Origin of the sequence: Cyanobium sp. Morenito 9A2, assembly GCF_024345575.1 — a bacterium.
Lineage (GTDB): Bacteria > Cyanobacteriota > Cyanobacteriia > PCC-6307 > Cyanobiaceae > ATX-6F1.
The window spans coordinates 1-50805 of sequence record NZ_JAGQBJ010000017.1; the positions used below are offsets into that span (position 1 = coordinate 1).

At 66.8% G+C, this 50805-nt stretch carries 52 protein-coding genes and 2 pseudogenes; 30 read left to right on the top strand and 24 right to left on the bottom strand.

The genetic code is table 11. The features are described from left to right. Positions 1-122 precede the first annotated feature (122 nt). The 5 genes from KBY88_RS14845 to KBY88_RS14865 all read right to left on the bottom strand — a co-directional run bounded on the left by KBY88_RS14845 (position 123) and on the right by KBY88_RS14865 (position 6542). Complete coding sequence (locus tag KBY88_RS14845) at positions 123-929, bottom strand: inositol monophosphatase family protein (RefSeq protein ID WP_254940723.1); 807 nt, start codon at positions 927-929, stop codon at positions 123-125. Further along, positions 926-2344 (bottom strand): BCD family MFS transporter, encoded by a 1419-nt coding sequence (locus tag KBY88_RS14850; protein ID WP_315858143.1) that lies wholly within the window; start codon positions 2342-2344, stop codon positions 926-928. Before KBY88_RS14850 ends, KBY88_RS14845 begins: the two co-directional genes overlap by 4 nt. A 29-nt stretch (positions 2345-2373) precedes the next feature. Beyond that, entirely contained in the window at positions 2374-4044 is a 1671-nt protein-coding gene (locus KBY88_RS14855; RefSeq protein WP_315858144.1) for a TolC family protein, read from the bottom strand. A gap of 213 nt (positions 4045-4257) precedes the next feature. Then, the gene (locus KBY88_RS14860; RefSeq protein ID WP_254940724.1) at positions 4258-5646 is read right to left on the bottom strand and encodes a TIGR03279 family radical SAM protein; all 1389 of its coding nucleotides are present in this window, start codon (positions 5644-5646) and stop codon (positions 4258-4260) included. 23 nt (positions 5647-5669) lie between these two features. Then, entirely contained in the window at positions 5670-6542 is an 873-nt protein-coding gene (locus tag KBY88_RS14865) for an undecaprenyl-diphosphate phosphatase (protein ID WP_254940725.1), read from the bottom strand. Between the two features lie 103 nt (positions 6543-6645). Between KBY88_RS14865 and KBY88_RS14870 the strand changes: the two genes are divergently transcribed. The 3 genes from KBY88_RS14870 to nadB all read left to right on the top strand — a co-directional run bounded on the left by KBY88_RS14870 (position 6646) and on the right by nadB (position 9798). Continuing rightward, positions 6646-7410, top strand: coding sequence for a DUF3120 domain-containing protein (locus KBY88_RS14870; RefSeq protein ID WP_315858145.1), 765 nt, complete (start codon positions 6646-6648; stop codon positions 7408-7410). Positions 7411-7623: 213 nt separating this feature from the next. Then, complete coding sequence (gene psbU / locus KBY88_RS14875; RefSeq protein ID WP_254940726.1) at positions 7624-8001, top strand: photosystem II complex extrinsic protein PsbU; 378 nt, start codon at positions 7624-7626, stop codon at positions 7999-8001. 198 nt (positions 8002-8199) lie between these two features. Continuing rightward, positions 8200-9798 carry an L-aspartate oxidase gene (nadB, locus tag KBY88_RS14880; RefSeq protein ID WP_396103298.1) on the top strand — a complete coding sequence of 533 codons (1599 nt, stop codon included), beginning with the start codon at positions 8200-8202 and terminating at the stop codon, positions 9796-9798. Here the strand turns inward: nadB and KBY88_RS14885 are convergent. Next, on the bottom strand, positions 9776-10720 hold the full coding sequence (locus KBY88_RS14885) for a vitamin K epoxide reductase family protein (protein ID WP_254940728.1): 945 nt from the start codon (positions 10718-10720) through the stop codon (positions 9776-9778). The genes nadB and KBY88_RS14885 overlap by 23 nt on opposite strands. A gap of 14 nt (positions 10721-10734) precedes the next feature. After that, complete coding sequence (locus tag KBY88_RS14890; RefSeq protein ID WP_254940729.1) at positions 10735-11514, bottom strand: BtpA/SgcQ family protein; 780 nt, start codon at positions 11512-11514, stop codon at positions 10735-10737. Between the two features lie 83 nt (positions 11515-11597). Here KBY88_RS14890 and rimO point away from each other — a divergent pair, with 83 nt between their 5' ends. Together rimO and KBY88_RS14900 are read left to right on the top strand one after the other, a co-directional pair. Beyond that, the gene (gene rimO / locus KBY88_RS14895; protein ID WP_254940730.1) at positions 11598-13004 is read left to right on the top strand and encodes a 30S ribosomal protein S12 methylthiotransferase RimO; all 1407 of its coding nucleotides are present in this window, start codon (positions 11598-11600) and stop codon (positions 13002-13004) included. Next, on the top strand, positions 13001-14227 hold the full coding sequence (locus tag KBY88_RS14900) for an MFS transporter (RefSeq protein ID WP_396103282.1): 1227 nt from the start codon (positions 13001-13003) through the stop codon (positions 14225-14227). The genes rimO and KBY88_RS14900 overlap by 4 nt, the downstream gene beginning before the upstream one ends. Before the next feature lie 34 nt (positions 14228-14261). Here the strand turns inward: KBY88_RS14900 and KBY88_RS14905 are convergent, their stop codons facing one another. Beyond that, the gene (locus tag KBY88_RS14905; RefSeq protein WP_254940731.1) at positions 14262-14354 is read right to left on the bottom strand and encodes a cytochrome B6; all 93 of its coding nucleotides are present in this window, start codon (positions 14352-14354) and stop codon (positions 14262-14264) included. Positions 14355-14501: 147 nt separating this feature from the next. On the opposite strand from KBY88_RS14905, the gene KBY88_RS14910 reads away from it, so the two are divergent. After that, positions 14502-16112, top strand: a complete 1611-nt coding sequence (locus tag KBY88_RS14910) for a B12-binding domain-containing radical SAM protein (RefSeq protein ID WP_254940732.1) — start codon at positions 14502-14504, stop codon at positions 16110-16112. Here KBY88_RS14910 and KBY88_RS14915 read toward each other — a convergent pair. Continuing rightward, on the bottom strand, positions 16109-16495 hold the full coding sequence (locus KBY88_RS14915; protein ID WP_254940733.1) for a DUF4346 domain-containing protein: 387 nt from the start codon (positions 16493-16495) through the stop codon (positions 16109-16111). The two genes, KBY88_RS14910 and KBY88_RS14915, sit on opposite strands and share 4 nt — an antisense overlap. A gap of 9 nt (positions 16496-16504) precedes the next feature. Continuing rightward, on the bottom strand, positions 16505-17686 hold the full coding sequence (locus tag KBY88_RS14920) for a GNAT family N-acetyltransferase (protein WP_254940734.1): 1182 nt from the start codon (positions 17684-17686) through the stop codon (positions 16505-16507). An 8-nt stretch (positions 17687-17694) separates the two neighbouring features. Here KBY88_RS14920 and KBY88_RS14925 point away from each other — a divergent pair, with 8 nt between their 5' ends. Further along, complete coding sequence (locus tag KBY88_RS14925) at positions 17695-18183, top strand: hypothetical protein (protein ID WP_254940735.1); 489 nt, start codon at positions 17695-17697, stop codon at positions 18181-18183. Here KBY88_RS14925 and KBY88_RS14930 read toward each other — a convergent pair. Next, positions 18180-18809, bottom strand: coding sequence for a RibD family protein (locus KBY88_RS14930; protein WP_254940736.1), 630 nt, complete (start codon positions 18807-18809; stop codon positions 18180-18182). The two genes, KBY88_RS14925 and KBY88_RS14930, sit on opposite strands and share 4 nt — an antisense overlap. Positions 18810-18842: 33 nt before the next feature. Next, a complete protein-coding gene (locus KBY88_RS14935) occupies positions 18843-19754 on the bottom strand; it encodes a 6-carboxytetrahydropterin synthase (RefSeq protein WP_254940737.1) in 912 nt (303 codons plus the stop codon). A 47-nt stretch (positions 19755-19801) separates the two neighbouring features. Here KBY88_RS14935 and KBY88_RS14940 point away from each other — a divergent pair, with 47 nt between their 5' ends. Further along, positions 19802-20401, top strand: a complete 600-nt coding sequence (locus KBY88_RS14940; RefSeq protein WP_254940738.1) for a shikimate kinase — start codon at positions 19802-19804, stop codon at positions 20399-20401. On the opposite strand, the gene KBY88_RS14945 is transcribed toward KBY88_RS14940, so the two are convergent. Next, a complete protein-coding gene (locus KBY88_RS14945) occupies positions 20398-20661 on the bottom strand; it encodes a CRR7 family NDH-1 assembly protein (protein ID WP_254940739.1) in 264 nt (87 codons plus the stop codon). The genes KBY88_RS14940 and KBY88_RS14945 overlap by 4 nt on opposite strands. Before the next feature lie 39 nt (positions 20662-20700). Continuing rightward, a complete protein-coding gene (locus KBY88_RS14950; RefSeq protein WP_254940740.1) occupies positions 20701-21423 on the bottom strand; it encodes a glutathione S-transferase family protein in 723 nt (240 codons plus the stop codon). A gap of 65 nt (positions 21424-21488) precedes the next feature. Between KBY88_RS14950 and KBY88_RS14955 the strand changes: the two genes are divergently transcribed. The 7 genes from KBY88_RS14955 (at position 21489) to KBY88_RS14985 (ending at position 27703) form a co-directional block, all read left to right on the top strand. Then, a complete protein-coding gene (locus tag KBY88_RS14955) occupies positions 21489-21698 on the top strand; it encodes a DUF751 family protein (protein ID WP_254940741.1) in 210 nt (69 codons plus the stop codon). A 2-nt stretch (positions 21699-21700) separates the two neighbouring features. Further along, positions 21701-22102: a 30S ribosome-binding factor RbfA gene (gene rbfA, locus KBY88_RS14960; RefSeq protein WP_254940742.1), complete on the top strand. Its 402-nt coding sequence runs from the start codon at positions 21701-21703 to the stop codon at positions 22100-22102. After that, positions 22086-23711: a glycoside hydrolase family 3 protein gene (locus KBY88_RS14965; protein WP_254940743.1), complete on the top strand. Its 1626-nt coding sequence runs from the start codon at positions 22086-22088 to the stop codon at positions 23709-23711. Before rbfA ends, KBY88_RS14965 begins: the two co-directional genes overlap by 17 nt. 59 nt (positions 23712-23770) lie before the next feature. Beyond that, a complete protein-coding gene (locus KBY88_RS14970; RefSeq protein ID WP_254940744.1) occupies positions 23771-24658 on the top strand; it encodes a zeta toxin family protein in 888 nt (295 codons plus the stop codon). Continuing rightward, positions 24636-25616 (top strand): DMT family transporter, encoded by a 981-nt coding sequence (locus tag KBY88_RS14975; RefSeq protein ID WP_254940745.1) that lies wholly within the window; start codon positions 24636-24638, stop codon positions 25614-25616. The genes KBY88_RS14970 and KBY88_RS14975 overlap by 23 nt, the downstream gene beginning before the upstream one ends. A gap of 63 nt (positions 25617-25679) precedes the next feature. Beyond that, a complete protein-coding gene (locus tag KBY88_RS14980; protein WP_254940746.1) occupies positions 25680-26873 on the top strand; it encodes a glycosyltransferase in 1194 nt (397 codons plus the stop codon). Between the two features lie 2 nt (positions 26874-26875). Then, the gene (locus KBY88_RS14985) at positions 26876-27703 is read left to right on the top strand and encodes a uroporphyrinogen-III synthase (protein WP_254940747.1); all 828 of its coding nucleotides are present in this window, start codon (positions 26876-26878) and stop codon (positions 27701-27703) included. Here the strand turns inward: KBY88_RS14985 and KBY88_RS14990 are convergent. The 3 genes from KBY88_RS14990 to zds form a co-directional block, all read right to left on the bottom strand. Continuing rightward, entirely contained in the window at positions 27693-28124 is a 432-nt protein-coding gene (locus KBY88_RS14990; protein ID WP_254940748.1) for a hypothetical protein, read from the bottom strand. The two genes, KBY88_RS14985 and KBY88_RS14990, sit on opposite strands and share 11 nt — an antisense overlap. A gap of 148 nt (positions 28125-28272) precedes the next feature. After that, complete coding sequence (locus KBY88_RS14995) at positions 28273-28719, bottom strand: SRPBCC family protein (RefSeq protein WP_254940749.1); 447 nt, start codon at positions 28717-28719, stop codon at positions 28273-28275. A gap of 5 nt (positions 28720-28724) precedes the next feature. Further along, positions 28725-30218, bottom strand: a complete 1494-nt coding sequence (gene zds, locus KBY88_RS15000) for a 9,9'-di-cis-zeta-carotene desaturase (protein WP_254940750.1) — start codon at positions 30216-30218, stop codon at positions 28725-28727. A gap of 89 nt (positions 30219-30307) precedes the next feature. Between zds and KBY88_RS15005 the strand changes: the two genes are divergently transcribed. From KBY88_RS15005 to KBY88_RS15020, 4 genes are all read left to right on the top strand, one after another. Further along, positions 30308-30697, top strand: a complete 390-nt coding sequence (locus KBY88_RS15005) for an iron-sulfur cluster assembly accessory protein (RefSeq protein WP_254940751.1) — start codon at positions 30308-30310, stop codon at positions 30695-30697. Between the two features lie 81 nt (positions 30698-30778). Then, complete coding sequence (locus tag KBY88_RS15010; protein ID WP_254940752.1) at positions 30779-31198, top strand: hypothetical protein; 420 nt, start codon at positions 30779-30781, stop codon at positions 31196-31198. Beyond that, the gene (locus KBY88_RS15015; protein ID WP_254940753.1) at positions 31195-32406 is read left to right on the top strand and encodes a lipid-A-disaccharide synthase-related protein; all 1212 of its coding nucleotides are present in this window, start codon (positions 31195-31197) and stop codon (positions 32404-32406) included. The genes KBY88_RS15010 and KBY88_RS15015 overlap by 4 nt, the downstream gene beginning before the upstream one ends. Further along, the gene (locus KBY88_RS15020; RefSeq protein WP_254940754.1) at positions 32399-32689 is read left to right on the top strand and encodes a DUF8620 family protein; all 291 of its coding nucleotides are present in this window, start codon (positions 32399-32401) and stop codon (positions 32687-32689) included. The genes KBY88_RS15015 and KBY88_RS15020 overlap by 8 nt, the downstream gene beginning before the upstream one ends. Here the strand turns inward: KBY88_RS15020 and KBY88_RS15025 are convergent. Further along, positions 32646-33587: a TIGR01777 family oxidoreductase gene (locus tag KBY88_RS15025; protein WP_254940755.1), complete on the bottom strand. Its 942-nt coding sequence runs from the start codon at positions 33585-33587 to the stop codon at positions 32646-32648. The two genes, KBY88_RS15020 and KBY88_RS15025, sit on opposite strands and share 44 nt — an antisense overlap. A 28-nt stretch (positions 33588-33615) precedes the next feature. Beyond that, entirely contained in the window at positions 33616-34857 is a 1242-nt protein-coding gene (locus KBY88_RS15030; RefSeq protein WP_315858146.1) for a cation:proton antiporter domain-containing protein, read from the bottom strand. Positions 34858-35059: 202 nt separating this feature from the next. On the opposite strand from KBY88_RS15030, the gene KBY88_RS15035 reads away from it, so the two are divergent. From KBY88_RS15035 to KBY88_RS15050, 5 genes and pseudogenes are all read left to right on the top strand, one after another. Then, a complete protein-coding gene (locus KBY88_RS15035) occupies positions 35060-35569 on the top strand; it encodes a hypothetical protein (protein WP_254940756.1) in 510 nt (169 codons plus the stop codon). After that, entirely contained in the window at positions 35553-35690 is a 138-nt protein-coding gene (locus tag KBY88_RS15040; protein ID WP_254940757.1) for a hypothetical protein, read from the top strand. The genes KBY88_RS15035 and KBY88_RS15040 overlap by 17 nt, the downstream gene beginning before the upstream one ends. A gap of 129 nt (positions 35691-35819) precedes the next feature. Beyond that, a pseudogene (locus KBY88_RS16335) lies at positions 35820-35873 on the top strand (hypothetical protein); the annotation flags it as partial. 8 nt (positions 35874-35881) lie between these two features. Next, a complete protein-coding gene (locus KBY88_RS15045; RefSeq protein ID WP_254940758.1) occupies positions 35882-36439 on the top strand; it encodes an acyl-CoA dehydrogenase family protein in 558 nt (185 codons plus the stop codon). Between the two features lie 168 nt (positions 36440-36607). Beyond that, complete coding sequence (locus KBY88_RS15050; protein ID WP_254940759.1) at positions 36608-36892, top strand: acyl-CoA dehydrogenase family protein; 285 nt, start codon at positions 36608-36610, stop codon at positions 36890-36892. A 117-nt stretch (positions 36893-37009) separates the two neighbouring features. Here the strand turns inward: KBY88_RS15050 and KBY88_RS15055 are convergent, their stop codons facing one another. Then, positions 37010-37144 (bottom strand): hypothetical protein, encoded by a 135-nt coding sequence (locus KBY88_RS15055; protein ID WP_254940760.1) that lies wholly within the window; start codon positions 37142-37144, stop codon positions 37010-37012. Positions 37145-37985: 841 nt separating this feature from the next. Between KBY88_RS15055 and KBY88_RS15060 the strand changes: the two genes are divergently transcribed. Together KBY88_RS15060 and ndhO are read left to right on the top strand one after the other, a co-directional pair. Beyond that, positions 37986-38135: a hypothetical protein gene (locus tag KBY88_RS15060; protein ID WP_254940761.1), complete on the top strand. Its 150-nt coding sequence runs from the start codon at positions 37986-37988 to the stop codon at positions 38133-38135. 325 nt (positions 38136-38460) lie between these two features. Beyond that, positions 38461-38715 (top strand): NAD(P)H-quinone oxidoreductase subunit O, encoded by a 255-nt coding sequence (gene ndhO, locus KBY88_RS15065; protein ID WP_254940762.1) that lies wholly within the window; start codon positions 38461-38463, stop codon positions 38713-38715. On the opposite strand, the gene KBY88_RS15070 is transcribed toward ndhO, so the two are convergent. The 3 genes from KBY88_RS15070 to KBY88_RS15080 all read right to left on the bottom strand — a co-directional run bounded on the left by KBY88_RS15070 (position 38712) and on the right by KBY88_RS15080 (position 43216). After that, on the bottom strand, positions 38712-39410 hold the full coding sequence (locus KBY88_RS15070) for a J domain-containing protein (RefSeq protein WP_254940763.1): 699 nt from the start codon (positions 39408-39410) through the stop codon (positions 38712-38714). The two genes, ndhO and KBY88_RS15070, sit on opposite strands and share 4 nt — an antisense overlap. Before the next feature lie 146 nt (positions 39411-39556). Continuing rightward, a complete protein-coding gene (locus KBY88_RS15075; protein WP_254940764.1) occupies positions 39557-41260 on the bottom strand; it encodes an iron uptake porin in 1704 nt (567 codons plus the stop codon). Positions 41261-41551: 291 nt separating this feature from the next. After that, complete coding sequence (locus tag KBY88_RS15080; RefSeq protein WP_254940765.1) at positions 41552-43216, bottom strand: iron uptake porin; 1665 nt, start codon at positions 43214-43216, stop codon at positions 41552-41554. A 290-nt stretch (positions 43217-43506) separates the two neighbouring features. Between KBY88_RS15080 and KBY88_RS15085 the strand changes: the two genes are divergently transcribed. The 4 genes from KBY88_RS15085 to KBY88_RS15100 all read left to right on the top strand — a co-directional run bounded on the left by KBY88_RS15085 (position 43507) and on the right by KBY88_RS15100 (position 49377). Further along, positions 43507-45444 (top strand): ArnT family glycosyltransferase, encoded by a 1938-nt coding sequence (locus tag KBY88_RS15085; RefSeq protein ID WP_396103296.1) that lies wholly within the window; start codon positions 43507-43509, stop codon positions 45442-45444. An 11-nt stretch (positions 45445-45455) separates the two neighbouring features. Next, positions 45456-46967 (top strand): ArnT family glycosyltransferase, encoded by a 1512-nt coding sequence (locus tag KBY88_RS15090; protein ID WP_254940766.1) that lies wholly within the window; start codon positions 45456-45458, stop codon positions 46965-46967. Continuing rightward, positions 46967-48628, top strand: coding sequence for an ArnT family glycosyltransferase (locus KBY88_RS15095; protein ID WP_254940767.1), 1662 nt, complete (start codon positions 46967-46969; stop codon positions 48626-48628). The genes KBY88_RS15090 and KBY88_RS15095 overlap by 1 nt, the downstream gene beginning before the upstream one ends. Before the next feature lie 533 nt (positions 48629-49161). Further along, a complete protein-coding gene (locus KBY88_RS15100) occupies positions 49162-49377 on the top strand; it encodes a hypothetical protein (protein WP_254940768.1) in 216 nt (71 codons plus the stop codon). A gap of 1299 nt (positions 49378-50676) precedes the next feature. On the opposite strand, the pseudogene KBY88_RS15105 reads toward KBY88_RS15100, so the two are convergent. Continuing rightward, positions 50677-50805 (bottom strand): annotated as a pseudogene (locus tag KBY88_RS15105) (photosystem II D2 protein (photosystem q(a) protein)); the annotation flags it as partial.

Here is a 50805-nt window from a genome sequence, read left to right on the forward strand (position 1 = left end):
GGCGGCCTCCCGGCCGCTCGCTAAACCTACAACATCGCTCGGCTTGCGCCTCCCTCTGTTTTCGCTTCAGCTCTGCGCTCCCCCTCTCGGTGGGGCGCAGTCCAAAACACTAACACACCAGCTCAGGAAGAAACAAGGGCATGGGCCCACGGAAGAAAGGTCTCAAGCGTGGAGGCACTGCGCGCCGCCAGCACCGGGTAGTCGGTGTGGGCCAGGTTGGCCCCGGGTGCCTGGTCCTGGGGATCGATCAACAGCCAGCGGATCGGGCAATCCAGCTCTGTGAGCACCAGCCAAGCTGCCGCGAGGTCCCAAATCTTCGGGGTGGCCTCTAGGGCGGCGGTGGTCTGGCCCATGGCGACGCTGACCAGGTTCAAGCTGGCCACCCCCAACAGACGGATCTTGCCAGGGAAGCGACGATCCGGAAGTTTCTGGAGCACGCCAATCGAGCGACTGCACAGCGACGCGCAGCCCGCCACGTCGGGGTGCAGCGATGGAGGTTGCAGGCGCTTGCCATTTCGCCAAGCCCCCTGGCCTCGCACGGCAATGATCCGTTGGCGCAAGGGGGGCACATCCAGCAGGGCCCATACGGGCAATCCACCCTCAAAGCGAGCGATCGAAATTGCCCAGTAAGGGATGCCCGCAGCAAAGTTCGTGGTGCCATCGAGGGGATCAACCACCCAGTAGGCCGAACTGTTGGGCACGTGCTGATCCCCCTCCTCGCTCAGCACCCCCTCCCCAGGGAAGGCCTCGCCCAGACCACGCACGAGGGTTTCATCGCTCCAACGATCGCAAGCTGTGATGAGGCTTCCATCTGCCTTGGCTTCGGAGGCCATGTGACCGAAATCCTTGCGTTGGCGGTCAGCAACCTCGTCAACAAGCACCTCCAGCCGGGCCAACTCAGGGGGATAGGCAGCAAGGGCACTGGTCATCCGAGTTCAAGGGAGAGAACGTTGGAGAGGCTCCGGCCGGTGTCCTGGCGGAATTGTTGCAGGTTGACGCGTTCCAACAGAAGCAAAGCACCAAAGGCCACCAGCACCTCCACCAGCAACACCAAGGCATAGGGACCATAGGGGCCATGACCGGGGAGAACCCAGCGGCCGAAATCCAGCAGAGCACCCCCGGCCACCTTGCCAACGGCCCGCGACAGCGCCTGGGCCAGACCCCAGACGCCAACGAAGGTGCCCGCCACCTCGGGGAGGGTGAGATCAAGCATCAGGCAGAGGGCGCCATTGGTGCCGATGCCAGCAGCGAGGCCAAAAAACACCATCACCACTCGCAACAGTGGAACGCTGGCCAGGCTGCCCGCGACCACCAACAGAAGCAACGTCGCGATGATCAACCGACAACCCAGGCGAGCTGTGCCGAATTTCCCCAGCCGCGGGGCGATCACCAGACCAGCCAATAGGAGGCCCACCAGGGTGCCAACACCCCAGAGGGCATTGAGCGAAGCGGTGGCAGCAATGGGAAGAGCGAAAACCTCCGCGCCATAGCTCTCGAGGATCGGGTCCTGCAAGAACAGCCCCAGGGTGAACAGGACAAGAAAAAGGAAAAAGATCAGCACCTGGCGACTGGCTCTGACCAAACGCCAGGCCTGGGCCAGGGTGACAGCGTCGTCGCGTTCCGTGAAACGGCTCAGGGGTGATCTCCAACGGGGAGGTTCCAGGCCCCAAGTGGCCACAACGGTGAGGACGACGACGATCAGTGCCGCCTTAGCCATAAATGAAAGCAGCACCGGTTGCAACACTCCAGGATCCGTGACGCCGTCAAGACCCTTGAGGCTCAAACTGATGCTGATGGCTCCCACCACGATGCCGACGGTGAGCATCGACCAGATCACACTCACCGCCCGGGGGCGATCGAGCTCGCTCGTGCGATCGATCACCAAGGCGAGATAGGGCGTGGTGGCCAAAGAGATGCCAATTCCATAGGTGGCGAAGAGCAGACACAGCCCACCAGCTCCAGCAAGTTTGTCTGCTCCAGTGCCTCCGTCAAAAGCCGCTGCCACCTGAAAGATCATCGGCACCGCGAGCACAGCCAAGCCCGCGAACACCACTGTGCCGATCCAGATGTAAGGGGTGCGGTGGCGCCCACCCAGGGGTCTGGCATCGGACATCTGGCCAAACAGCACCCGGCTGGGGGCCATGAATTGCTCAAACGCCAAGGCCCCTCCAACGAGCAGGGCGGGCAGGCCCAGTTCGGTGATCATGATCCGGTTCAGCAGACCCGCAAAGATCACCGCCAGTGCGCCTAGGCAGGCTTGAAACAGACCAAGCCGAATGACCTGATGCAACCGCAGGCTGCCAGGGGGTTGAGGAGAGAAAGCGGCCAGGGCGGAAGGAGCCACGGCTACTGGTCAGGACGTTCGAGCGCCACCTAAGGGGCCAAGGGGCCACCGGCGCCCGACTTGAAGGACGCCAAACAGGCGGGCAGGAGGGGCTCGGGGGCTACGGGCACATTGATGCCGTTATCCGGCTTGGTGGACGGGAGTGAGCGGGGCTGGCAGCTGACGATCTGATCCAGGCCCGTGCGGCGCCGGATCGCCGCCAGCTGCCTGTTGTAGTCAGCCAGGGCAGAGGAATAGGCCACCTCTGCCTGGGTGAGGTCGCGCTGGTTGTCGACCACTTCCCGCTGGGTAGTGACACCGGCCTGGAAACGCAAACGAGCGAGGCGAAGGGATTCACGGGCAGAAATCACCTGGCGGGAAGTGGTCTGGATGTTGCGGTTATTTTGAAGCAGCTTGTAGAAGCTGTCTTCCACTTGCAAGCGGATGGAGTCGCGCTGGGAAGCAAAGAGATAGGTGTTTTGCTCGGCCTGCTGCTTGAACCGCCGAGCCTCGGCGTTGGCTCGGCCACCATCAAAGAGATTCCAACTCAGACTCAATCCGACGGCGTTGCTGACCTGGTACTGATATCCATTCATGTTCGTGGTATTGATGGTGCCGAACGTGGAATTGTCGACAACGCCACGCGAGCGGGACAACCCGAACGTGTTGAAGATGTTCAGGAAGGGTTCCACCTGAGCCCTGGAGGCATTGGCGTCACTGTTGGATACCGAAATGTCAAGCAACGCATTGTCGAGTTCTTCGCGGAAGGCATAGGCCGCAACGATGCTCTCCTGCAAGGAAGGCGTCCAGACGCCAAGGGCCCGCAGCGGCTCCTTGGCCGTAGGGGTGATGTTCTGGGGAAGGTTGAGCACGGTCGCCAAGGCCCTGCGAGCAATGGCTTGCTGCGCCAGGCCACCGTTGAGCAGCTGTTGATCGCGTGCCAGCTGGGTTTCTGCTTCGAGCACCTCCAGCTTGGTGGCCACGCCGGCCTGGAAGCGGGCCCGGGCATCGCGCAGGCTCACCAGCGACGCCCGGACGGATTCCTGACCAATGCGCACCTGATCATCGGAGAGCTGGAGGTCGAAGTAACGCTCCGCCGCCTGCAGCCGCGTTTCCCGCAGGGAGATGAGGTATTGGTTCTTGGCCTTCTCGTAGCGATCCCGGGCGGCGGCGATCTGGGGGACCCGCTGGGGATTGATTAGCCCCCAGGTGACGGCAACGTTTCCCGCGGCGCCAATCGACTTGGTCTGGGTCAAGCCGTCGGCGAAGAAGCTGCCGCCGTCAGGACGGCTGGTATAGGACTCCTGATTGAACAGCTGTGGAAAGCTCTGGGCGGTGAGCTGAATATTGGGATACCAGGATGAAATCTGGGCTCGCAGATTGGACTTGGCCTGATCAACTTGCGAAGCGACCGCCTTGAGGTCGGGGTTGTTGACCTCGACCAGATTTTCCACATCCCTCAGGCCCAGGGGTCGGAGAGCGCGAATCACCACCTGATCGGGATTGGTGGGCAAGGCCAGGGATGGGGGGGCTGCCAGGCGCTCGAGACCAGGCAGGAGCTTGGTGGCCGCTGGGGCCAGCACGTCCGGATTGGACTTCGGTCGCGGACCTTTGACCTTCGGGGCCAGGGGCAGCACCTGGGGCGTTGGGTCCGAAAGCGGAGGCGGACCATCCAGCACGGTCACCGGCACGGCAACCGGAGTGGCGGCCTGGGCGAGCACAGGGCCTGCGGATGCTGAAGGGAGCTCTGCGATGGGCTCAGACGGAGGGGGCGCCAGGAAGCTGCCGGAAAGGGAGGGCCCCTGAGGGGTTGCGTGGGTCGGGGCAGCCCAGGCCACAAGGGGCTGAAAGCTTGAGAGACAGGTACCGGTCAAGGCAGTCACTGCCAACAGCGATCGTCTCACCAGGAACCTTCAAAAATAATCTGACTGAGTTTAAGGAGTTTGCTGCGAACACACCAGGCAGGCAGCCACGAGGTCATCCGCCCCCTGCAGCAAGGTGATGGGTACCGCAAGACGCTCCTGAACGTCAGCGAGGGAGACGTCGTCAAGGAACACCGGTTGCCCTTGGCGCAGCATCACCGAAGGCACGAGCAGACCTTCCCCCAGGTCTTGCCCCGTCAGCCCCGTCAGCAGGTCTGAACCCGTCAAAAGGCCTGTCACCACTTGCTCCTGACCCCAATAGGGACTGGGAAGGCCATGGAGACGAAGCTCCAGCCCGACCACCCGATTGAGCCGATCGACCACGGGTTTCAGGGCCTCAGCCACTAGCTGGCCCACCACCCAGCTCAGGCGCCGAGGCCGCCTCAGGGCAGCAGGCAGAGTCAGCGTGGCCTGATCAAGAGCCTCGAGGAAGCTCCGAATGCTGCCGACGCCGTTCTCCTGTTGGGGCAAATCTTCGTAACTGCTCCGGGGTGGCAACGGATGGCCGCCAATGAGGTACCACTCATCGGCAAGCCAGGCGAAACGGCTGTGGAGCCGGGGTTCGAACTCCCGCTGCAGGGCCTCCACCTGCTCGATCACCCGCCGGGCGCAGGAACGATCCACAGGAATCAGCCCATCACCGACGGGCCGGAAGCGGGTCAGGCCGACGGGAACCACCGCGGCCGAGAGCACCGCCGGCCAATCACCGGAGGCGAAACGCGCCAGATCCCGCAGGGTGCGTTCCAAAGCCGCCCCGTCGTTCTCTCCTGGGCAGACCACCACCTGGGCGTGGACTTGCAACCGGCGTTCTGCGAACCAAGCCAGCTGGTCCATCAACAGGCCCGCTCGGGGGTTGACCAGCAGGCGCTGGCGTAGGGCGGGATCCGTGGCGTGGACCGACACATACAACGGTGAAAGACGTTGCTCCTCGATCCGCTGCCAATCGGCGGCGTTGAGGTTCGTAAGGGTCAGGTACGAGCCGTAGAGGAAGCTCAGCCGGTAGTCGTCATCTTTGAGATAGAGGCTGTCGCGCTGGCCCGGGGGTTGCTGGTCAATGAAACAGAAGGCGCAGTGGTTGTTGCACTGACGCAAGCCGTCGAAGAGCGCTTCGGTAAAGGCGAGGCCCAGTCCATCGTCCAAATCCTTCTCAATCTCCAGCCGATGCTTTTCGCCGCTGGGATCTTCGACCTCCAAGGTCAGCTCTTCACCGGCACTGAGCACCTGGAAATCGATGAGGTCCCTGGGGCGGATGCCGTTGATGCTCAACAGCCGGTCGCCAGGCTGAAACCCCAACTCCTCACCGATGGAGCCGGGCTCCACAGAGGCCACGACGGCCGGGGCAGGGAGTCGCTGCTGGTGGCCGGCCGCCAGAGCAATCCCGGCGGAGGGTTCATTCCACACGGGAAGGGAAGGAGGCGATCCAATCAGTTTGGCGCCGCAGCGACCTGACTCGTCCAAACCAGCAGCAGCACCCCGAACACCAGCCGATACGCCACGAAGATCCAGGTGGAATGCTTCTGCAGGTACTGGAGCAACCAGGCGATCGCCCACCAGGACACCAGGGCGGCCGCCACCACGCCGAGCAACAGTGGCACGACCCCGCCGGCCAGCGGCTCGCTGAGGGCCGATTTGAGCTCCACCAGTCCCGCCAGGGTGATCGCCGGGATGCCAAGCAGAAACGAGAAACGGGCGGCATCCTGCCGGCGCCAGCCATCGAACAAGGAAGCGGTCAGGGTGCTGCCAGAGCGGGAGACCCCTGGGATCAGAGCCAGGGCCTGGGCCAGACCCACAAGCAGGCCATCTCCGCCGCGCACTTGAGAGATCCGCTTGAGCCGAGAACCAAAGCGCTCGGCCAAGGCCAGCAGGACGGCCATCACGATCGAAGCGATGGCAATCGAGCTGATGCTGCGCAAGGGGGAATGGTCGAAATCAGGCACCAGCGACTTGATCACCGCCGCCGCCACGAGGATCGGCAGGGTGCCGATGGCGATCGCTGTCCCCAGCCGCGCCTCATCTGATCCCCAGTTGCTCTCCCGGAAGGCCTTCGCCACCCCCGCCAGCACCTCCGCCAGATCAGCTCTGAAATAGCCAATCACCGCAACGATGCTGCCCAGCTGAATCACGGCGGTGACCGCTACGCCGGGGTCGCCCCAACCCAGCAGCACGGGAAGCACCTTGAGGTGAGCTGTGCTGCTGATCGGCAGAAACTCCGTCAGCCCCTGCACCACACCGAGCACCAGGTAGTGCCAGCAGGCCGTCACCACATCGAGCGCTGGCGCTGACGTTGAGGGGGGCATCGGCAGGGAGGTGCAGGGCGGACTTCACTGACCCTATGGCGACAGGAGCGCCGGGGCCAGTCCCGGAGTCCCTTAAGGTTGGATACCTTTCTTCATGGAGCAGGTGAACGGGACCCTGGTCAGCCCCCCCTTCCGCCAGCGGCCCCCAGCCCTGTCTCCCCACAGACAAGGTTCAGATCCCTGGCGGATCGTGACCCTCGGCGTGGCAGCGCCCCACGCCTCCCTCCCCGTGCTGGCCTCACTGCTGGTGCTTCTGCCGGTCTTTCTCCAGGCCCCATGGGTGCGCCTGCAGCCCTTCAGCGCCGCCCTCTTCACCCTGCCCTTGCTGCTGGGCGGACTGATCCTGGAGCGTCACGGAAGTGGAGCCTGGAAAACAGTTGGTCCGCTGCTGGTGGGGTTCAGTGGCAGCTGGCTGGGTGGTTGCCTCTTCTGGGGCTGGTGCCGCGAGCATCCCCTGTGGCACTTGCCGATCGAGGCCTTCGCCCTGCCCCTAGCGCTCACCGGGCTGACCGGTCGCTGGCGTCTGGCCGGCAGCTTCTACCTCGCCTCGTTGCTGGGCACCGCCTGCACCGATGGGGTCATGGCGATCAGCGGCGTCATGGGCCTCTGGCCTGCCGTGCTGCAGGCCCCCGCCAATCAGGCGGCGCCGCTGCTCCATCAGGCCGCCCTGGCCGTGCTTCAACCGCCCTGCCTACTGCTGGTTCTTGGCGTGGCCGCTGGCCTGCTGACCTGCTGCCGTTGGGGCTGGCGGCAGCACCACGATCAGGCCTGGCGTGTCGCTGCTGCCGCCCTGGCCACGACCATGGCGGTGGATGGCTTGTTCCTGGGGGTGGCCCTGCTGGCACCCCGGCTCAGCGGCCTGATCTGAGCAGGGGCCGCCTCCTACGGGCCCCCCACCCATGGGTCTTCGTTGCGGGGGCAGATCGGGGAAAGCCTGATCGGAGCCTGAATTGAAGAACTGCAAAAGCCTTGCGCGCAGAGGCGGTTCCTGATGCACTCTGCCTGTAGCGTTGGCCCGATGGCTGCTATGTAGCCACTGTGCTCCTTGCTCGGAGCTCCCTGTTCGGATCGGAGTTTTTCGATGAAACGCCTGGTGTCGTGGCTGATAAGTGGCGCGGTGATGGCCGGCCTGCTGCTGGGCCTTCTGTTACCGCCCGCCGCGCAGGCGGCTGAACGGCGCAACGTTGCTGACGACAAGCGCGCCGAGCGCGGTGACAAGGTCGACCTCAACAATTCCTCGGTGCGCGCCTTCCAGCAGTTCCCGGGTCTCTACCCAACCCTGGCAGGCAAAATTGTGCTGGGTGGTCCGTACACCAACGTCGATGACGTGCTTCAGATGGACCTCACAGAGCGCCAGAAGGAGCTGTTCGAAAAGTACAAGACCAACTTCACCGTTACTCCTCCATCGATCGCCCTCAATGAGGGTTTCGATCGGATCAACGACGGTGTCTACCGCTGACCGGGTTGCGCTCGGCTTTCCCATTAAGCCGTCGGGACTTACACCCGGCGGCTTTTTTAGTGGCAACCCAGTCGCGTGTCGACCATGCCTGATCCATCAGCCAGGGCTGAGCTGACAGCAGTGGCTGATCTGGCGGCCAGCTCGCCGCTGGCAACGACCTGGGACGTGGTGGTGATTGGCGGCGGAGCTGCCGGGCTGATGGCTTGCCTGGAATTGCCGGCCGGCCTGAGCGTGCTGCTTCTCAGCAAGGACGCAGCACCCCGCTCCGCCAGCCGCTGGGCCCAAGGGGGCATCGCAGCCGTGACACGCCCCGAGGACAGCTTCGCCAGCCACTACGAGGACACCCTGCGGGCCGGTGCTGGCCTCTGTGACCCCGCCGCCGTGGCCCTGCTGGTGCACGAAGCGCCGACCTGCGTGGAGCATTTGCTGCAGCTGGGCATGGACTTCGACCGGGACGGCGCCGGCCTGAGTACCACCTTGGAGGCCGCCCATAGCCACCGGCGTGTGCTCCATGCCCAGGACCGCACCGGCGGTGCCCTGGTGGACGCGCTGGAGCGGGAGGTCATCAGCCGGCCAGGCCTGGTGCAACGCAAAGGCGTCGCGGCGCTGGCGCTCTGGGTGGACGGAGGCCGCTGCCACGGCCTGCAGATCCTCGAAGGCTCTCGGTTGCGCTGGCTGCGGGCCGGCGCCGTCGTACTCGCCAGCGGCGGGGGCGGCCATCTGTTCGCCAACACCACCAACCCCCCCCAGGCCACCGGTGACGGGGTGGTGATGGCCTGGCAAGCGGGGGCGGTGCTGCGCGATCTGGAATTCGTGCAGTTCCACCCCACCGCCCTCATGCTCCCCGGGGCGCCCCACTTCTTGATTTCGGAAGCGGTGCGCGGTGAAGGAGCACGCCTGCTGGACCGCCAAGGCCGCAGCCCCGTGGGCCGCTTGGCGGGGGGGGATCTGGCCCCCCGGGATCAGGTGAGCCGTGCTCTGGTGCGCTGCATGCAGGAGCAGCGCCTGGCGCACGTCTGGCTCGACCTGCGCCCGGTGGGAGACGATCGGTTGCTCCGCCAGTTCCCCACGATCCTGGGCCGCTGCCGGGAGTTTGGCCTGGAGCCCTTGCGCGAGCCCATTCCCGTGGCCCCCGCCGCCCACTACTGGATGGGTGGGGTGAGCACCGATTTGAACGCCAGCACCAGCCTCAAGGGCCTCTATGCCGTCGGTGAAGTGGCCTGCACGGGTGTGCACGGGGCCAACCGCCTGGCCAGCAACTCACTGATGGAATGCCTGGTGTTCGCCCGGCAACTGCGGCACATCGACGTGGCCACCCCGGCCTCTGGATCAGACCAGGAACCCTGCCACCGCCAGGTGGCAGGGCCCTACCGAGAGGAGACTGAACCCGAAGGACTCGACCTCCAGACCTTGCGCAGCCTGTGCTGGCGGGTGGCGGGGGTGGAGCGGGAGGGGGCCCAGCTGCGCCAAGCCCTGCGGCGGCTCGGAGAACGAAACCGCCCCGGGGGAGAAGGTCCTGGCGGCGGGGCCCTGGGCCCCGATCCAGGCGAGCAGCTGGAGCTGGAGCCCCGGGACGCCCGGCGACTGCTGGAGCGCCACGAACTGAGCCAACAACGGGTGCTGGCGCGGCTGCTGATGGAGGCGGCCGCCTTCCGTCAGGAGAGCCGAGGCGGCCACTTTCGCCTGGATGCAGCGGCCAGCCAACCCTTCTGGGCCCGCCACAGCCTTCAGCGTCGGGGCGAACCCATCGGAACGGGTCCCCTGGGAGTCCCGTTCAAGGGGCCACTGGGCCTTTGAACTCACTGAGCTTGGCCAGTTCCTTGAGGGTTTTGACCCCCGAGCTGAGGCTGCCCTTGATCTCCCAGCTGGGGAAGCCCTCGATTTTCTTCTGCTCACACAGGGCCCGCTGGCTGTTCTGACCATCGGGGGCGCACTCGATGAGCTTGAGCTTCGCGGTGGCCTGCTTGCCGAACAGCTCCTTCTGCTCATGGCAGTGGGGGCACCACCAAGCGGTGTACATCACAGCGCCTTCAGCGGTGAGATGTTCGGCCAGAGCAAGGGTCTGAGGTGTGCTCTCACGGACGACCGCCATCGGCACCCCCTTGGTGGCCAGGGCCGCCGGACGGTTCACTGAGGCCGCCCAACCGAGGGAAATCAAGCCCACCACCAGCGCCAGCAAAATGCCGCGGAACAGCAGCTGGCCCCGGTCCTCCCACTCTCCTCCGAACAGGCTGAGGACGAAGAGAGAGAGGCTCAGCACCGCCGAGAGGATGCAGAACGGGCAGCAGCTCTTGATCGCCAGAAGCATCACACCGATCAGCACCGCGCTGAACACGGCCATGCCAGTGCTGATCAAAAACAGGCCCCACCAGCTGGCGTCGGTGAGCTTGGCCTTGGCCTCCCCCCGGAGCACGAGGGGCAACACCGCCAGCAGCAGCACGCTGGCGTAGGCCAGGAAGCCAAACAGCGAAAGCGGCTGCCCCGCCACCGTGCCCCAACCGCTGGAGAGCACCTGCTCGCACCCGTTGCAACCGAACAGGGCGTCCTTCGAGCAGGTGAGTGCTCCCAGGACGCCCCATTTCTTGACTGTCACCGCACCGGTATCGATGGCACCGATGGTGGCCAGCACGGCGATCACCACCCGCACCCAGCGGCGGCCGGGCTCACCGCCGCCGCGGCGGCGGCTGCCCAGGCGGGAGTTCAGTCGTTGGGTGCTCAAAGGGTGCGACTTCGCTAGCTCGATTGTGGCAGCAGGAGCCGAAGTGCCTCCACCCTGCGGGGATCAACCGGGCGTTGGACCAGGCCGGCTTGCTTGAGGGCGGTGCCTGCGATGACGCCATCGCAGGCGGCCGCCAGGGAAGCCATGGTTTCGGCCGAGGCGCCGCTGCCGATGAGCACCGGGGCCCCGGCCGCAGCCGCTCGAGCCCGGCGCAGGTCACCCAAGGCGGTGGGTTGACCCGTGCCGCTGCCTGAAACGATCACCCCATCGGCGCCGCCGCGGCTGAGGACATCGCGCACGGCCTCCTCGATGGTGAGCGCGGCCAGGGGCGCTCCGTGCTTGACCAGCACATCCGCCAGGATCCGAATCCCCTCGGCCCCCAGGAGTCGGCGGCGGCGCAGCAGCTCGGCGGCAGGCCCCTGGAGCAGCCCCTGATCGGTGACCGTGGCGCCGGTGAGCACGTTGACGCGGATGAAGCGAGCGCCGCTGGCCTGGGCGATCGCCAGGGCGGCCAAGGCGTCGTTGCGAAGCACATTGAGTCCCACAGGCAAGGGTGTGGCTGCCACCACGGCGGTGGCGATCCGGGCCATGGAAGCCACCGTTTCCGGAGGCACCCGCTCGCCGAAGAAGGGCACATCACCGAAGTTCTCGACGATCAACCCATCGGCCCCGCCATCGGAATAGGCCAACGCATCGGCCAGGGCAGCCGCCTGCACCGCCTCCAGATCCCCCGCCCAGCGCGGTGAACCTGGCAGTGGCATCAGGTGCACCACCCCGATCAGGGGGCAGGGCATGGAAAACAGCTCACGCCAGGGGCTCCCCATCACGTAATTCGTCACCTTTCGTCCCATAGGGTGAACGATGAGCCCGCCCTGCCATGACCGTCGCCGCCAGCCAACCCACGGCTCCCAGCAAACCAACGGTGGCCTTCGCCCACCTGGGCTGCGAGAAGAACCGGGTGGACACCGAGCACATGCTGGGTCTGCTGGCGGAGGCCGGCTACGGCGTCAGCGCCGATGAGAGCGACGCCTCCGTGGTGGTGGTCAACACCTGCAGCTTCATCCAGGACGCCCGCGAGGAATCGGTGCGCACGCTGGTGGAGCTGGCCGAACAGGGCAAGGAACTGATCATCGCGGGCTGCCTGGCCCAGCACTTCCAGGAGGAACTGCTGGAGTCGCTGCCGGAGGCCAAGGCGATCGTGGGCACCGGCGATTACCAGCACATTGTGAGTGTGTTGGAGCGGGTGGAGGCGGGGGAGCGCGTCAACCAAGTGAGCCCCGTGCCCACCTTCGTGGCCGACGAGCACCTGCCGCGCTATCGGACCACCTCCGAGGCGGTGGCCTATCTGAAAGTGGCCGAAGGCTGTGACTACCGCTGCGCCTTCTGCATCATTCCCAAGCTCAGGGGCGACCAGCGCTCACGGCCGATCGAATCGATCGTGGCCGAGGCCCGGCAACTGGCGGCCCAGGGGGTCAAAGAGCTGATCCTGATCAGCCAGATCACCACCAACTACGGCCTCGACCTCTACGGCAAACCCCAGCTGGCGGAATTGCTGCGCGCCCTGGGCGCCGTGGAGATCCCCTGGATCCGGGTCCATTACGCCTACCCAACGGGTCTCACCACCGAGGTGCTGGCGGCCTATCGGGAGGTGCCCAACGTGCTGCCCTATCTGGATCTGCCCCTGCAGCACAGCCACCCTGAGGTGCTGCGGGCGATGAACCGCCCCTGGCAGGAGGGGGTCACCGGCGGCCTGTTGCAGCGCATCCGCGACCAACTGCCCGACGCCGTGCTGCGTACCACCTTCATCGTCGGATTCCCGGGGGAAACGGAGAAGCACTTCGAGCACCTGCTCGACTTCGTGGCCGAGCAACGCTTCGACCACGTCGGCGTGTTCACCTTCTCCCCCGAAGACGGCACCGCCGCCGCCGACCTGCCCCATCCGGTGCCGCCTGAGCTAGCCCAAGCGCGAAAGGACCGGCTGATGGCTCTGCAGCAAACCATTTCCGCCGAGCGCAACGCGGCCTGGGTGGGCCGCATCGTCGATGTGCTGATCGAACAGGAAAACCCCATCAGCGGCGCGATGCTCGGCCGCTGTGGCCGCTTCGCCCCCGATGTGGACGGAGAGGTGCAGGTGAGGCCCGGCGAAGGAGGCCTCTGCGCCGCCCCGGGCACCATGGTTCCGGTACGGATCACGGGCTCAGGCCCCTATGACCTCGAAGGCATGGTGGTGGGGGCCGCGGCGATGGTGGATCGGGCGCTGGCCGCCCGCCGGGGTGGGGCTTGAGCTCTCCGCTCAGCTTGATCGTCCGCCATCAACGCACCACGTTCCTGATCGCTTCGGGGCTCTCCACAGCGGGGTCCTTCGCTGGGATCACGGCCAAAGGTTGGATCCTGATGCACGGGAGCAACAACCCACTGATGCTCGCGCTTCACTTCGGCGCCCTGGCGCTGCCCACCCTGCTGGTGAGCGGACTGGCCGGAGTCTGGACCGACCGCCTTGGCTGCGAAAAGATCCTGATCCGCGCCCAGTGGGGGCTCTGCTTCGGTGCCGCCCTCGGGGCCGTGGCCATTCCGCTGCTCCAGGGTGGCGCCCAGGTGGCGCTGTTGCTGCTGAGCACCTTCATCGTCGGGCTGGCCAGCTCCTTTGAGCTCACAGCGCGCAACAAGTACTGCGCCCTGCTGGTGGATGAACCGGCCCAGCTGCCCCCGTATCTCACCAGTTTTTCGGTGGTCTTCAACGTTGGGAAGCTCGTGGGCCCACCCCTGGGGGGCTGGCTGCTGGCCCTGACCGGACCCACCTCGGCCCTGGCCATCGACGCCGCCAGCTACTTGCTGCCGATCGCCACGGTGATCTGGCTGCTCCACCCGCACCGGGAACGGGAGCAGCGCAGCGGGGCCGGCAGCCGTGGCTCCCTGGGCAGTGCCTGGCGGGAGTGCGGCGGCGGCCTGCGCCATGTGCTGTTCTTCACGGGCGTGGCCTGCCTGGTGGGCTTCTTCCACCCAGGATTGGCACCGCTGATGGCGTCCCAGCTGGTGGGCTCCAGCCCCCAGGATCTGGGGATCTTCACCAGCGTGATCGCCGTGGGCAGCATCAGCTGCGGTGTGATCCTGCAACGGAACAGCGCCTGGCTGAGCTTGAGACCTGGTCTGCTGCTGGGCGTCTGCACCCTGCTGACGGCCCTGGCGCAGTTGGGCATGGCCCTGGCGCTCAACCAGGCCTTCAGCCTGGCCATGGCCCTGCTCATCGGTGCAGGAACCGCAGGGTTGCTCGCCGGCAGCAACCTGGTTACCCAGGTGGCCGCCCCGGTGGCCCTGCGGGGCCGGATGGCGGGCATGGGACAGATCGCCTTTCTCGGTGGCGGGGGCTTAAGCGGCCTACTGGCGGCAAGCCTGAGCCTCAGCATCGGCCTTCGGGCCACCTTTGCCCTCCTGGGAGGCCTCGGCCTGGCCCTGGGGGCATGGGAACTGGCACGCAACGGTCACCGGCGGCTGCTGCCAGTGACCTGAACGCGTCAGGCCAGTGGATGGCCATCCATTCAGATCAGATCAGGCGAATGCCGCGGAGTACGCCGGAGATGACGGCAGCGGCGGCAAGTCCGCCGACGACGAGCACGAGGTAGAGGGCCACACCCATGGTGATCGGAGGAACACAACCCTGCCATTACAGCAGAAACCGGCCACGGCCCGGGCGAGACGACCTAGGGTGGTGTCACGACAATTTCGCTGGCTCCACGCCTCGATCCCGCCAGCCGTCGCTTGAATTCACCCCGCCCAGGACGGCATGCGCGCCCTGTTCATCTACCCGGAATTTCCCAAAACGTTCTGGAGCTACGAGAAGATCCTCGAGCTGGTGAACCGCAAGGTTCTGCTGCCACCCCTCGGGCTGGTCACGGTGGCGGCCCTGCTGCCCCAGAACTGGGAGATGAAGCTCGCCGACCGCAATGTCAGGGAGGTGACCGACGAGGAATGGGCGTGGGCCGAACTGGTGATCATCTCGGGGATGATCGTGCAGAAGGAAGACATGCAACGGCAGATCGCCAAAGCCAAGCAGCGTGGTCTGCCGGTGGCCGTGGGAGGCCCCTTTGCCAGTTCCACCCCCGATGCCCCTGAAATCGATCTGGCCGATTTCAAGGTCTTGGACGAAGGCGAAATCACCTTGCCGATGTTCATCGAAGCCATTGAGCGGGGCGATACCGGCGGTCGCTTCAGCTCCAACGGAGAGAAGCCTGATGTCACGGGAACCCCTGTGCCTCGCTTCGATCTGCTCGAACTCGATGCCTACGACTCGATGTCGGTGCAGTTTTCCCGGGGCTGTCCCTTTCAATGCGAGTTCTGCGACATCATCGTGCTCTACGGCCGCAAGCCGCGCACCAAGGCTCCGGAGCAGCTGGTCGCTGAACTGCAGGCTCTCTATGACCTCGGCTGGAGGCGTTCAATCTTTCTTGTCGACGACAATTTCATCGGCAACAAACGCAACGCCAAGTTGCTGCTGCCGGCCATCAAGCAATGGCAGATCGAGCACAAGTATCCGTTCAGTTTCGCCACGGAGGCCTCCGTCGACCTGGCCTCCGACGATGAAATGATGCAGATGATGGCGGAAGCGCGTTTCGACAGCGTCTTCCTCGGGATTGAGACGCCCGACGAAGCCAGCCTCTCGATGACCGGAAAACATCAGAACACCCGCAGCTCCCTCGAGGAATCGGTGGACCGGATCACCTCCTACGGCATCCGTGTGATGGCGGGCTTCATCATCGGCTTCGACGGTGAGAAGAGCGGAGCCGGCGACCGGATCGTGACCTTCGTGAGCCGCACAGGGATCCCCGCCGCGATGATGGGGATGCTTCAGGCCCTGCCGAACACGGGTCTCTGGCACAGGCTCGAGAAAGAAGGCCGCCTGATCCAGGAGAAGGCTGATGCCAAGGGCGTCAACCAGACCAACCTGCTCAATTTCGTGCCCACTAGGCCGATCCGAGACATCGCCAACGAATACGTCGATGCCTTCTGCCGGCTCTACGAGCCCAACGCTTACATCGATCGGGTCACGCATTACTACCAGAAGATGGGCCGACCGCGCTGGCAGCAGTTCGTGCCCAAGGCGGCCTTCGGGAAAGCCGCCTTGCCCACCTGGACGGACATCCGCGCCCTCTCCATCGTGATCTGGCGTCAGGGGATCAAGCGCGACACCCGCGGGCGCTTCTGGCGTGCCCTGGCCACGATCGCCCGCAAGAATCCCGACAACCTGGAGCAGTTCCTGGTGACCCTCGCCCACAACGAGCATTTCCAGGAGTACCGCGGCGTGGTGACCCGGGAGATCCAGCAACAGCTGGCCTCCCTGCCCCCCGAGCCCCCGGAAAGCGCCCGCCAGCCCAGCCGCGAACTCCAGCCGGCCTAGTCCTGCACGTAGGGGATTCCCTGCTCAAGGCAGCGCTCCGCCCGGGCCAGCTCGCGGCCGAGATAGAGGGCATGGTCCAGCCGGCCCAGAGGCGGTGGGGCCTCTCTTTCGCTGAGCGCGATGCCCAGTTCCTTGGCGGAGCGCCCCCGGTAGACCGCCAGCGGCACGCGCGGGCCGGCGCCTCGGCAGGCGATCACCTCGCCGCTCTCGGGATCGGTGGCCAGACCCTGGTCGTTGACCCCGTTGCCGAAGTGCTCCGCCACCAGCTCCCCCGCCTCCAAGTCCAGGCGGATCACGAAGTAACCGGCGGGGTCCAGGGCAATGAAGCGCTTGGACAGCCCTTCATCGAGCTGCTGGCGTTCGCTGGGGGTGAGGGCTGCCATGGGCCGATGTTAAGCAGAGGCCTCCAGCGGCATCGGCTGGCGGCTGAAGGGAAGTTCGGCGTTGACCGCCTCGATCTCTTCAAGCTGGGCGGCATTGGCCTCGGGCAACCAGCGCCGAATGATCGACCCGAAGCGGGGGTCACTCCAGTGGTGCAGGCTCACCTGGCTCTGGGCCAGGAAGCCCCGCCGGCGCTTGTGGCTGCCGCCGGCCCCGGGATCGAACCGGCGCAGGCCCCGCTCGATCGCCCAGGCGATCGGCGCGTAGTAACAGACCTCGAAGTGCAGGTTCTCCAACTCCAGATCACTGCCCCAGTAACGGCCCCAAAGATCCTGGTCGGTGAACACGCACAGCGCCATGGCCACAGGGTCGCTGGGATCGCCCCTGTGGGCGCTGAACAACACGAGGTTGTCGCGCAGGTGCTGGTGGGCATAGGTGAAGAAAGCCTCGCTGAGGTATTTGCTGCCCCAGGCTCCCCAGCGGCTGCAATGGCCTGCGTAGAAGCGGTGCATGCGCAGCAGGGCGGCTTCCGTGATCGCCTCCCCCACCAGCGGCGTCACGCTGATGCCCGCCTCCGAGACGGAGCGCCGTTCGCGCTTGATGTTGCGGCGCTGGTTGGCGTTGAACCCCGCCAGGTAGTCGTCGAAGCTGCTGAAGCCGTTGTTGGTCCATTCGCTGCGCTGGTTCAGCCAATGGGCCCAGCCAGATGCCTCCACCAGCGGTAGCCAATCGGGATCCACCGAGAGCAGGTTGCAGCTGAGCACAGCGTTCTGGCGGCAGAAGTCCTCGATCAGGCGGAACATCAACGCCGTGATCTCCAGTTGATCTTCACCAGCTGCGATGTGGAAGCGGTAGCCCTGGATCGGGCTCACCGGGCTCATGCCCAGCAGCTTCGGGTAGTAGCGCAGCCCCAGCTGGCCCGCCAGCTGGGCGAACGACTGGTCGAAGACGAATTCTCCGTAGCTGTGGCCCTTCAGATAGAGCGGTGCCACGGCGATCAGCGCCCCAGCGCGCCACAGCCCCAGGTGCAACGACTGCCAGCCCTCGCCCGCGACGATGCTGCCGGAGGCCTCCAGCCCGTGGAGCCAACTCCAGGAGTAGAAGGGAAGCCCTGAGGATTCGACGAGCGCCTGCCATGGTCCCTGGGGAAGTTCCGCCATGGACCGGTGCCAACGGGCCTGAAGCTCAGCCATCGAGGGGCATGGCCAAGGAGCGTCGCCATTGGGGCCGAACGCTAGCGAGTCTGCTGGTGCTGGTGAGCCTGACAACAACCGCGCCCGCCCAGGCCAGTCTGCTGCGGCCGCTGCTGATGTTGATGCGGCCGCAGCTGGAACAACGATTAACCCAGCTCTGCCTGCGAGCGCTCACGGGCGGTGTGACCAGCCTCGAGGGGAGTCTGCAGCGGCCTTGCCAGCAACTGGCCGGCCCCGCCAGCACCTGCCTGATCAACGAAACCGACGCCAGCGGCCGCAGCCTGGGGGTGATCAACGAGCTGATTAGCGGCCGGGTCGGCAACGAGAGCGAGGTGGTAATCAAACGCTGCGTGGCCAAGTTGTTGAAGCTGCCCCCCGAGACCCTCCAAGAGGTGCCCCTCAAGGACCTGCCGCGCCGCTTCGGACTGACGGGCCGACCGTCGGGCGGTCTGGAATCCCCCCAGCAGGAGGAGCAGGGTCTGACGCCGTCGCCCTAGGCCAACCCAGCCGGGAGACCCTGGCGCCTGTAGCGCAGCAGCAGCTCCCCCTCGCCCAAGGACCGGTGCTCGTGGAGCTCCCAGGAGTCTCGCGGCAGTGCCACACCAGGCGGCAACCAGCTGTGCGCTCCCCCCAGCAGCTGCGGGCAGAAAGTGAGCTGCACTTCATCCACCAGACCCTCCTGCAGAAGGCTGGACGCCAGCCGGGCGCCCCCCAGCAGCACCAATCGTTTGAGTCCCTGGTTCGCCAACTGTTCCAGCAATTCCTGCCAGGGGCGCAACACCAACAGCCGATCGAACCCCTCCGCAGGCGCCGTGCCTGGGCCGAGCAACCAACGCTCCAGGGGTTGGGCAAAGAAGGCCAACGAGGGCTCCACTGTGCCGCTGCGGCTCACCACCAGGGCCACAGGCTGATCGCTCCGGCCCGCCTGCCGCCGTTCCGCCAACAACTCCGGGCGCCGAATCAGGCAAGTGCTGCCGTGCAAGCGCAGGGTCTGGGCACCGATCAGGGCCCCATCGGCCCAGGCCAGGGCCTGCTCCAGGGCCATCCGATCCCCCGCCCCTCCGAGCTGGGCGGCGCCTCCTTCAGGTGGCGCGAGGCGGCCGTCGAGGCTGACGGCCAGCACCAGCCTCAGCTCGCTCGAACGGCCTCGGCCCACTCAAGCGGCCGCGAGCGCTTCAAGGGCGGGGGGGCGCATCTCCAGCAGGGGCGATTCGGCAAACACCTCAGCGGCATTGTTGGGGCTTTCCTGCAAGCGCACCTTGTGCAAGCGGGCGCCGGTGGCGGCGATCGGGGCGGTGAGCAGATCGACGATGTGCAGGGCGATGTTCTCGGCCGTGGGCACGCAGCTGGCGAAATGCTCCACGTCCTTGTTGAGGAAGGTGTGATCGAAAGGTTCCACCACCAGCTCCTGCACCAGCCCCTGGAGCTCGCCCAGATCACAGACCATGCCGCTGCGCGGGTCAATCGTGCCGCGCACGGTGACATCGAGCAGGTAGTTGTGGCCATGGCCGTGGGGACGCGCGCACTTCCCGTAAATGGCGTCGTTCTCGTCCGCCGAGAGTTCGGGCCGCGCCAGGCGGTGGGCGGCGGCGAAGTGGGTGCGGATCGAAAGGAAGGCTTCCATGGGGTTACCGAGCACGTCGGCCCAGAGGGTGGGTTGTTCGTAGAGCCGCAGGCCGATCAGCGGCAGATGGGGGGCCAGCCGGCTCCAGATCGCCTGGGCCAGGGCCTCGGTGGTGGGCAGGCGCCCTGCCTGGGTGCCCAGGTCGAACTCCTGCCAGGCCTCGTTGAGGAAGCGGAAGTCCAGTGGATCGGTGACCTCCCGGCGGATGGCCTGCTTCACCTCCGAGAGGTTGAGCACCATGCCGTCGGCATCAAGCGGCCCCCCCATGGCCACCACCAGCTCGTAGTTGTGACCGTGCCCCGGGGCCAGGGAGCAGCGACCGAAACGGGCCCGGTTGTCCGCGGCACTCAGCTCGGGCAGCCAGTAGAGGTGACTGGCGCTGAAGGTGGCGCGGCGGGTGATCACACAGGCCCTGCCTTCGCCATGGGCGGCCACTGCCGTCATCTCAAGCCAGCAGGTAAGGCAACATCCTAGGCAGGATGACCCCCGCCATGGCCGCATCGAGCCGCCCCGACCCCACGCCCATCGGCCAGAGCCTGCGCCGCAGATTGGAGGGTCTCAACCTCTATCTGGTGGGCATGATGGGTGCCGGCAAGAGTGCCGTGGGACGCCCCCTGGCGGAAGCCCTGGGCTACCGGTTCCTCGATGCCGACACCAGCCTCGAGCAGCTGGCCGGATGTTCGATTCCGGAGCTGTTTGAGCGCGAGCAGGAGGCAGGCTTCCGGGAGCTGGAGAGCGCCGTGCTCAACCGCATCGCCGGCTGGCATTCCCTCGTGGTGGCCACCGGCGGCGGCGTGGTGATGCGGCCGGCCAACTGGGGTCAGATGCAGCAGGGCGTGGTGGTCTGGCTGGATGCCCCCACGGAGCGGCTGCTGGAGCGGCTGCGGGCCGACCCCACCCCCCGGCCCCTGCTGGCGGGGCCTGAACCCGAACGGCGCCTGAGGGAGCTGCTGGAGGCACGGCGGCCGCTCTACTCCCAGGCGGATCTGCACATCGTCCAAACGGGAGGCCCGCCTGAGGCGGTGGCCCAGCAGGTGCTGGAAGCCCTGCCGACGGTGCTGAAAGAGCGCCCCGGGCCGCCCCGTCCCTAGGAGCCGGGCGGCTCCAGTCGCACCGCGAACCATTGCACGGCGCGCCCGGGCTCCAGATCGAGTTCACAGGCGGTGTTGAGCAGGCGCTCGGCCCGCAGCGCATCGTGATCGAGATCTGCCAGATCAGCCGGGGGCTCATCGAGGGCCCCCAACTGAGCCGTCAGCCAGTGGAGGGTTTCGTCGGCCGAGAGAATCCTCTCCTCCACCCCCGGCTCGAGCACCACGTAGTGGTCAAGCTCCCTGAGCAACGGATCGGACATGGGGCTGCGGGTCGAAGGGTCAGCGGTGGGAGAGGAGGCTCAGCTTTGGCCCAGCTGGTGGTAGAGGCGATCGCGCCACGCGAACAGCGGGGCCAGCAGGGGCGAATCGGCCAGCCCCGACACCCCAAGGCCCGCCAGGGGAGCTCCAGCGCTTTCAGGAAACTTGAGCAGCGAGAGCTGAGCGGCCACCGCCAGGTCGGCCAGGGAGAGCTTCTGGCCCACCACATGACCCTCATCAGCCACCAGCACCGCCAACTGTTCGAGGCTCGCCACCAGTTGCTGGTCCTGGGAACGGCCCACCACTTGGCCCACCCCCGCCAACAGATCGCCCGGGATGGCCCCCACCAGGGAGCGCAGGGGACCAGGGGTGGAATCGGGCAAAAGGGCCGTGCGCAGGGCCGGATCAGCCACAGCGGCCCGCAGCAAGGCCAAGCGAACGCCGCTGGCCAGGGCGGTGTCGGCCCAATCTTCGAGCAGCAACACGGCGGCCCGTTCCCGGGCGCGCTCGGGGTCGCCTGCGGGGAGAAGGGGCGGTTCGGGCACGGTGCGCTCCAGGTGAAGCGCGATGGCGGTGGAATCGGCGATCACCTCACCCCCGTCCACCAGCACCGGCACCTGCTTCTGGCCCGAGAGACGAAACAGCTCGATCTGGCCAAGCCCCGGTGTCACCTCCACCACCGTGAAATCGAGACCTTTGGCCGCCAGGATCAGGCGCACCTTCTCGCAGAAGCCGGAATGTCTGAACTGATGGAGCTCGGGCATCGCCGCTCTGGACCTTAGGGCGGCAGAGTAGCCAGCAGATCCGCGCCACCGTTGTCGCCTCACCCATGAAGGACTTTCTCATCAACGTGACGCGCTATCCGCGTTACCTGGTGGCCCTGGGGCTGGGGGTACTGGATTCGGTGCTCGAGCCCTTGCTGGCGCGCACCCGCAATCCCATCACGGCCGTGGCCCTGGTCGGTGCCCTGATCAGCGCCTTGGTGAGCCTGGTCCTGGTGCTGGGTGCCATGGTGAGCCCCTCCGCACCGTTGCCCTAGCCATGGCACAAAACCGCAGGGTGGAGCGGGTGGCCGCCTCAATTCGCCGCGAGATCAGCGAACTTCTGATCACCGGCATCAAAGATGAACGGGTGGGGATGGGGATGGTCAGCGTCACCACGGTGGAGGTGGCGGGCGACCTGCAGCACTGCAAGGTGTTCGTGAGCATCTACGGGAGCGAGGAGAACCGCGTCCAGGCCCTCGATGGCCTGCGTTCGGCGGCCCCCTACGTGAAAGGTGAACTGAGCAGGCGCCTGAACATGCGCCGCACCCCTGAGGTGATCTTCCAGCTCGATCGCAGCCTCGAAAAGGGCACCTCCGTTCTGGGGCTGCTCAACCAGCTCGGGCGGCAGCGTCAGGAGAAAGGGGAGGTCCCACCCGGCCGTGATGATCTCGACGCCTGATTGGCGCCAGCTGTCCCTGCCGCAGCAGGTGGCTCGGCTGCTGGTGGTGCGCTGCAGCGGCCATCTGGGGGATGGCCAGCGCCGCTACCCCCGCTGGGAGCTGCCCAACGCCGAGCTGAAACGATTGCTGGGCCAGGGGGTGGGCGGGGTGATCCTGCTGGGCGGCAGCGCCAGCGAACTGCGCCTTCGCACCGACCAGCTCCAGCGCTGGGCCAACCGCTCCCTGCTGCTCTGCGCCGATGTGGAGGAAGGCGTGGGCCAGCGCTTTGAGGGGGCCAGCTGGCTGCCCCCTCCCCTGGCCCTCGGCCTGCTCCACGCCAGCGAACCGGCCCGGGCGATCGCCCTGGCCAGCGCCTATGGCCACTGCACCGGTCGCCAGGCCCGCCTGCTGGGCCTGAACTGGGTGCTGGCGCCGGTCTGCGATGTCAACAACAACCCGGCCAACCCGGTGATCAATGTCCGGGCCTGGGGGGAGGATCCCGTCACGGCCGGCCAGCTGGTGGCCGCCTTCATCGCCGGCGCCCAGGCCGAGGGGGTGCTGGGTTGCGCCAAGCACTTCCCCGGCCACGGCGACACCGACAGCGACTCCCACCTGGAGCTGCCCCGACTGCCCCATGGCCGCAGGCGGTTGGGAGCGGTAGAGCTGCCACCGTTTCGCGCCGCCATCGAAGCGGGCGTCGCCACGGTGATGACGGGCCACCTGCTTCTGCCGGAGCTGGATCCAGACCGCCCCGCCACCCTCTCACCGCTGGTGCTGGAGCAGCTGCTGCGCCGGGAGCTGGGCTTCGGCGGGCTGGTGGTCACCGATGCCCTGGTGATGGAGGCGATCGCCGCTCGATGGGGCGCCGGAGAGGCGGCGGTGCTGGCCTTCGAAGCCGGGGCCGATCTGCTGCTGATGCCCGCCGATGCAGACGCCGCGATCACCGCCCTGCTCGAGGCGCTCGCCAGCGGCCGGATCAGCCGTGCGCGACTGGAGCAGAGCCTGGGACGGCGCGAGCGGGCCCTCGCTCGGGGGGCCGCCCCGCCCAGCGATTCAACCGCCCCTGAAGCTCTCGAGGGGATCGAATCCAGCGCGGAGCTGGCCCTGGCCAGGGAGCTGGTGGCCGTCAGCCTGCTGAGCCAGGGCCGCCCGGGACTGCCGCCGGGTCCGGGCCTGAACCTGATCCGGGTGGACAGTGTCCTGGCCAATCCCTTCCTGCCGTTGATGGCACCGGCCCTGCAGCGTCCAGCCCGCGACGGCTACGCCGCCTGCCTGATCGATGGCCGCAGCCCAAGCCCCTGGAGCGGCGAGCTGACGGCACCGCTGGCCCTCGATCGCCTGCCACCGGGTCCGGTGCTGCTGCAGCTGTTCGTGCGGGGCAACCCCTTCCGCGGCAGTGCCGGCGGCGAGGAGCCCTGGTCCGCGGTGGTGCTCCAGCTGCTGGGCGCCGGCAGGCTGGCGGGGCTGGCCGTTTATGGCAGCCCCTACCTGTGGCAGGCGCTCCGACCGCTGCTGCCGCAGGAGCTGCCGGCGGCCTACTGCCCCGGGCAGATGCCCCTGGCCCAGGCCCTGCTCCTCGATCGCCTGGGGCTGGCGGGGGGCGGCCTGGAGGGCGGCTTCACTGACTGAATCCCATGGCCCACCAAGTCCAATCCCGGCGCTGGGCCTGCCTGGCGAGCGCGCTGGCTGTGCTTCTCACCGTCCCGATGGGGGGCGCTGCTCCGGTTGCCGCTGATCCGCCACCTGGGGAACACTGCCAACGGCTGAACCGCTCCGGCCGACCCGATATCCAGCCCGCAGCGATTGACTGGCTGGAGCGCTGTCTGCTTGGTCTCACCACAACAAAGAGCACTTACTTCAGCGGAAGCAACTATTCACCAGAACGCCAAAAACTCCACGGCGAAATCATCCAAGCAGCCCTCTCGGGGAAGCCTTGCGTCACGATGGAAGCGCCGGTTGCCATTCTCACCGGAGGCCCACCGGGCGCCGGCAAAACCACCTGGCTGCGGCGCCACATCCGCGGCTCGCTTCTGCAGAGCAGCTATCGGATCGATGCGGATGAGGTTCGCGAAGCATTGCCGGAGTATCACGGCTGGAATGCCAGTTCCACCCAAGCTGAGGTCCGCGACATCGTTACCATGCAGATTGAAGCCATCACCAGACCGTGCCGATTGAACGTGATCTACGATGGAACAATGACCCAGGCTGATCGCTATGAGCAGCTGATTGGATCCTTGAAACAGAACGGTTATCAGGTCTTTCTGGTACAGGTTCTGATCCCGGAGCCCCTCAGTCTGCAACGTGTGCTGGAGCGCTATCAGTCCAGCGGCCGTTATGTGCCACGCTCGATTGTGAAGGCTTTTTATCAACGCGGAATGGCCGTGTTCAGGCAGCTGGCCCCCAGGGCGAACGGCTCCATCCAAGTGGATGGCCTCACCGGCGGGGTTCTCTGGAGCCAGGGCGATCCCCTCCCCGGCAGGGAAGCGAAGCCGACCAATCCAATCCGCCTGCCCATGGGTAACCATCAGAAGCAACCGGCGATCCGTGGGCAGAGTGCCGCATCAGAACAACTCTGAGTACCCGATCCAGGTTGCGCTGGGGCCGGCCGGCGGCGCCCTGATTCTGCTGGGCTATGGGCTTGTCTCAGGGCTGCGCAGCACGGTGCTGAAGGGATTGCAACTATTCGGAGCCAGCCATCCGGTCGGTAGCGAGAATCCGATCAGCTTCTGCAATGTCTTTTTCATCGCCCAGTCGATGGTGGGGATTGCGCTGGTGAGCGCCGAGCCCAGGGTTGTCTGGAGGGAGATCCGCACGATCAGCCCTGCGGCCTCAAGAGCCGTGGCCGCCGATTCATTCCTGGGCTGTTTCCTCGCCCCTCTGGCATTCTACCTCTCTCTGGATCACCTCTCGGTGATCACCCAGACACTGCTTTTTTCCCTGACCCTGCCCGTTTCTGGCTTCCTGGCCCTGTTCTGGCTGAAGGAGCAACTGCCTGAGCGCTTCACCCTGAGCCTGATGCTGATTCTCGGTGGATTGTTGATCGGCATCGCGTTCGCTCCATCGAGGGCACTCATGGGCATGGACGACTGGATCGGCATCGCCTGGGCCTTCGTCTCTGTGCTGGCGACGTCTCTTCGCAATTGCATCCGACGCAAAATTGCCGCCTACCAGCTATCCCGTGGCCTCACCGTCGGGGTATCCAATCTGGTTGGAGCCATCGTCTTTGCCATCATTGCTTATCAGCAATACGGCCCCAATCATTTTCTCCTGCTTCAAACTTGGTGGGTCTTCTGGGTGATTGTTGTCTACGGAATCACCCTCAGTCTTGGCACCGAGGTTCTGCGCCAGATCAGCGGTCGCCTGTTCAGCGTGAGCCAGGTGGCCCTGACCGGCAGCGGCAGCATCCTCGTCACAATCCTGAGTGCAGCCGTCTTCCTGGGGGAGCCGTTCTCGGCGGTCACCGCCCTGAGCCTCGGATTGATTGTGGCCGGGGTCACGCAGCGCTTCATCCATCCCAGGGTCACCCGCCTCTGAATTGGTGGGTCCCGGGCCGAGCGGACACCACCCCTAGGCTGGCCTGGTGTGCCGCTGCCACCGATGCTCAGCCTCTCGATGATCGTGCGCGACGAGGCGGAGCGCCTTGGCGCCTGTCTGGAGGCGGTCAGGGGTTTTGTCGATGAGATGGTGATCCTTGACACCGGCTCAAGCGACAGCACGGTGGCCATCGCCCGCGCCCAGGGCGCCGTGGTGCACGAAATCCCCTGGCCAGGGGATTTCGCACCCGCCCGCAACCAGGCCCTCGAACGGGTGAGCGGCGACTGGGTGCTGGTTCTCGACGCCGATGAACTGCTTCGCCCCGAAGCCCGGGCACCGCTGCGGGCCCTGATGGCCCAGCCCAACGTGCTGCTGATCAACCTTTTGCGCCACGAGCTGGGCTCCCAGCAATCGCCCTATTCCAGTGTCAGTCGCCTGTTCCGGCGCCATCCGGCGATCCGCTGGAGCCGTGCATACCACGCCATGGTGGACGACAGCGTCGCAGAGCTTCTGACACTTGAGCCCCACTGGCGGCTGGCCGACTGCTCCGAGCCGGCCCTGCTGCACACCGGTTACCGGCCCGAGTTGCTGGCCGCCGGTGATAAGGCCCGCAGGCTGAGGACGGCAATGGAGAAGGAATTGCTCGAGCGTCCGGGCGACCCCTATGCCTGCGCCAAGCTCGGCGGCCTTGAGATCAGCGAAGGGAACAGGGCACGGGGCCTGGAGCTGCTCAGAACTGGCCTGGAGGCCTGCCCCACCGTCGCCCACCCGGAACGCTACGAACTGCTCCTGAATTTGGCGATCGCCGAAAGCGGCGACGATGGCGCGCGCGCCGAAGCGCTCTATCGCCAGGCCCTTGAGCAGCCACTCACCCCTCGGCTCACCCTGGCGGCGCGGCTCAACCTTGCGGCGCTGCTGCTTCAACTGGGTCGCCCCGATGAGGCCGAGCGCCTGACCGAAACGGCCACGGCCGTGGCCCCCGAGGTGGCCCTGGGCTGGTACAACCTCGGCCTGATCCGGCGGCGCCAGGGGGACATCGCCGGTGCGCTGGGAGCCTACGGGCGGGCCCTGGAGCTGGCCCCCGACTACGCCGAAGCCCAGCAGAACCTGGCGGTGGCCCAGCTGCTGGGGGGCAACATCGACGCCTCGCGGGCCAGCTTCCGCAGGGCGATTGCGCTGTTGGAGCACCAGGGACGGGGCAAGGAAGCCGGACAGCTGCGGGTGCAGGCCGGAGCGATGGTCAAGCTGGAGGCCTGAGCATGGGCACCCCCGACCACCACTCGGGAGGGACCAACGCCGCCGGGGCCCTCGATGGCCGGCGCATCGCGGTGACCCGGGCGGAACGGCAACTGGGAGAAGCCCGGCGGCTGTTCGAGGCGGCCGGGGCCGAAGTGCTGGATCTGCCTGCCCTGGTGATCGGCCCCCCCGATGAATGGGGCCCGTTGGATGATGCCCTGGCTGATTGGGACAGCTTCCACTGGCTGATCCTCTCCAGCACCAATGGCGTGGAGGCGGTGCAGGCACGGCTGGAGCGCCGGGGCCAGGCCCTGGCCCACCGTCCCCGCAGCCTCAAGATCGCGGCGGTGGGCCGCAAGACGGCCGCCCGACTCGAGGAGCTGGGGGCAGCGGCGGACTTCGTGCCCCCGGAGTTCGTGGCCGACAGCCTGCTGGAGAACTTCCCAGTGTCAGGCTGGGGCCTGCGGCTGCTGTTGCCCCGGGTGCAGAGCGGCGGACGCACCGTGCTTGCCGAGGCCTTCTCGGCCGCTGGAGCAAGGGTGGTGGAGGTGGCCGCCTACGAGTCAAGGTGCCCCGAGGGCCTGCCCACCTCGACCCTGGCAGCCCTGGAGCGTGGACAGGTGGACGCCATCACCTTCAGCAGCGGCAAGACCGTGCGGCACACCTGCCAGTTGCTCGAACAGGCCTTCGGATCAAACTGGAAGGAGCCGCTGGAGCGGATCGCCCTGGTGTCGATTGGGCCCCAGACCAGCCAGATGTGCCAGGCCCTGCTGGGCCGGTTGGACGCCGAAGCCTCCCCCCACGACCTCGCTGGCCTGGTGGAGGCCTGCGCCCAAGCACTCAGAGGGTGAGAGTGAAGCGATCCTTGCCCTGACGCAGGCTGAGTTGACCGTTGCCCACATGGATGGCGGTCACGATCCAGCCAGGCGGAAGCAGTGGGGCCAGCCCCGCTCCGGGGCAGAAGCCTCGGGGTCCGACACAGAGGGGCCCCGTCTGTCCGGAAACCTGCACCAGGGCTTGGGCGGTGCCGCGGCTACTGACCACACCTGTGAAGCTGAAACCGGCGGGCAACTGGGCCGTTGGCCTGGACTTGGGGATCGGCCTGCCATTGGCGTCGACGGCTGTGGTGGTGGCGGAAACCACAGGAGCGAAGGGATCAAGGCGACCCTGGCCCAGGCCACCGACCACTTGGGCCGGGGTGGGCAGGGGGGTGAGGCCAGGCACGGGCGCGGGAGGGGCCGTGGCCTCGGGCGTGGGTGGCCTGGGGGCCACCAGGGGCGGCGGGATAACAGCTGTAGGAGGCGGAGGGGGAGCCCCCCCACAGGCCGCGAGAGCCAGCAGAGGCAGAACGACGACAACGCCACGCACGATGACAGCCTTGCCAGGCATGACAGGGGAGGGCACCGCGAAGGAATTGTGCTCAGACTTGGCCATAATCGCTCTGCACCAGGTCACGAAAACGATCCAGATTGGCCTGGAGCTCCCTGGTGACGATGCCACCAAGGATGGTGGGTTCCATGAGCGGTGCGACCACGCCAGGCAATTCGTAGCTGACCGTAAGTTTCACCGCTGTACATCCATCACCCTGTGGATAGAAGCGCACGGCCCCTTTGGTGGGCAAGCCCCCCACCGACTCCCAGTGCAGTTGCTGAGCCGTCACCCGCTGGGTGATGCGCGCTTTCCAGTGGAAGCGAAAGCCCTGGGCGGCGAGGGTCCAATCGGTGAGATCCGGGTCATCAAGGGTCTTGACCGATTCGATCCAGCGCATCCAGCGCGGCATGGCCTCCAGATCGCTCCAGACCTCCCAGACCCGCTCCACGGGAGCCCCGATCTCCGTGGTCACACTGTGCTCCAACCATCGGCCCATAAGGATCAAGCCACGGCGGCGTTGGTCGCCAGGGCAACAGGTGCATTCAGGATGGCAGCGGCCGCCAGCTTCCCACTCATTGTGGCGCCTTCCATCGAGTCGATGTAGTCCTGGCGGGTGTAGCTGCCGGCCAGAAAGAAATTGGCCACCGGCGTGGCCTGCTGCGGCCGGAACGGCTCCATGCCCGGGCCCTCCCGGTACAGCGACTGGGCCAGCTTGACCACGTTGCTCCAGACCAGGCTCAGGCCCTGGGCAGAGGGAAACAGGGCGCGCACCTGGCCATCGGTGTGGGCGACGATCTCCTCGGTCTTTTTGGGAATCCAGGGATCACCGGGGGTGAGCACGCACTGCAGCAGCGAGCCCAATCCCTCCTTGCGGTAGTCGGCGGGGCTGGCCAGGGCCAGATCAGCAAAGCAGCTGAAATCGGCGTCTGCGGTGTAGAGCAGGTTGTTCAGACCGGCAGGACGGGCCAGATCCTGGCGGCGCGCCCCGGCAGCAGCCGAATCCCCCAGCTCCGTCACCCAGCCGTCGTAGCGCAACTGCACCGTGGCCACCGGCACCGCCTCCAACTGGTCGATGGCCGCGAACTGGGGGAAACGGCGCCAAGCGGCGGGCAGCAACCGCTGGATGCCAGGCACGTCGCAGGCGGCCAGGTAAACGTCGGCTTCGATCCGCCGCTCCCCATCGGGGCTGCCCAGCACAAGCGCGGTGACGCGGGTGCCGGGTTCGGCTCCGCCGACCTCCGGCACCTCCTCGAACGGCACGTCGGTGACGCGGTGGCGCAGGTGAATCCGGGCGCCGCGAGCCTCGATGTAGTCGACGATCGGACCCGTGAGCCAGCGGTGGGGTGAGCCCTTGAGCAGGTTGAGCTTGGAGGCCTCGGTGCGCACAGCAAACATCAGGAAGATAGTGAGCATGCAGCGGGCGGAGATCGCCGCGCAGTCGATGAAGCCCAGGGCATAGGCAATGGGGTTCCACATCCGCTCGATGCTGCGCCGACTTCCGCCGTGGCCCAGGAACCACTGCTCGAAACTGACCCGATCCAGATCGCGGATCACCGCCATGGCGCCGTCGTAGTCCACCAGGCCGCGCACGATCGGGCTGGTGCCCAGGGCGAGGGCGTTGCGCAGCTTGTCGATCCAGTCGAGCTGGGGGGTGGTGAAGAAGGCCTTGAGACCGTTGAAGGGGGCCCCCACCGGGAAGCGGAAATCGAGCTCGCGCAGGTCGCCGCCACGGTTCACGAACAGGTGGGTGTGGTCCTTGGGCAGCAGGTTCTCGAACGCCCCCACCTGGCGCATCAGCGCGAACAGATTGGCGTAATTGAAGAAAAAGACGTGCAACCCCATCTCGATGTGGTTGCCATCGGGATCCACCCAGCTGCCCACCTTGCCGCCCACGAACGGCCGGGCTTCGTAGAGGTCGACCTGGTGGCCGGCCCCCACCAGGTCGACCGCCGCGGCCAGCCCCGCCAACCCTGCACCCACGATCGCGACCCGCACCCGTTCTTCCATGGCTGGAACGACTCTATGGAGCCGGCCTCCATAGAGTGGCTCCAACGTCCCGCCCAGCCCCCTCACCCCTGACCCCGATGACCGTCGAAACCAGCCCACGCACCCACACCGCCGCCGACGGCAAGGGCATCCTCGTCACTGAACCCGCCATGCGCCAGCTGGCGGGCCTTTGCCAACAGCAAGGTGAGGACAAGGCGCTGCGGGTGGGGGTGCGCTCCGGTGGCTGCAGCGGCATGAGCTACACGATGGACTTCATCGACGCCAGTGCCATCGCCGCCGATGACGCCGTCTACATCTACGAGCCCGAGGGCGCCCGCCCGTTCAAGGTGGTGAGCGATCCCAAGAGCCTGTTGTACATCTACGGGATGCAGCTGGATTTCAGCTCAGCGCTGATCGGGGGCGGCTTCAACTTCAGCAACCCCAACGCCAGCCAGACATGTGGATGCGGCAGTTCCTTCGCCGTTTGAGGCCGGTGTGCCCGCCCGGCCCGACCGCCTGATGGGCCCCATGGGAATCTGGGGACTCCCCCCGAGCGTCCCTCCGCGACCATGACGGCCAGCCACGACAGCCTCTTCGAGGACGCCATCGGTCGCTACCAGCGGGGGGCTCCAGCCTCCGAGGTACTCGAGGAATTCCGTGCCATCACCCTCCAGGCCCCGCGCCACTCCGCCGGCTGGACCTGCCTGGCCTGGCTGCAGCTGCTCGAAGACCAGCCCGAGGAGGCCCTGCGCTCGGCCCGCACGGCGGTGAAGCTGAACCCCCAGGACCCCCAGTCGCGCATCAATCTCACCCTTGCCCTGCTGGAGACCAATGCCAAGGGTGTGCGGGAGCACGTGGACCTGGTGCGGCGCGTGATGGCGATGGCCCCGGAACTGGCCGGTGAACTGCACGACTCGATCGCCGATGGGCTGAACCGCAAGCCCGGTTGGAAGGCCCTGGAAAAGCTCAAGGCCTGGCTGGACGCTTGAGCCGGATCCTGCTGCTCAGCAACGGGCACGGGGAGGACCTGAGCGGCGCTCTGATCGGGCAGGAGTTAACCGCCAGGGGCTTCGAGCTGGCGGCCCTCCCCCTGGTGGGCCATGGCCAGGCCTACAAGCAGGCGGGCCTGCCGGTGCTGGGCCGCACCCGGGAGTACAGCACCGGCGGGCTGGGCTACACCAGCCACCTGGGCCGGCTCACGGAGATCGTGCAGGGTCAACTGCTCTACCTCCTGCGGCGTCTGGCGCTGCTGGCACGGGTCGCTGGCCGCTACGACCTGGTGGTGGTGGTGGGGGATGTGATTCCGGTGCTGGCGGGCTGGCTGATGGGGCGGCCGGTGGTCACCTATCTGGTGGCCTACTCCAGCCACTACGAGGGTCGTCTGCGGCTGCCCTGGCCGTGCGGTCCCTGCCTCGCCAGCCGCCGCTTCCGGCGCGTCTTCAGCCGCGATGCCCTCACAGCAGACGATCTCAGCCAGCAGCTCGGGCGGCCGGTGTCCTTCCTGGGCAACCCCTTCCTCGATCGTGTTCTGGAGCCCAGCAGGCCATTGGAGAGACCCGGCGCGCCCCGCACGGCCCAGCGCCTCGGGCTCCTGCCTGGAAGCCGATTACCGGAAGCCGAACGCAATCTGGCGCTCATGCTGCAGGTGCTCGATCGCCTGCCTGCGCCCCTTCAGCACAGCGAAACCCTGGCCCTGGAGGCAGCCCTGGTGGGCGAACTCTCCCTTGAGCGGATCCAGGCGTTGGCCGAGCCCTTGGGCTGGGAGCTCCAGGGGCAGCGGCTGCGGCGCGGGCCCCTGCACCTGCAGCTGCGCTGGGGGCAGTTCGCGGCGATCGTGCAGCAGAGCGATCTGCTGCTCTCGATGACGGGCACGGCAGCTGAGCAAGCCGTGGGGCTGGGCAAACCGGTCCTGCAACTGCCGGGTTTCGGGCCCCAGTTCACCCCGGGCTTCGCCGAGGCCCAGCGGCGCCTGCTGGGACCCTCCCTGTTCTGCGCTGAAGGCGCCCCGGGGTCCCAAACCAACCTTCGAGCCAGCGCCCAGCTGATCCCCCGGCTGCTGGCGGAGCCGGATCTGGCCGAACGCTGCGGGCGGAACGGCCAGGTGCGGATCGGATCCGGCGGTGGAGCGGCGAGAATGGCCGATCAGATCTCGGCCCTGCTGGGGCTCCCCGCCCAGGCCCTGCCCCCCCATGGCTGACCCTTCCCCCTCCCCAGAGCCGTCGATTGCCACCGCACCAGGCCTGGAGGCCCGCCTCAAAAATGCCCTCGACACCTTCCTGGTGGCCGATGTGTTCCTGGTGATCGGTGGGGCCCTGTGGTTCGCCCTGGCGGTGGTGCTGGACGCGCGCCAGCTCGGGGCGCCCCTGGCCCTGTTTCAGCGGCTCTGGACACCCCTCTTCACACCCGCCATCGGCCTGCTGATGGCCGCGGCCCTGGTCAGCGGCGTCCTGGGCTGGTGGCAGCGGCGAGCGCAGCGCTGACCTCCGGGTAGCTGAATGCAAAGCTCTGGCGCATCAAGCGCTCAGGAAGCACCTGCTGGCCCTCCAGCACCACCTGGGCCCCCTCCCCGAGCAGCAACTGCAGCAGGGGGCCGGGCACCGGCAACAGGCTGGGCCGGCCGAGCACCTTGCCCAGGCTGGAGGCAAACGCGGCCATGGACACCGGCTGAGGGGCCACGGCGTTGTAGACCCCGGTGTAGCCGGAATCTTCGAGGGCGGTGGCCACCAGCCGGCAGAGGTCGGTGCGCTGGATCCAGCTCATCCACTGGCGGCCGGAGCCGATGGGCCCCCCGAAGCCAGCGCGGAACACCGGCAGCATCTTGCCCAGGGCGCCGCCATCGGGTCCGACCACGATGCCGATGCGCAGTTTCACCAGCCGGCCCACCCCCGCCGAGAGCGCCCGATCGGCCGCAGCCTCCCAGGCCACGCAAAGCCTCCCCAGCACGTCGCGGCCCGCCGCACTGCCCTCCACGAAGCGCCGGCTGCCATCGGTGCCGTAGTAACCCACGGCCGAACCATTCACAAGCACCGCCGGCGTCGCCCCAGCCACCTTGATGGCCTCCACCAACAGTTCAGTGGTGCGCACCCGACTGTCCAGGAGGAGCTGCCGCTGGGCGGGGCTCCAACGGCGTTCGGCAATCGGTTCCCCCGCCAGGTTCACCACCCCATCGGCCGAGCTCAGGGCCGCAGTCAACGCTGGGTCCTGCCAGCTGATCCCCTGGCTGGGGTCGAGCACCAGCCGCTCCAAGGCCGGGGAATCCAGAGCGGGGAGGGCCGCGGGATGGCGGCTCACCAGAGTGATCTGGTGACCCCGCCCCAGCAGATGGGGCACCAGTTCGCGGCCGACGAAACCTGTGCAGCCGAGGAGCAGCAGGCGCACACGAATCAGAGCGAGGAACGGGCCAAGGCTATGGGGTGGCGGGTGCGGCGCGGACCAGGCCCAGCCAGCGGGCCACGGGCACCAGGGAAAGGCCCTGGGCGATCAGCCCCAGCAGCACCACCGCCAGGGCCAGCGGTGGCATCGCTGCTCCCCAGCCCACCGGGCTGGCCGCTGCCTGAATGGCAATGGCCACCGGCACAGCTCCCCGGAGGCCCGCCAGGATGGTGAACCAGCGCTCGGCCCGCGGCAAGCCCGAGCGCAGCAGCAGCACCTCCACCACCAGCCAGCGGGAGACCAGCAGCCCCACGAGCAGGAGCACAGCCCAGGCCATCCTGGAGACCACATCGTTGGGGTCCACCACCAGCCCAAGGCAGAGGAACAACACCAATTCGGCCAACTTGGCGAAACCCGCATGGGATTCCTCCAGCAGGGGCCGGTCCACCTGGGGGTCGTTGCCGAGCACGAGCCCCATCAGGTAGGCCGCCAGCAGGCCGCTGGCCCCCACCAGGTTGGAGCCCCCCACCACCACCATCAGCAGCGCCAAGCTGACGATCGCCCCAAGGCGGCCATAGGCCTGGCTGCGCTGGCTGCTGAGCAGAAGGGTCGCCGCCTTGCCGCCGATGAAGCCCAGAAACACCCCCAGCAGGAACTGACGCACCACCTCCACCACTACCTCAGAGCCTTCGCCCCCCTGCCCCGTCGCCAGGGCCAGGGCCAGCCCGGCCAGCACCACCGCCATCGGGTCGTTGAGGGCCGACTCGCACTCCAGCAGATCGAGCAAGCGTTGGGGCAGCCGCCCCGCCAGGGGTCGCAGCAACCCCAAGGTGGCGGAGGCGTCGGTGCTGCAGAGCATCGCCCCAATGAACAGCGCCACCGCCAGGCTCACGGGGACGGCGGAAAAGGGCAGGCTCTGGAGGGCGAGCACATAAACCGTCACAGCCGCCGCGCTCAGCAACGACCCAAGGGTGGCCAGCCGCACGGCGGGACGGATCACCGCCCGCATCTCCCCCCAGTTGGTGGTGAGCCCCCCGAAGAACAGCACCAAGACCAGGGCAACCTGGGAGAGCTGCTCGGCCTTGGCCAGGCTGAGCAGGGGCGGAGCATCCCCAGGCAGGGCACTGAGGTTGTTATCGATCAGAAGACCCAACACCAGCACCAGCAGAATGCCGGGCACCTTGATCCTGGCCGCCATCTGATCGAGCAGCACTGCCATCAGCAGCAGGCCGCCGAACAGCAGAAGGAACAGAGCCAGATTGTGGGACAAGGCCAAGGTGCCGCTGTTGGCCTCTTATAGACGTGCTGGCGCGATCGGATCAGCGCCCCTGCCCTGACAGGGCGCCGAATCTCAACGAAGGCGGCGCGGCCCGAGACGGTCCAAGACCCCAAGCCCGATGGTGGACGTGTGTTTTGGCGCGTCATGCCTGCCCGCTGCCGTTGCCGATCCCCGGCAGCCATCCAGCTCCGGTCAGGTCATGGCGGGACCGACCCGCACACCCGCCTCCCCCACGAGCCTGGGGCCGAGCAGCCTTCCGGTGCAACTGTTCTGGTTCGTGGCGCTTCTCGGCGAGGTTCCCCTTCGGGCCATGGCTTCCGCTGGCCGTCAGATCACCCTGCCTGCCATCCAACAGAGCGCCCGGGCCGCCGAAGGCGTCAGTTCCCCTGGCTTGCTCCTGCCCGCGGGCCGCTCCTGCGCCGACACCTGGGTGGCCGCCTCGGCATGGGCCGCCTTCACCGAACGGCTCAGCTTCCCGCTGGGGGCTCGACCCGGCATTGGCCCCGGCGCCGGAGTGCCACCTCCTGGATGGGCCCTGCAGCGCTGGGGCTGCGATCGAGCGGAAGGTCCTGCACCACCACCTCTGTCAGATCGGTCATGGACCGAGGTTTCTCTGTTGCTCGTGAGCACCGATGGGGATGGGACGAACCTGGTGGCCGAACCCATCCTTGTGTTGCCGCCGGGACCCGGCCATGCATGGGGCCTTTGATCTGAGCATCGGCCTGCCGATCCAGCGGCAACGGGATCGCCAGCGCTTGCTGGAATTGCGCCGGCACCAGCTCGAAACCGTTCACATCGCCGCCCAGCACGTGGCGAAACAACCCCGTTGACCCCAGCCCCGATGAGCACAACCCCGATGAACGGCTACACCTCCGGCTTGGAGGCCTTCTGCGCCGACCGAAGGCCGGAGCCCTGAGGCCGACCGCCGAGGGGGCACCCCCTGGGCCGCTCGCCGGGCGATCCGCGACGCGGGCGGGCTGGGGCTCTCGATTCCTGCTGCCCTGGGCGGAGCAGGCTGGAAGTGGACCGAGCTGTCCTCCCTGATCCGACCCATCGCCCGGGGGGGCAGAGCTCCTTCGCCCACCTGCTTTCGCACCACTACCTGGGCCTCACCCTGCCGCTGGTGTTGGGCACCGAGGAGCAACAGAAACGCTTCCTGGGCCAGGCCCTCGCGCACAACCAGTGTTGGTGCAACGGCCTCAACACCCTCGATCGCCGCACGCGACTCATCCCCAACGGCAACGGCTACCGCCTGAACGGCATCAAGGGCTTCTGCTCCGGCAGTGTCGACGCCGATCTTGTGCGCCTCACACCCGATCTTGGCCCGGATGACCATCGGGTGATCCTGCTTCCGAGCGCCCAGCGCAGCGGGCTGAGGGTGATCGACGACTGGGATGCGATCGGCCCGCGCCAGACCAGCAACGACACGATTCACCTCGACGATGGGGCAGAGGAGACCGATGAGGTGCTGGACCCCGGGCGCTGGACCCCGCACGGCTGGGGGGATCGCCCTTCAGCACGATCCGCACCTGAGCTGGCCCAACTCAACCTGGCCACCCTTCACCTCGTGCTCGCGTAAGGGGCGCTCAATGAGGCCCGCTGCCGCGTCCTGGAACGGCAGCAAGCGGGTGCACCGGGGGCCAGACCAGCAGAAGATTGGCGCAGGACGATCACGAACGACCGCTTCACCCACCTCTGGCTGGATCTGCAAGGGGGCCAAACCCTGAACGACATTGCCCTGGAGCCCATGCAGAGCAGCTGGGGCAAGGGCCCCGACCTCAGCGCCAATGAAAGGGGGGACTCGGCCATTCACTTCGGCTGCGCCAAGGTGGCCAGCCCAGAGGCCGGACTGCCCATCACCCAGGGACTGTTCGATTGGGTGGTTGCCCGAGCCACGGGAGCCGCCGAGGCACGCAACCGCTCCTCGCGGAACCTGCGCGTGCTGAACCTGCACGATCCCACCGAGGCCAAACTCCAGGCCATCGGGGCCTACGCCCTGAAAGGCCGCCCCCGACCCAGCTTCTACGACTGATCGGCGGACGCGCCCCGTCAGGAGGCACTGATCCACCCCATCGATCGCCGAGATCGGCTTGGGGATCAAGGTCGACGACGAGTAGGCCTCCACCAGCTCCGTCTGCTCGGCCACCCCCTAGGGAGTGACAGGCAGGGAGGAGCACTCGCGACGCTTGATCACCACGGCAAGGATGGCCGGATCCACCTGGGTCAGCCGGGAGTCAAAGCCCACCACCTTGTTGGCCTTGCGGTTGGCCCAACGGGAAACCACCTAGGACCCCTAGCCCAGCGCGGTGATCACCTCCGGGATCGCCTTGGCGAAGAAGCTGCTGGTGGCCAGCCCAGGCACATCCGACTGGGCCACGATCGAGGCATGGAACGGATCCCCGATCACCCAGGCCCCACCGAACCCGGTTGATGGTGGAGTGGATCTTGGCCGGGGCCAGGTCGACCGCTTGGCTGGCCCTGCTCGACAGCCCCACCGAATGCAGAGCCGTGTCGGCGGGGGAAGGGGCGCCGGCGCTCATGGAGAGCCACCATCGCGACCTTGAGCCCTGGGAGGGATTGGATGGGGGGCATCTTCGCCAGAATCGCCGAACACCTGGCCCTGGGCTCACGGGTGTCCGTTCCCATGGAAGAACCCCTCGCGCCCTTGGCCTCCACTGGCGGAGGGCGCCGGTGCGTCGGGTGTCGAGGCGGCCCCTGATGAGCACGTCGAGGATCGGCGGACCAAAGGGAAACTCCACCCCCTTGGCGTCGGTCATGCCCAAAGGCTTTGACCTGGAGCTGAGGCTGGTTCTGAACTTCAGCAGGGTGACCGGGTCGAATGGCTGGTGACCAGGGGTATGGGGCGCAACCGATGCCCGTTGCATTCCTGTGCACCGGCACCGCTGGCCCGGCCCTCACCCGCCTCAGCGCCATCCCAGTCGCCCGTGTCGTTCGAGGCCGACAGCACCGATGCGGCTGAACCCATGGGCGGATGGGCGACGTTCCCCACACCCGGGGCCAGCGGCCGGTCCCTTGGCTGGCGCTGCCAGCGGGGGAGCGGCCGCTGATCAGGGCCGCCACCAGGCCGAACAGAGCAACGGCCTGGTGGGAGCGAGGCCACGGTGGTGGCGATCGATCCCCTGCCGGAGCGGATGACGCTGGCCTGCCAGCGGGCCAGAGACAGCCTCACGGCGGGACTTGGTCAGGCCGCTGAGCTCTCCGCCTTTGACGATGCCGGGTTCTGTGCCCTGGCGGATGCTGAGCGGGGTACCTGATGAGCTTGGCCCCACGGACCGCAGCGGCCTGGTTCACCACCCGGTGGCGAGCGCCGAGAGGCTGCAAACACCGGTGCTGTCAGCAGGTCATAACGATCAGCGGCTCAGGCCCCTGACCCTCGAGGACCACTTCAGCAAGGGGGGGCCATCCGCTGCCCTGGCCTCGCCGTTCCAGCTATGGCCATGGCCTGGCGGAGCCTGGCAGGCCGAACGGGCTCGCCGACGTCTGGTGCATGCCAGGATCCCAAACCGCAGGAGGTGCTGGAGCGGCTGCTTGATCGCCAGAGCCAGTAATCTGACGCATCCCGGATCCCCCCAGGTCGCCATGGCCGAAACTCCCAGCGCGGCGGCGGCTCCCGTCCAAGCAGCCGCACCGATCAAAAAGGGATCGCTGGTCAAAGTGAGCCGCCAGGCCTACGCCGGCAGCCTCGAGGCCGCCGCCAGTGATCCGGCGCCACCGAGCTACCTGTTCGAAGGTCCCGGCGAGGTGCTGGTCCTCAAGGGTGACCATGCCCAGCTGCGCTGGAACCGTCCGGTGCCCGACCTCTGGCTTCGGCTCGACCAACTGGAAGCCTTCTAGAGCTCCAACCGCCGGCGCTCCTGGTGAAGGAGGGTCCGGCGCCGTTTGGCTTCCCGCAGCATCTCGCGCCCGTCGTGCAGATAACTGTCCACGTAACCCATGGTGTAGCGCTCAAGCTCGGCGAGGGCGTCCTGCACCTGGCTCAGGCAGTGGTACAGACTCAATCCAAAGCCCTTCGCCGCAGCCGGGCAGGCCATCGATTGGAAGAGGCTCTCCACCTTTTCAAGCCGCACCTTCCCCTGCTCAAGGAACGCGCAGAACGCCTCCATCAGGGCATCGTCGTAGGGATCGGCCGAGAGCGCTCGCAATTCTGCGGGGAAGGGATTGATCACCTGTCCCAGCAACCGATCGATCGGTCCATAGACCTGCTGAAGCCACCGCAGCAACTCTCCATCCTTCTGGGCCCCTGATGCCCGACGGGGGCCTGATCGCGCCCCCGGGCCACCACGGCCATCCGTAGCGGGCGGGGGCTGCCCCCCGGCGGGCTCTGGGATCTGGCCATGGCGCTGGCGACGAGCCCGATCCCCCAGCACCGCCCAGGCGGCGTTGATCGCCACGATCGCCTCGCTTTCGCCTCCGGCATCGGGGTGGTGGCGTTTCACAAGGCTTCGATAGGCGGCCTTGATCTCCGCAGGGCTCGCCTGGCGGCTGACACCGAGCACCCGGTACGGATCGGGGTTGGAAGCGGCCGACAACGGTTCCGATCGATTGACTCGTCTCCATCTTCCCTAACCGGGCCTGCGGGTTGGCACCATCGGTGCCGTGCCATGAAAAAGCCCCCCTGGAGCAGGGGGGCCGTGGGTGAGGAGCACGTAAAGGAGGGTGTGAGGGACCCTTCTGATCAGAACTTGAAGGTGGTCTGAACGAGGTAGCCGAGGGTGCTGAAGGAGTTGCCATTTCCGGTGAGCTGTCCAAGGGGACGGCTCAGATAGAAGATGGCAGGGGTGACCGAGATGTTATCGGTGACCTGGAACTTGTACCACCATTCCCAGGCATAGTTGCCGTCAGCCGGTGTGGTGTTCCCGACACCGCTGCTCCCGCGTGTGAGGGCGGTCGCGAAGGTGGGCTGACCAACAGCCATGCCCGCAGAATTACCCTTGGCGAACACATCCGTCCACTGAAGACCGGCGAACCAGCTCTGGGATTCAGTGACGTACGGGTTAACGAACTCAAACCCGGTGGAACGGATTGAGTTGCCGGAAAGGGAGTTGTACCCCCAACCCAGGCTGATGGATGGGAACCAGCCACTCTTCTTGGGCTGCCAGTAGGCGTTCAAAGCCACACTGTTGGATTCGCCGTTGGCAAGGAACCAGCTGTTGGAGGCCACGAAATTCGTGCCCCTGCGGAAGTTTGAGGCTGCCTGGCCATAGCGGTAGGCCGCCGAAACGCTCCATTGGGGGGCGGTGTAGGCGAGCTGGGTCAGGAAGCTGGAACGGGAGCAATCCGTGCCGATGCCACCCTCACCCGTGGAGCAGGTGAAATCACTCACCCCATCATTGGGTGTTCCAACATTGCCCTGGGGGGCCACATAGCTTGCCGAAGCGCTGAATCGGCCCTGCCCTTTCTTGACGTTCTGCTTCCAGATCACCGCCCCCATGGAACCGGTGGCTTTGTTGTAAGTTCCCGGCGCACCATTCAATGCAAACAGATCAAGGATCCGTTCACCCTTGCCACTCCCGTAGAGCGAGGGTGTCACCCCCAGGTGCTCGGTGTTCCGGGCCCTGGCGCCCAGGACGAACGTGAAATCCTTGCCCCATGGGAAGCTGTAGTAGAGACGATCAACTCCGATTGCGTCACTGTTGTTGTTGACGCCGTTGCTGGCCTTGTCAAGTGCCGTGAGATTGAGGCCATTGCCATTGAAGGCATTGTTGAAATTGCCCGAGCGCAGACGGGTGTAAAGCAGATCCTTACCCGAGAAGCTGGTCAGGAAGTTCAACCGCAGGTCGTAGCTGAACGTGGTGGCTCCATAGAGGGCCTTGTACTTGCTCGCCGCACTGCGATTGTTCAACTCGGGGTTGTTGGGGAAAACGGATCCCCGGACGGCCTTGTCGCCGGTGGCATCCACACCACCGAGAACGAAGGTCGCCTCACCCTGCAGCTTGGTGGTGGTGGAGAACTGGGTAGCTTCGAGTTCACCAACCTTGGCCTCAAGACCATCGACACGGCCACGAAGGATGGCCAACTCCTTCTGGTACTCCTTCAGGAGCCGTTGCAGCTCATCGGTCACTTCGGTGATCCGATCGAGGCAGGCGTTGAGCAGGGCGGCCGCCTCCCAACGGGTCAGAGGCTGGTTTCCCTTGAAGGTGCCGTTGGGGTAGCCAGCGACGCAGCCGTAGCGCTCCACCAGGTTCGAGAGGGCCTGATAGGCCCAGGAGGTGGGCTGAACATCGGAAAACTGCGTGATGCTGGTGACCTGCTCCTTAGTGGAGACGGGCGGCGAATACCGGTTGACATCAGTGAGATTGAGCTCTGCGGCCGAAGCCGCCATCGGCGTTGCCATGCCCAAAAGGGCAGGGGCAAGCACAAACCTGCTGAAAAGTTTCATTGGTCCTCACACCAAAAAGAGGAAGCACCATGGGGTGCCGGCGCAGATTAGCAAAGGCCACAAATCCAGTGCTTGATGAGAGATACGCACCCATGTAGCGCTGACTACACGCCTTGGGTATCAACTGGCCTCAAGAACTTTGTTCACCCAGCCTTGCGCAACAGGCAATAAAAAACCCGACTGGCTAAAGGCCAACCGGGTTGATTGAGGAAACAGTTGAGGAGTGAAGTGGAGGAAAGTTTCGGCGAAGGAAGTGTGAGGAACTTCGCCGAAACCAGACAGATCAAACGATCAGAACTTGAAGGTGGTCTTGACGAGGCCGCCGAAGTTCTCGAAGGAATCTCCGTTGCCCTTCTGGAGCTGACCCAGAGGAGCACTGAGATAGAAGATCGCAGGTGTGACACTGATGTTGTCGGTGACCTGGAACTTGTACCACCACTCCCAGGCGTAGTTGCCGTCGTTGGCAGTCAGAGCGTTGTCATTGCCTGATTTGGTGATGAAGGTGGCTTGGCCCACGGCCATGCCGGCGGAGTTGCCCTTGATGAACACATCGGCCCACTGGAGACCGACGTACCAGGACTGGCTCTGAGCTCCGTCAATGACATCAGCAAGACCACCGTTGGCGGGGTTACCTGCTGAAGCAAAGTCGGCGGAGTAAGAGTTGATGCCCCAACCAGCGCTAACAGAAGGGATCCAACCGGAGTTGGTGGGCGTCCAGTAGCCACTGATGCCAACGGAACTCACGTTGTTAGACAGGGCGAAACCCAGGTTGGCCAAGGGTGTTGCGTTGCCGCCGTAGAGGCCCGCCAGTCCACCTTGAGGAGTGGTGTAGGTGTAGGCCGCAGCCAGGCCCCAGTTGGTGCCGGTGTAGGCGATCTGGGCGGTGCCGGTCTGGGCGGCACCGTCGGTGCCGATGCCACCGACGTTGGGATTGCCGTTGTTGCCGTTGGCGGAGACGTAGTTGGCGCTGATGGAGAAGCCACCCGACTTCCACCAGATACCACCACCGGAACCGAGGTTCAGGCTGTAGGTACCGGGAGCGCCACCGTAGGTAAAGATGTCGAGAACGGTGTCAGCGGGGTAGGCGCTGGGCCACAGAGCCAACATGTCGTCCTGACGGACCTTCGCACCAACGGTGGCGGTGAAGTTGCTGCCGATGGGGAATTGGTAGAAGAGGCGGTTCACCATCACGGTGTCCGCACCAGGAGGACCCTCGAAGGAAACCTCGAAAGCGTTCAGGCCGACCAGGTTGTTGCCATTGGCGGCACCCCAGGGGCTGGCGCCGTAGTTACCCGACCGCAGGCGGGTGCGGAGGAGGTCCTTGCCGGTGAAGCTGGTGTCGAGGTACAGGTCGAGGTTGTAGTTGAAAGCCGTGCCACCCTGCTGGGTGTTGGCCGCAGTGGCGAAGTTCTGGGTGGGGGCAACCTTGCCTCCGAGGAGGACAGATTCAGCCGGGGTGGCCAGGGCGGAACCGGTGAAGGAGTTGGCACCGATGGTGAAGGTGGCCACTCCACGCAGCTTGGTGGTGGTGGAGAACTGATTGGCTTCCAATTCGCCGACCTTGGCCTCAAGGCCATCAACGCGGCCGCGCAGGATGGCGAGTTCCTTCTCGAACTCCTTCATGAGCTTCTTGAGCTCGTCGGTCACTTCGGTGATCCGATCGAGACAAGCGTTGAGGAGGGCAGCGGCTTCCCAGCGGGTCAGGGCTTGACCGCCCTTGAAGGTGCCGTTGGGGTAGCCAGCGACGCAGCCGTAGCGCTCAATCAGGTTCGAAAGCGCCTGGTAGGCCCAAGCGGTGGGCTGAACGTCGGAGAATTGGGTGATGCTGGTGACCTGCTCCTCGGCGCCGGCGTACTTGTTGACGGCGTCAAGGTTGAGGTCTGCGGCCGAAGCAGCCATCGGGGCCAGAAGGCCCAGGGCTGCAGGAGCCAGCAGGAGTTGCTGGAAAAGTTTCATGGGGTCCTCACACACGAGAGGCGCAATGCGCCAACCAGATAATCCCCCTCCTGCCCCAGGTTCTCAACGGTCCATGTGCCAGAAAGCCCAACGTCCTTGCACCAAGGGCCGCCGGTTCAGACTGAGCGCCTGATTGCGCCAGGGCCCTGACGATCCGCTCCCCCCGCACGCTTCTGTGGTGGCTGACCCTGGCCCTGCTCTGGCTGGCGACCACCCTGGCCGACAGGCAGTGGCTGCAGCTGGATCAACGGCTGCCCTCCTGGGACCAGGCCGATTATCTGAACAGCGCCGTGGACCATGGCCGCGCCCTGGGGCTGTTGGCCGGCGGCGCCTGGGAGGGTTGGCAGGCCCTTCTGGACCTGTCCCCGAAGATTCCCCCCCTCGCCAGCCTCGTGAACGGCACGGTGCTGGCCATCGCAGGCGACAGCCCCGATCAAGCCAGTGCCGCCCTGGCCATCTGGCAAGGGTTGTTGCTGGTGGTGGTGGCCTGCTGGGGCCGTCAGCTCGTTTCACCAGGCTTCGGCCTGCTGGCCGCGGCACTCACCAGCACCACCCCGGCCCTGGTGGCCCTGCGGGTTGATTTCACGCTCGATTTGCCCCTGGCGGCCACCAGCGTGCTGGCGCTCTGGCTGCTGGGGCGCTGGGCGGCACCTGATCCGCGAGGCGGGCGCTGGGGTCAGGCAGGCGCGGCCGCCCTGGCGCTTGCGGCCGCGGTGCTGGTGAAGCAGAGCGCTCTGCTGGTGGTGCTGCTCCCCGCACTTTGGGCCGCAGCCGTGGGCCTGCGACGGCCCCAGCGGCGACTGCAGGTTCTGGCCGCCCTGGGCCTGGTGTTCGCCCTGATTCTTCCCTGGCTGCAGCACAACTGGATCACCACGATCGGTGGCACCAACAGGGCCGTGCTGGAGTCTGCCGCCCAGGAGGGTGACCCGCCGGCGCTCAGTCTGGTCAGCCTGCTCTGGTACCCCAAGCTCTGGCCCGAGCAACTGGGGCTTGTCAACAGCTTGCCCGCACTGGCTGGAGGGCTGGCGGCAGCGGCCAGAGCCTGGAGGAAACGCCTGCAGCCGAACGCCGCGGAAACCAGCCCAGGTTGGGGCTGGGGCTGGTTGATCGGCTGCGCCATCAGCGGCTGGCTGTTCACCACCTTGAGCCCCAACAAGGACCCTCGCTACATCGCGCCGGTGCTGCCCCTGCTGGTCTTGCTGGTGACCCGGGGCTGGTGGATCCTGCTCCTCTGGTTCCGGGCCCGCTGGGGGCGCAAGGCCGCCCTGGCCCTGCTCGGCCTTGGATTGATCGGGAGCGCCATCGCCAGCGCCGTGGAGCGAACCGAGGCGCTGGAGCGCAACCCACCCTTCCCGATGGCGGAACTGATCCGTGAGCTGCGCCAGCGGGTGGGCACCGCCCCCACCACGGTGATCGTGATTCCGACCACCGGCGACTTCAATCAGAGCAACGTCACTGTGTTCGGCCGAAGCGGCGGTGGCGAGATCGTGGGGCGTGAGATCGGTAAACGGGAGCAGGAACATCCCCTGGTGCTGCGCGAGGCGGAATGGTTGGTGCTGGCCACCGGGGACCAGGGCACCCACCGGGAGGTGTCCCGCCAGCTGAGCCGCTTGGTGCGCAGCGACGGCCGGTTCGAACGCCTGAGCAGCTGGCTCTGGAACGAGGGACGCTCCATCGAGCTCTGGCACCGGCGGGCCGCCGCGCCAGAACCGACGCGCTTTGACCGGCGCTTCATTGCCTTGGCCCGGGGGATGGAGCAGGGGCCCAAGGGGCTGGCGGCCGTGTTCGCCGCCATCGGGCCCGAGCACCAAATCGACGGCCATTTCCTCTATCAGACCCGGGTGGCCCGCTGGGCCGACAAGAAGCTGCGCACCGCCCCCGACGACCGCGATGCCCTCTGGAGCCTGGCCCTGCTCGGGGTGCTTCAGAACCGACCGATGCTGGCAGCCCTGTGGTTCAGTCGCCTGGAAACACTCGAACCTGCCAACCCCTGGCCAGCGGCCTACCGCTCGGTGGTGCTGCTGGCCGATTGGCGCGTCCCCCAGGCCGCCGCCGTGGCCCAGGCAGCGAACAATCGCCAGAACAATCCTGTGCTGCAGGGCCTGGCGGATCTGGCCGCCAGCCTCAGTGGCAACCTGAGCCGGATTCCCGCGCTGCGCGCTTCCCTGCCGGGGGCAGTGGAGGCGGTGCGGGGCCAACTGAGCAAGCCACAGGCGGACCCCCGATAGCCTGTCGATCCATGGGCCTCTGCCGTTCCAAGGGCCATCCCCTGCCGCTCTGGCTCCCGCCGCTGATCGGTGCGGCCCTGCGGCTGGTCCAGATCCAGGCGCCGATCCTGGGCATCCACAGCTGGCGCCAGGCGGACACGGCCGCCATGGCGCGCAATTTCGCCGAGCAAGGAATGCGGTTCTGGCAACCCCAGATCGACTGGGGCGGTGCCGGCAGCGGCCTGGTGGAAGCCGAGTTTCCCCTCTACCCCTATGGAGTGGCCCTGCTTTACAGGCTGTTCGGGGTGCATGAGTGGCTGGCTCGGGGGCTTTCGGTGCTCTGCAGCGTGCTCACGGTCGTCCTGCTGATCCGGATCGGTCGGCACCTGCTGGGAGAGCGGGCCGGCTGGTGGGGAGGGATGTTCTACGCCGTGCTTCCCATTCCGGTGTTCTACGGACGCACGGTTCAACCGGAGGCCCTGCTGATGCTGCTGGCAGCCCTGGCGTTGGAACGCTTTCTGGTCTGGCTGGAAGGCGGGCGGCGCTCCGCTCTGCTGGTGTCGTGGCTGGCCTTCAGCGGGGCCTGCCTGGTGAAGGTGCTCCCCTTCCTCTGGCTGGGGGCACCCCTGCTCTGGCTCTGGGCGCGGGGGAAGGGGGGGTGGGGCCCGGTGCTTCGCCGCCCCAGCTCCTGGCTCTATCCCCTGGGCGCCGCTACGGTCACAGCCCTTTGGTACTGGCATGCCCGCCAGCTGGGCGAGAGCAGCGGTCTCAGTTTCGGCTTCTGGGGCGGCCAGGCGAACCGCTACACCTGGTCCGACCTGCTCGGGTTCAGCTACTGGGGTGAGCTGGCCCTGCGGGTTGCCGTGCGCAACCTGGCCGTGCTGGGGGTGCCCCTGCTGATCCTGGGCCTGCTGCCGCCCCGCGCCGGCTCAGCCGCCGAGGTTCGCCCGCTGGTGCGGGTGCTGCCGCTGGGGCTGGTGGCGGTGGTGGTGGCCGGCGCCCTGGCCCCCGAAACCACCGCCGTGCATGAGTACTACCAGTTGCCTCTGATGCTGTTCGCCTGTCCGCTGATGGGCCAGGGGTGGGTACGGCTGCGCTCGGGGTCGATCGGCTGGCGGCGGGGGGCCTGGGCTCTGCTGACCTTGATGGTGCTGGTCAGCCTCACCATTCTGGGGGTCGATTACTGGAGCCGGGAGCGGATCGCCGGCTCAGCCGCCTGGGAACTGGCCCGCCAGATCCAGGCCAGCACCCCTGGGCAGGCCCGCGTGGTGGTGATGAGCGGCCCCGATCCCACCGTGCTCTACCTGGCGAACCGCAAGGGCTGGCTGGTGACACCCGAGCCCCTCAGCCATCAGGACGCTGCCGCCTGGCGACGGAGGGGGGCCGATGCTGTGGCGGGGAGCTTTGCGGTGATCGAGAGTTACAGGCCCTTCCCCGATGGCCCCGAGAAAGACCGTCTCCGCCGCTGGGTGTGCGCCCAGCCGCCCGGGTGCCCGAGCGGCTCCGCTTTCGTTGTGCCGCTGAACACCGGAGCCGCTGTTTGATGATCCATAGCCTGATTCTCCAGTCGGGAACGCCCCCCAGGCGCCTGCTGTTGTTCCTCTGGGCAGCCGCGCTGGTGCTGTCCCTGGCGGGCCTGGACAACCTGCCGCTGCGCGATTGGGACGAAGGGATCGTGGCGCGGGTGGCACTGGAAATCGCCGATCGGGGGCTGCCCCACGGGCTGCTGCCCACCATCTGGGGGAACGACTATCTCAACAAGCCCCCGGGGCTGCATTGGCTGATCGCCGCAGTGATCAGCTGCTGGCGCCACCTTTCCGGAGCCCCTGTCTCGGCCCTCCCGCCCGAGTGGGTGGTGCGCCTGGCGCCGGCACTGCTGTCCACGCTGGTGGTTCCCCTGGGCGGCCTAGTGCAATGGCAATTGCGACCCGGCCAACGAACGGCAGCGTTGGCCACCGCTGCCATCCTCCTGACCCTGCTGCCGGTGATGCGTCAGGGGCGGTTGGCCATGCTGGATGGGGCCCAGTTGAGTGCCATGGCCCTGCTCTGGTGGGCGCTGCTGCGCAGCCGCCGCGGGCAACGGGTCTGGGCGAATGGTGCCGTAGCTGGGCTGGGTGGGAGCGCCCTGTTGCTGCTGAAGGCGCCGATCCTGTTGCCCGCGCTGCTGGCCGGTTTCCTGGGCCTGGCGTTCGACCCCACCCCCGGCCCCAAGCGGTGGCGCTGGCTGCTGGCCGGGCTGGTGGTTGGCCTGTTGCCCGGCCTGGCCTGGCATGCCTATCACGGCCTGATGCGTGGCCAGGGTGCCCTCTGGCTCTGGGGAGGCGACGGGGTGGGCCGGGTCCTGCTTGAGGCGGGCGAAGGCAGTTCCCTGGGCTGGAGAGTGCCGCTGCTGAAAGTGCTCGAGGGGGGCTGGCCCTGGCTGCCGCTCTGGCCGATCGCCGTGGGAATGGCCTGGCGACAGCGGCAGTGCCCCTGGGGGCGGTGGTGCCTGGTGCTGCAAGCGGTGATGGCGACCTCGATCCTGCCCCTGCGCACCCAGTTGCCCTGGTACAGCCACCCCCTCTGGCTCCCCTTCGCCCTGCTGTGCGCTGCCCCCCTGGCCGACCTTCTCCGCCCCGGGGGCCGAGGCGGGGTGCTGCGGCGTCTGCCTTGGTTCTGGATGGTGCTGGGAGGCGTGCTGCTCGCCGCGGGGGCGGTGGCCAATCTGCCGGACCAGGCGGCCCTGGCCCCCTACCGCTGGCTGCCGCTACCGGCGGGGGCAGGGCTGCTCGGAGGCGGATGGCTGCTGCTCAAGCCGGCGGAATCACCGCGACGGAAGGGCCTACTGCTGCTCATCGGCGGCTGGTGGCTGTCGTTGCTGCTGCTGGGCACCAGTCCCCTGTGGAACTGGGAGCTGAACGAGCGCTGGTCGGTGCTTCCGGCGGCGACCCTGGCCGCGGGAGGCGGTGCGCCGGTGTACATGGATGGTGACGCGGCAGAGCGGCCCAGCCTGCGCTGGTATGCCCAGCGCGAGGTCAGGCGCCTGCCGGACCACCAGGGCGGCAGGATTCCCAGTCCGTTCAATCTGATCCGGCAAGCCGGCGACCCCCCCGCGCAGACCCTGCTCCGCAAGGGCTCCTTCTGCAGCCTGAAGCTGCTCGGTGACGACAACTGGCAACGCTGGCTCTGCTACGACCCAGCCACAGGCGAGTCCCGGCCCCCCTAGTCCGAAGGGGCCCACCGGGTCATTCCTGCAGCGGCCATCGCCTTTGCACAGTCAGGGCTCCTGCTGCAGTGATGACATCTGCGGGTGCCCAGCGCCTATCGCAACCAGGAGATCGTTAGGCAAGCCCCTGGAGCGGCCTGGGGCACCCTCTTTTCAAGGGCACTCTTCCCGCGCAGCTTGTCTCCAGGGTGATCCAATCCGGGGACATCCATCGTTTGGTGGCCTGCGCAGGGGGCCGCTGATCGGGCTGCTGGGGGGCACCCGGCCCGCAACGACGCCGGCAACATTGCCGCTGCGGTCGAGCGCCGGCGCGGAGGATCGAGGGCCGCCCAGGCTCTAGGGCCGGCGCCAGAACGGCAAGGGCAAGACCATCGCCCGCTGGCTTGGGTTCGATCAAGCCACAGGGGAGGAGCCCGTGATCGCCGCTGCGGGCCTGACCATGCCCGCGGAAGACCAGCCCCGCTTCGACGCCGCCCTGGCGAACGGCCACGGCGCAATCGTGCTGAGCTGCCGCCCACGGCTGCTTCGTCCGCGTGGTCTCCTGGCTGTTGCCGCAGAGGCCCAAGGGCAGCCTCTGCGGCACCCAACACACCTCCAAGCCCATGGGAGTTCCCGCCCGCCGCCAGGTGAGCACCTATGGCAGTGCCCCCATCACCTCCCTGAGCGAGGGCCTGATCCTTGCTCGCATGGGCCCCCATGCCGCCCAGCCGCTGCCCTTCATTCCCTCCAGTGGCGGCTGGCGCCGCTGATCTGGCCGCGGCTGAACCTCGCCTCTGGATTCCAGGTTCTCAGCGGCGACCTTGGCCAACGGAGCTGATGGTGGCGGCGGCTGGCGGATTGACCTGGCCCGGCTGGTCTCCCCCTGGCCAACCGGCCCAGGGCCATGATCGTCGCCTCGGGGCTCGCCCAGGTTGTGGCTCCGGCCCAAAGGGGGCGTAGTCCTGCGGGGGCTTTGGTTGAAGCGACGCCGTGGCTATCCGGTGCCCCCTGGCGATGGTGAGACCCTGACCGACCTGGCGACCGCCCTGGTGGTGTCCAGCGGGGGCTGGGGGGTCTCTTGCAGCGGGGAAGGTGGGGCTGATGGGGGGTAGGGGCCGAAGCCGGGCCGTTCACGCACCCCAAAACCTTGATTCGTTTGGAGGACGCCCTGCAGCATCTGCCCCAAGGCAGCGCTGGAATGCCGTGATTCGCCCCCTGATCGAGGCGCCCCATAGGATCACCAGGCTGCGGCAACTGAGGCCAGCTGGTCCCTTTCTGATCGCCGTGAGCCTTTTGGCCTTCACCTGGCTGATCGAGGCGGCTCTGGTCCAGGGGCTGTTCGGCGCGATCGGTGCAGGTCCGAGTCTCAACCAGACGGCCGTGATCCACGCCACCACAGGGCTGGAGGGGTGCTGTTGTGATGACGTACAGATTGGGCAGCTGCAAACCCAGGGCGATCGACCTGGCAGTGGCCTTCGGGGCAAGCCGGCCCTAGGTGCTTGGGTACGGCCTGACTCTGGGGCTGGTGACCGTGGCCTGTCCTGCCTGATCGTCAGCGGGGCACGGAAAACCCAAAGGGTTTTATGCACTCCACTCTGCGGTGTGTGGACAATCGTCCAGCCTTGGAGAGCGCAAGCCCCCCCTAAACGATGCCCCCGATGGCCTGCGGGAAGCAGACCATCGGGGGCTCTCGCCGGGTCCGCTCTGGCGCGGAACCGATTGATCAGGAAACAGACACCGAAATCAGCCGGCGTTCTCCGCGATCAGCAGACCCTGGGTCATGGAACTGTGGCTCACGGGCACCTCCTCCTTGGGGGGATTAAAGCCAGCCGGCGACGCCTACGGCTGCGAACCTGAATCCGAAGCCACGCCACTGCTGACGGAACTCGCTGATGGTATCGGACTTTCCAAGCTCATCGCGACTCCCCAGCGGAGTTTCTGACCCTGCCCCCAGGGTTCACGCCGCTTCGGTGACGGGGGCAACCAACCAACCAGAGAAGTAACCCCGCGAAGCAAAAAACACTAAAAAAGCGCCCCATACGGGGCGCCGGAATGGATGGGTTCAACGCTCAGAGAGCGTTACCACGGGGCAGAACCTCTTCGGGGAAGATGAAGTTTTCGTGAGGCTGGTCAGCCGGTGCCATCCAGGCACGCAGACCTTCGTTCAGAAGAATGTTCTTCGTGTAGAAGGTTTCGAA

Coding starts and splice junctions, on each gene's coding strand:
- KBY88_RS14845 (WP_254940723.1), bottom strand. CDS start 929: ATGACCAGTGCCCTTGCTGCCTATCCCCCTGAGTTGGCCCGGCTGGAG.
- KBY88_RS14865 (WP_254940725.1), bottom strand. CDS start 6,542: ATGCCCCCCTCAACGTCAGCGCCAGCGCTCGATGTGGTGACGGCCTGC.
- psbU (WP_254940726.1), top strand. CDS start 7,624: ATGAAACGCCTGGTGTCGTGGCTGATAAGTGGCGCGGTGATGGCCGGC.
- nadB (WP_396103298.1), top strand. CDS start 8,200: ATGGCTTGCCTGGAATTGCCGGCCGGCCTGAGCGTGCTGCTTCTCAGC.
- KBY88_RS14890 (WP_254940729.1), bottom strand. CDS start 11,514: ATGCCCTGCCCCCTGATCGGGGTGGTGCACCTGATGCCACTGCCAGGT.
- rimO (WP_254940730.1), top strand. CDS start 11,598: ATGACCGTCGCCGCCAGCCAACCCACGGCTCCCAGCAAACCAACGGTG.
- KBY88_RS14905 (WP_254940731.1), bottom strand. CDS start 14,354: ATGGGTGTGGCCCTCTACCTCGTGCTCGTCGTCGGCGGACTTGCCGCC.
- KBY88_RS14910 (WP_254940732.1), top strand. CDS start 14,502: ATGCGCGCCCTGTTCATCTACCCGGAATTTCCCAAAACGTTCTGGAGC.
- KBY88_RS14915 (WP_254940733.1), bottom strand. CDS start 16,495: ATGGCAGCCCTCACCCCCAGCGAACGCCAGCAGCTCGATGAAGGGCTG.
- KBY88_RS14920 (WP_254940734.1), bottom strand. CDS start 17,686: ATGGCTGAGCTTCAGGCCCGTTGGCACCGGTCCATGGCGGAACTTCCC.
- KBY88_RS14925 (WP_254940735.1), top strand. CDS start 17,695: ATGGCCAAGGAGCGTCGCCATTGGGGCCGAACGCTAGCGAGTCTGCTG.
- KBY88_RS14935 (WP_254940737.1), bottom strand. CDS start 19,754: ATGACGGCAGTGGCCGCCCATGGCGAAGGCAGGGCCTGTGTGATCACC.
- KBY88_RS14940 (WP_254940738.1), top strand. CDS start 19,802: ATGGCCGCATCGAGCCGCCCCGACCCCACGCCCATCGGCCAGAGCCTG.
- KBY88_RS14945 (WP_254940739.1), bottom strand. CDS start 20,661: ATGTCCGATCCGTTGCTCAGGGAGCTTGACCACTACGTGGTGCTCGAG.
- KBY88_RS14950 (WP_254940740.1), bottom strand. CDS start 21,423: ATGCCCGAGCTCCATCAGTTCAGACATTCCGGCTTCTGCGAGAAGGTG.
- KBY88_RS14955 (WP_254940741.1), top strand. CDS start 21,489: ATGAAGGACTTTCTCATCAACGTGACGCGCTATCCGCGTTACCTGGTG.
- rbfA (WP_254940742.1), top strand. CDS start 21,701: ATGGCACAAAACCGCAGGGTGGAGCGGGTGGCCGCCTCAATTCGCCGC.
- KBY88_RS14965 (WP_254940743.1), top strand. CDS start 22,086: ATGATCTCGACGCCTGATTGGCGCCAGCTGTCCCTGCCGCAGCAGGTG.
- KBY88_RS14980 (WP_254940746.1), top strand. CDS start 25,680: ATGCTCAGCCTCTCGATGATCGTGCGCGACGAGGCGGAGCGCCTTGGC.
- KBY88_RS14985 (WP_254940747.1), top strand. CDS start 26,876: ATGGGCACCCCCGACCACCACTCGGGAGGGACCAACGCCGCCGGGGCC.
- KBY88_RS14995 (WP_254940749.1), bottom strand. CDS start 28,719: ATGGGCCGATGGTTGGAGCACAGTGTGACCACGGAGATCGGGGCTCCC.
- KBY88_RS15005 (WP_254940751.1), top strand. CDS start 30,308: ATGACCGTCGAAACCAGCCCACGCACCCACACCGCCGCCGACGGCAAG.
- KBY88_RS15010 (WP_254940752.1), top strand. CDS start 30,779: ATGACGGCCAGCCACGACAGCCTCTTCGAGGACGCCATCGGTCGCTAC.
- KBY88_RS15020 (WP_254940754.1), top strand. CDS start 32,399: ATGGCTGACCCTTCCCCCTCCCCAGAGCCGTCGATTGCCACCGCACCA.
- KBY88_RS15035 (WP_254940756.1), top strand. CDS start 35,060: ATGGCGGGACCGACCCGCACACCCGCCTCCCCCACGAGCCTGGGGCCG.
- KBY88_RS15040 (WP_254940757.1), top strand. CDS start 35,553: ATGCATGGGGCCTTTGATCTGAGCATCGGCCTGCCGATCCAGCGGCAA.
- KBY88_RS15050 (WP_254940759.1), top strand. CDS start 36,608: ATGCAGAGCAGCTGGGGCAAGGGCCCCGACCTCAGCGCCAATGAAAGG.
- ndhO (WP_254940762.1), top strand. CDS start 38,461: ATGGCCGAAACTCCCAGCGCGGCGGCGGCTCCCGTCCAAGCAGCCGCA.
- KBY88_RS15075 (WP_254940764.1), bottom strand. CDS start 41,260: ATGAAACTTTTCAGCAGGTTTGTGCTTGCCCCTGCCCTTTTGGGCATG.
- KBY88_RS15080 (WP_254940765.1), bottom strand. CDS start 43,216: ATGAAACTTTTCCAGCAACTCCTGCTGGCTCCTGCAGCCCTGGGCCTT.
- KBY88_RS15090 (WP_254940766.1), top strand. CDS start 45,456: ATGGGCCTCTGCCGTTCCAAGGGCCATCCCCTGCCGCTCTGGCTCCCG.
- KBY88_RS15095 (WP_254940767.1), top strand. CDS start 46,967: ATGATCCATAGCCTGATTCTCCAGTCGGGAACGCCCCCCAGGCGCCTG.